Source organism: Streptomyces sp. NPDC002088 (genome assembly GCF_040296605.1).
Classification (GTDB): Bacteria; Actinomycetota; Actinomycetes; order Streptomycetales; family Streptomycetaceae; genus Streptomyces.
On sequence record NZ_JBEOXO010000031.1, the window covers coordinates 56,837 to 98,125 of the forward strand.

36 protein-coding genes and 7 pseudogenes (1 of these 43 running past the window's edge) are annotated in these 41,289 nt (G+C 69.9%); 22 read left to right on the top strand and 21 right to left on the bottom strand.

Going from position 1 to position 41,289, the window contains the following annotated elements; all coding sequences use genetic code 11:
- Both ABT114_RS42145 and ABT114_RS42150 read right to left on the bottom strand, forming a co-directional pair.
- A protein-coding gene (locus ABT114_RS42145) for a DUF2182 domain-containing protein (protein WP_351150116.1) crosses the window boundary here: on the bottom strand, window positions 1–654 show its 5' portion. 114 nt of this gene lie to the left of the window's left edge; 654 of the gene's 768 nt are visible here — the first part of the coding sequence; the start codon lies at window positions 652–654; the stop codon falls past the left edge of the window.
- A complete protein-coding gene (locus ABT114_RS42150) occupies window positions 642–1,256 on the bottom strand; it encodes a DUF1326 domain-containing protein (RefSeq protein ID WP_351150119.1) in 615 nt (204 codons plus the stop codon). The genes ABT114_RS42145 and ABT114_RS42150 overlap by 13 nt, the downstream gene beginning before the upstream one ends.
- A 432-nt stretch (window positions 1,257–1,688) precedes the next feature.
- Between ABT114_RS42150 and ABT114_RS42155 the strand changes: the two genes are divergently transcribed.
- Window positions 1,689–3,110, top strand: a complete 1,422-nt coding sequence (locus tag ABT114_RS42155) for a purple acid phosphatase family protein (protein ID WP_351150121.1) — start codon at window positions 1,689–1,691, stop codon at window positions 3,108–3,110.
- A 127-nt stretch (window positions 3,111–3,237) separates the two neighbouring features.
- Window positions 3,238–3,327: pseudogene (locus tag ABT114_RS42160) on the top strand (transposase); the annotation flags it as partial.
- A 48-nt stretch (window positions 3,328–3,375) separates the two neighbouring features.
- Here ABT114_RS42160 and ABT114_RS42165 read toward each other — a convergent pair.
- Genes ABT114_RS42165 through ABT114_RS42175 form a run of 3 tightly spaced genes read right to left on the bottom strand, consistent with a single transcriptional unit; the run spans window position 3,376 to window position 5,640 of the window.
- Complete coding sequence (locus ABT114_RS42165) at window positions 3,376–4,083, bottom strand: B3/B4 domain-containing protein (RefSeq protein ID WP_351150124.1); 708 nt, start codon at window positions 4,081–4,083, stop codon at window positions 3,376–3,378.
- 41 nt (window positions 4,084–4,124) lie between these two features.
- On the bottom strand, window positions 4,125–4,772 hold the full coding sequence (locus tag ABT114_RS42170) for an FMN-binding negative transcriptional regulator (protein ID WP_351150127.1): 648 nt from the start codon (window positions 4,770–4,772) through the stop codon (window positions 4,125–4,127).
- Window positions 4,773–4,803: 31 nt separating this feature from the next.
- Window positions 4,804–5,640 (bottom strand): EamA family transporter, encoded by an 837-nt coding sequence (locus ABT114_RS42175; RefSeq protein WP_351150129.1) that lies wholly within the window; start codon window positions 5,638–5,640, stop codon window positions 4,804–4,806.
- Between the two features lie 118 nt (window positions 5,641–5,758).
- On the opposite strand from ABT114_RS42175, the gene ABT114_RS42180 reads away from it, so the two are divergent.
- Window positions 5,759–6,343 (top strand): helix-turn-helix domain-containing protein, encoded by a 585-nt coding sequence (locus ABT114_RS42180; RefSeq protein WP_351150132.1) that lies wholly within the window; start codon window positions 5,759–5,761, stop codon window positions 6,341–6,343.
- Between the two features lie 1,024 nt (window positions 6,344–7,367).
- On the opposite strand, the gene ABT114_RS42185 is transcribed toward ABT114_RS42180, so the two are convergent.
- The 4 genes from ABT114_RS42185 to ABT114_RS42200 all read right to left on the bottom strand — a co-directional run bounded on the left by ABT114_RS42185 (window position 7,368) and on the right by ABT114_RS42200 (window position 11,632).
- On the bottom strand, window positions 7,368–8,795 hold the full coding sequence (locus ABT114_RS42185; RefSeq protein WP_351150135.1) for an Nramp family divalent metal transporter: 1,428 nt from the start codon (window positions 8,793–8,795) through the stop codon (window positions 7,368–7,370).
- A gap of 88 nt (window positions 8,796–8,883) precedes the next feature.
- Entirely contained in the window at window positions 8,884–9,837 is a 954-nt protein-coding gene (locus tag ABT114_RS42190; RefSeq protein ID WP_351150137.1) for a phosphoglycerate dehydrogenase, read from the bottom strand.
- The gene (locus ABT114_RS42195) at window positions 9,837–10,622 is read right to left on the bottom strand and encodes an HpcH/HpaI aldolase family protein (RefSeq protein ID WP_351150140.1); all 786 of its coding nucleotides are present in this window, start codon (window positions 10,620–10,622) and stop codon (window positions 9,837–9,839) included. The genes ABT114_RS42190 and ABT114_RS42195 overlap by 1 nt, the downstream gene beginning before the upstream one ends.
- Before the next feature lie 29 nt (window positions 10,623–10,651).
- A complete protein-coding gene (locus tag ABT114_RS42200; RefSeq protein ID WP_351150142.1) occupies window positions 10,652–11,632 on the bottom strand; it encodes an aldo/keto reductase in 981 nt (326 codons plus the stop codon).
- A 363-nt stretch (window positions 11,633–11,995) separates the two neighbouring features.
- Between ABT114_RS42200 and ABT114_RS42205 the strand changes: the two genes are divergently transcribed.
- Genes ABT114_RS42205 through ABT114_RS42215 form a run of 3 tightly spaced genes read left to right on the top strand, consistent with a single transcriptional unit; the run spans window position 11,996 to window position 15,140 of the window.
- Window positions 11,996–13,240, top strand: a complete 1,245-nt coding sequence (locus tag ABT114_RS42205) for a four-carbon acid sugar kinase family protein (RefSeq protein WP_351150145.1) — start codon at window positions 11,996–11,998, stop codon at window positions 13,238–13,240.
- Window positions 13,241–13,292: 52 nt separating this feature from the next.
- Window positions 13,293–14,306, top strand: coding sequence for a 4-hydroxythreonine-4-phosphate dehydrogenase PdxA (pdxA, locus tag ABT114_RS42210; protein ID WP_351150148.1), 1,014 nt, complete (start codon window positions 13,293–13,295; stop codon window positions 14,304–14,306).
- Between the two features lie 51 nt (window positions 14,307–14,357).
- A complete protein-coding gene (locus ABT114_RS42215; protein ID WP_351150151.1) occupies window positions 14,358–15,140 on the top strand; it encodes a DeoR/GlpR family DNA-binding transcription regulator in 783 nt (260 codons plus the stop codon).
- A gap of 17 nt (window positions 15,141–15,157) precedes the next feature.
- Here ABT114_RS42215 and ABT114_RS42220 read toward each other — a convergent pair.
- Window positions 15,158–15,349 (bottom strand): annotated as a pseudogene (locus tag ABT114_RS42220) (helix-turn-helix domain-containing protein); the annotation flags it as partial.
- A gap of 39 nt (window positions 15,350–15,388) precedes the next feature.
- Window positions 15,389–16,891, bottom strand: coding sequence for an FAD-dependent monooxygenase (locus ABT114_RS42225; RefSeq protein ID WP_502988493.1), 1,503 nt, complete (start codon window positions 16,889–16,891; stop codon window positions 15,389–15,391).
- A gap of 73 nt (window positions 16,892–16,964) precedes the next feature.
- On the opposite strand from ABT114_RS42225, the gene ABT114_RS42230 reads away from it, so the two are divergent.
- The 4 genes from ABT114_RS42230 to ABT114_RS42245 all read left to right on the top strand — a co-directional run bounded on the left by ABT114_RS42230 (window position 16,965) and on the right by ABT114_RS42245 (window position 19,932).
- A complete protein-coding gene (locus ABT114_RS42230; RefSeq protein ID WP_351150212.1) occupies window positions 16,965–17,609 on the top strand; it encodes a TetR/AcrR family transcriptional regulator in 645 nt (214 codons plus the stop codon).
- Window positions 17,610–18,230: 621 nt separating this feature from the next.
- Window positions 18,231–18,917 carry an ABC transporter ATP-binding protein gene (locus ABT114_RS42235; RefSeq protein ID WP_351150154.1) on the top strand — a complete coding sequence of 229 codons (687 nt, stop codon included), beginning with the start codon at window positions 18,231–18,233 and terminating at the stop codon, window positions 18,915–18,917.
- A gap of 5 nt (window positions 18,918–18,922) precedes the next feature.
- Complete coding sequence (locus ABT114_RS42240) at window positions 18,923–19,255, top strand: FtsX-like permease family protein (RefSeq protein WP_351150157.1); 333 nt, start codon at window positions 18,923–18,925, stop codon at window positions 19,253–19,255.
- 470 nt (window positions 19,256–19,725) lie between these two features.
- The gene (locus ABT114_RS42245; protein ID WP_351150160.1) at window positions 19,726–19,932 is read left to right on the top strand and encodes a DUF5988 family protein; all 207 of its coding nucleotides are present in this window, start codon (window positions 19,726–19,728) and stop codon (window positions 19,930–19,932) included.
- A 70-nt stretch (window positions 19,933–20,002) separates the two neighbouring features.
- Here the strand turns inward: ABT114_RS42245 and ABT114_RS42250 are convergent, their stop codons facing one another.
- Window positions 20,003–20,821: a redoxin domain-containing protein gene (locus tag ABT114_RS42250; RefSeq protein ID WP_351150163.1), complete on the bottom strand. Its 819-nt coding sequence runs from the start codon at window positions 20,819–20,821 to the stop codon at window positions 20,003–20,005.
- Between the two features lie 113 nt (window positions 20,822–20,934).
- On the opposite strand from ABT114_RS42250, the gene ABT114_RS42255 reads away from it, so the two are divergent.
- Complete coding sequence (locus tag ABT114_RS42255; RefSeq protein WP_351150166.1) at window positions 20,935–22,413, top strand: extracellular catalytic domain type 1 short-chain-length polyhydroxyalkanoate depolymerase; 1,479 nt, start codon at window positions 20,935–20,937, stop codon at window positions 22,411–22,413.
- 390 nt (window positions 22,414–22,803) lie between these two features.
- Window positions 22,804–24,240 carry a 3-hydroxybutyrate oligomer hydrolase family protein gene (locus ABT114_RS42260; RefSeq protein ID WP_351150169.1) on the top strand — a complete coding sequence of 479 codons (1,437 nt, stop codon included), beginning with the start codon at window positions 22,804–22,806 and terminating at the stop codon, window positions 24,238–24,240.
- 347 nt (window positions 24,241–24,587) lie between these two features.
- On the opposite strand, the gene ABT114_RS42270 is transcribed toward ABT114_RS42260, so the two are convergent.
- Window positions 24,588–24,830 (bottom strand): DUF5302 domain-containing protein, encoded by a 243-nt coding sequence (locus ABT114_RS42270; RefSeq protein ID WP_351150172.1) that lies wholly within the window; start codon window positions 24,828–24,830, stop codon window positions 24,588–24,590.
- Between the two features lie 408 nt (window positions 24,831–25,238).
- Here ABT114_RS42270 and ABT114_RS50770 point away from each other — a divergent pair, with 408 nt between their 5' ends.
- Window positions 25,239–25,634 carry a zinc ribbon domain-containing protein gene (locus ABT114_RS50770; RefSeq protein WP_502988498.1) on the top strand — a complete coding sequence of 132 codons (396 nt, stop codon included), beginning with the start codon at window positions 25,239–25,241 and terminating at the stop codon, window positions 25,632–25,634.
- Here ABT114_RS50770 and ABT114_RS42280 read toward each other — a convergent pair.
- Complete coding sequence (locus ABT114_RS42280) at window positions 25,538–25,990, bottom strand: Lrp/AsnC family transcriptional regulator (protein ID WP_351150175.1); 453 nt, start codon at window positions 25,988–25,990, stop codon at window positions 25,538–25,540. The two genes, ABT114_RS50770 and ABT114_RS42280, sit on opposite strands and share 97 nt — an antisense overlap.
- Window positions 25,991–26,100: 110 nt before the next feature.
- Between ABT114_RS42280 and ABT114_RS42285 the strand changes: the two genes are divergently transcribed.
- Genes ABT114_RS42285 through ABT114_RS42295 form a run of 3 tightly spaced genes read left to right on the top strand, consistent with a single transcriptional unit; the run spans window position 26,101 to window position 28,203 of the window.
- A complete protein-coding gene (locus ABT114_RS42285) occupies window positions 26,101–26,718 on the top strand; it encodes a LysE family translocator (RefSeq protein WP_351150178.1) in 618 nt (205 codons plus the stop codon).
- A 52-nt stretch (window positions 26,719–26,770) separates the two neighbouring features.
- Complete coding sequence (locus ABT114_RS42290; RefSeq protein ID WP_351150181.1) at window positions 26,771–27,232, top strand: PaaI family thioesterase; 462 nt, start codon at window positions 26,771–26,773, stop codon at window positions 27,230–27,232.
- The gene (locus ABT114_RS42295; RefSeq protein WP_351150184.1) at window positions 27,229–28,203 is read left to right on the top strand and encodes an MBL fold metallo-hydrolase; all 975 of its coding nucleotides are present in this window, start codon (window positions 27,229–27,231) and stop codon (window positions 28,201–28,203) included. The genes ABT114_RS42290 and ABT114_RS42295 overlap by 4 nt, the downstream gene beginning before the upstream one ends.
- 164 nt (window positions 28,204–28,367) lie before the next feature.
- Here ABT114_RS42295 and ABT114_RS42300 read toward each other — a convergent pair whose 3' ends face one another.
- Together ABT114_RS42300 and ABT114_RS42305 are read right to left on the bottom strand one after the other, a co-directional pair.
- Window positions 28,368–28,667: a 3-methyl-2-oxobutanoate hydroxymethyltransferase gene (locus ABT114_RS42300; RefSeq protein ID WP_502988494.1), complete on the bottom strand. Its 300-nt coding sequence runs from the start codon at window positions 28,665–28,667 to the stop codon at window positions 28,368–28,370.
- Window positions 28,668–29,059: 392 nt separating this feature from the next.
- Window positions 29,060–29,341, bottom strand: a pseudogene (locus ABT114_RS42305) (hypothetical protein); the annotation flags it as partial.
- A gap of 540 nt (window positions 29,342–29,881) precedes the next feature.
- On the opposite strand from ABT114_RS42305, the gene ABT114_RS42310 reads away from it, so the two are divergent.
- Both ABT114_RS42310 and ABT114_RS50775 read left to right on the top strand, forming a co-directional pair.
- On the top strand, window positions 29,882–31,018 hold the full coding sequence (locus ABT114_RS42310; protein WP_351150186.1) for an alpha/beta hydrolase: 1,137 nt from the start codon (window positions 29,882–29,884) through the stop codon (window positions 31,016–31,018).
- 114 nt (window positions 31,019–31,132) lie between these two features.
- Window positions 31,133–31,385: pseudogene (locus tag ABT114_RS50775) on the top strand (helix-turn-helix domain-containing protein); the annotation flags it as partial.
- Window positions 31,386–31,462: 77 nt separating this feature from the next.
- Here ABT114_RS50775 and ABT114_RS42320 read toward each other — a convergent pair.
- The 3 genes from ABT114_RS42320 to ABT114_RS42330 form a co-directional block, all read right to left on the bottom strand.
- Window positions 31,463–32,239, bottom strand: a complete 777-nt coding sequence (locus ABT114_RS42320; RefSeq protein WP_351150192.1) for an alpha/beta fold hydrolase — start codon at window positions 32,237–32,239, stop codon at window positions 31,463–31,465.
- A gap of 545 nt (window positions 32,240–32,784) precedes the next feature.
- On the bottom strand, window positions 32,785–33,543 hold the full coding sequence (locus ABT114_RS42325) for a pirin family protein (protein WP_351150215.1): 759 nt from the start codon (window positions 33,541–33,543) through the stop codon (window positions 32,785–32,787).
- Window positions 33,544–33,585: 42 nt separating this feature from the next.
- Window positions 33,586–33,780, bottom strand: a complete 195-nt coding sequence (locus tag ABT114_RS42330; protein WP_351150195.1) for a hypothetical protein — start codon at window positions 33,778–33,780, stop codon at window positions 33,586–33,588.
- A gap of 439 nt (window positions 33,781–34,219) precedes the next feature.
- Between ABT114_RS42330 and ABT114_RS42335 the strand changes: the two are divergent.
- Window positions 34,220–35,086 (top strand): annotated as a pseudogene (locus tag ABT114_RS42335) (GNAT family N-acetyltransferase); the annotation flags it as partial.
- A 50-nt stretch (window positions 35,087–35,136) separates the two neighbouring features.
- Window positions 35,137–35,517, top strand: a complete 381-nt coding sequence (locus ABT114_RS42340) for a phosphatidate cytidylyltransferase (RefSeq protein ID WP_502988495.1) — start codon at window positions 35,137–35,139, stop codon at window positions 35,515–35,517.
- Between the two features lie 208 nt (window positions 35,518–35,725).
- Here ABT114_RS42340 and ABT114_RS42345 read toward each other — a convergent pair.
- Window positions 35,726–36,220: pseudogene (locus tag ABT114_RS42345) on the bottom strand (hypothetical protein); the annotation flags it as partial.
- Window positions 36,138–36,521: an SDR family oxidoreductase gene (locus tag ABT114_RS42350; RefSeq protein WP_351150200.1), complete on the bottom strand. Its 384-nt coding sequence runs from the start codon at window positions 36,519–36,521 to the stop codon at window positions 36,138–36,140. The pseudogene ABT114_RS42345 and the gene ABT114_RS42350, both read right to left, overlap by 83 nt.
- On the opposite strand from ABT114_RS42350, the pseudogene ABT114_RS42355 reads away from it, so the two are divergent.
- Window positions 36,481–36,699, top strand: a pseudogene (locus ABT114_RS42355) (transposase family protein); the annotation flags it as partial. The gene ABT114_RS42350 and the pseudogene ABT114_RS42355 overlap by 41 nt on opposite strands.
- Window positions 36,700–37,167: 468 nt before the next feature.
- Complete coding sequence (locus tag ABT114_RS42360; protein ID WP_351150202.1) at window positions 37,168–41,151, top strand: metallophosphoesterase; 3,984 nt, start codon at window positions 37,168–37,170, stop codon at window positions 41,149–41,151.
- The last annotated feature ends 138 nt before the right edge of the window (window positions 41,152–41,289 follow it).

The window sequence follows — 41,289 nt, forward strand, 5'->3', positions numbered from 1 at the left end:
GGCCGGAGCGAGCTTCTCGGCGGTGATCACGGCGGCCAGGACCACCATGGCCCACAGGTTCATCACGCCGAACGCCGCCAGCAGCACCATCAGCGACCAACAGCAGCCCAGGCAGAAGGCCCCGTGGTGGGCTCCGGCACGCAGATCGCGCGAGTGCCTCGGGTACGAGGCGTAGCGCAGCATCAGTCCGAGCGGCGAGCGGCACCTCGCCAGGCAGCGGTCTTTGAGGGGCGTGAGCTGGTAGAGGCCGCTGACCGCGAACACGGCCGCGGCCACTGCGGTCCCCGCCGCGGCGGGGAGGCTCGCCGCCCGGCCCAGGCCGGCGGCCAGCCCGTACGCCGGCAACCCGGCCACGGCCCAGACGAGCAGGTAGGCAACTGTAAAGACGACCATGCGCGGCGCCCGGTGCACGGTGATGGTGCGTGCGTACAGCGCGGCGACGGGCGCCGTGGCGGGCAGCATCATCGCGGCCATCATCAGCGTCCACACGGCCAGGAAAGCGGGCAGTCCCAGGCCCATGGTGCCGGGCATCGCCTGCATGCCGCCCCAGCGCGTCACCACCCAGACCCAGGCGGCGGCCGCCGCGATCAGCAACAGCCCGGCGGGGCCCGCCCCGCGGCGGACGGTAACCGGCCCGCCGGTCACGCGGACCACGTGAAGGGCGCCGAGTGTCCGTTGCCACCGGTGAAGTCCCAGGACCGGCCGTACACGCCGTCACCCGTCGCCCGGGTGGACCGGGCGATCGTCAGTGTGCTGTTCGCCGGGTGAAACATGCCGGTCAGGCCCATCACCGGACCGTCCTCGCCGAACTGCGGGGCAACCTGGTCCTCGATCTCGATGTCGATGGCGTCACCCACCCGCGCGGCGTGGCGACGGCCGTCGTCGCGGTAGTCGATGGGGACGCGCTCCACGCCGAGGACCTCGCCGATGAGCGGAGAGAGCGCCGCCATCGGCCCACCGGCCTGGCCGGAGAAGACCTTGCCGAGCGCTTCCGCCTGGCCGTCGTCGGCCGAAGCATCGACGTACAACGCCACCTGCCAGCCGCCCTCGGCCATCACCTGGGGCCCGTCGATGAAGACGGCCACGCTGCGGTCGGAGACATCCACGCCGTCCACGTTCCCGCTGTCCACGTGGAACGCAAAGGTCACCTGACAACGCTCGTGGTCGGCCGGTGCGGTGAGGCCCGAGGTGGTGCAGGGGCACACCACGTCGCAGTTGCAGCTCTCCAGGTACGTGCCGTTCAGATTCCAGGGCATGGCTCTTCCTCCCTGTTTCGCGTCCCCCTCGCCGAAGGAAATGCATCGGGAGGTCCGTCCCGTCCCGGTGCCGCTCCTCTCCACGCTATTCCCGACGATCCCGTCGCGCAGATCCGCGCTGATCAGGCCGCTGCCCGTTCCCGGTGACGCTGAGCGTCGACTCCCAGCCGGTCAAGGCCGCCTCCGCTGTCGGCAAGGCCGCGGCTACGACGCGGGCAAGAAAGTCCATGGCCCCAGTTCGCGGATGGTCTCCAGCCGAACTCGCCGTCCGGCTCGCCCCACCACCGCGTACGCCGCCCCGGCGATCCCGTCGCCCTGCCCGTCCGCGACGCTCTGACGGCGCTCATCGTCCAGACGGAGGACCGCACCGGCTATACCCGGGACACGGCCGCCGCCGCGCCCGCCGTTGGCGGGCAGAAGGCCGTCACGCCGGTGAACACCCCGGCGGTCAACGGCCTGCACCTGCAGTTCGGTGCGGATGCCTCCGCCGAGGTGATCGTCTCCTGGCACACGCTCCAGCCGGTGCGCGAGGCACGGGTCCTGCTCGGCAACGCGGGCGGCCAGTACTCGCGTACCTACGCGGCCGAGACGGTGAGTTACACCGACGCCAAGTCGGGCCAGGTCTTCTACGCCCACCACGCGCGGCTGACCGGCCTGCGCCCCGCTTCGAACCACGTCTACTTCGCGGTGCACGCCGGAGCGCAGCCGGAGTTCGGCTCGTTCACCACCGCCCCCAACGGCCGTGCGGCGCTGCGCTTCACCAGCTTCGGCGACCAGGGCACCCCCACCCTGGGCAAGCTGTCCAACAACGTCTACGTCAACGACAACCTGGGCAGCCCCGCGGCGGGCAGCCTGCCGGCCGGTGTCGAGCGCGTCCAGCCGCTGTTCCACCTCTTCAACGGCGACCTGTGCTACGCCAACCTGGCGACGGACCGAGTGCGCACCTGGTCCGACTTCTGGGACAACAACACCCGCAGCGCCCGGCACCGCCCGTGGATGCCCGCGCCCGGCAACCACGAGAACGAGCTCGGCAACGGCCCGATCGGCTACGAAGCCTTCCAGACCTACTTCGCGACCCCGCGCCAGTCGGGCCAGACGGACGTGACCCGCGGCCTGTGGTACTCGATCACGGCCGGCTCTGTGAAGGTCATCTTCCTCGCCAACGACGACGTCTGCCTGCAGGACGCCGGCAACAGCTACGTGCGCGGCTACTCGGGCGGCGCGCAGAAGGCGTGGCTGGAGAAGGAGCTGCGCAGCGCCCGTGCCGACGACGGCATCGACTGGATCGTGGTGTGCATGCACCAGGTCGCGATCAGCACCGCCGACCAGTTCAACGGTGCGGACCTGGGCATCCGCCAGGAGTGGCTGCCGCTGTTCGACCGGTACGGCGTGGACCTGGTGGTCTGCGGTCACGAGCACCACTACGAGCGCTCCCACCCGATCCGCGGCCGGCAGCAGAACGCGACGCTGACCCCCATCCCGGTCGCCACCGCCACGGACGTCATCGACACCTCCAAGGGCACGGTGCACATGGTGCTCGGCGGCGGCGGCACCTCGGCCCCGTCGAACAAGCTGTTCTTCAACCCGCCGGCCTGCCGCGTCATCACCTCGGTCGGCGAGCCCGACGCGACGACGGGCAAGCGCCCGCCGGTCTACACCAAAGAGGACGCCCCCTGGTCGGCGGTGCGCGATGCCGCCAACTCCTACGGCTTCGCCAGCTTCGACGTGGCCCCGGGCAGCCGCCCCGGCGGCCTCACGACGATCACAGTGACGTACTACGACGTGGTCGGCCCCCAGGGCGAGCTGAAGCCCTTCGAGTCCTTCACCCTGCAGCGCCGCCGTACCGACGGCTGATCGGCTTGGCACAGCGCCGGGGCTCATCACGTGGGGAAACCGCCCCGGCGCCGGCCGTGTCGCGTGGCCACCCCGCGGTGTTTTCCCATCCTTGACAGACGTCCTTGGCCTGTAGGTCGGCTGCGGAAGCGAAGGCGCTACGACCTGGATGACGGTCCTGTCCGAACTGCGCAACCGCGGAGTGAAAGACGTCTGCATCGTCGCCTGTGACGGTCTGCAACACCAGGTGAACCCCAAGGACTTGAACAGAGCGACTGACACGTCCTCAGGTGGCGGCCTGGGGCTGTGCCGGGCTGAGATAGTGCACGGCAGTCTGTTCAGCGTGCGGGATGAGTAGGCCCTGCAGCTCCTCCGCTGCCATCTTGAGGAGGTGGCCGTCGCGGGTGGCGTGGAGGGTTTCGAGGACAAAGGCGACGTGGGTGGAGTCTTCGGTGACGCGGGTGCGGTGGGCGTCGCGGTGGTTCCAGTGGCGGGTCAGGACACCGGTGGTGTCGGCGTAGATGATCTCGCCGGGCTTGGGGTTCTCGATGGTGTCGGGTTCGCCGAGCGGGGTGAACTTCTCGCTGCCGTCCGCGTACCGGATGTCGACGTCGCCGGTGACGTGGGCGAGGTCGAAGGCGCCCGCGGGCAGGCCGTGGTGGACGGAGACGGAGTTGTAGGAGTCGACGGCCGGGTTGATGCGCGGCAGGGTCCCCTTCTTGGCCAAGCGGCGGCCGAGCGCATCGACGCTGGGGCGGATGCGGCGGGGGTTGGTGCCGAAAGAGCGGTAGGCGGTGTGCCATGCCTCGATACGGGGGTCACTCTCGTCGGCGGGCTGCCAGGAGTCGTCGGCGAGCTGCTGCTCGAGGCCTTCCAGGGCGGCGGTGGTGTCCGGCCAGGGTTCGTGGCCGCGCAGGCCGGTGGCGGTGACCAGGGCGATGAGGGTGTCGGGGAAGGCGTCGGCGACGGCGGGGCTGATGCGGAAGGCGGTCATGCGCGGAGTTCCGTTTCCTGAGTGTGCTGGGAGTGGTGGAGTCAGGACTTCCAGGGGCCTATGCGGTCCAGGCGACGGCGCTGCTGGCGAGCGGTGGGTGCGTCGAGGCCCTGGCCGCGTGCGGTGAGGTGGTCGGCGACAGTGGTGCGGTGCTCGACGGGCTTGTGGTCGTCGTACTTGAACTTGGCCCTCACCTCGGTGACCTCCAGCCTCAGACCTCGGATGCCGGGCAGCATCCGGCCGTACGGGGGCTGGTCGACGGCGACGGGTGCGTGGTCACCGTCGGGCTGGAAATGGGTGAGCTGGCGGCGCAGGAGGTCGGCTTTGGCTTCGGGGTCGTCGACGATGTGGGCGCGGCAGGTGAACTGGACGGCCGCGTAGTAGCTGGTGGGGACGCCGTCGGTGGGTGCGGTGTCAGGCTTGGCGCGCCAGGGGCCGGGAATGAAGGCGTAGTCGCCGATGACGGTGAAGGTGACGTGGGGGTCGTGCGCGATCGCCTCCCAGACCGGGTTGGGCCGGGCGAGGTGGATCAGGAGCTGGGTGCCGTCGCTGGTGAAATGGGTGGGGATGACGGTGGGCGGACGGCCGGGGAGGCCGTTGACGCTGAGCTGGCCGAAGTCGTGGCCGTCGGCGATCCAGGTCTGCCATTCGGTGTCGTCCAGGGCGGCGTCCCAGGGCTGGATGAACATGCTGTTCTCCTTGTGCGGGCGGTGGGGTGGCTCAGGTGAGGGCGAGGAGGCTGACGGCGACGGCGGCGGTGCCCAGGCCGACGAGCTGGCTGCGGTGGATGCGCTCGGCGAGCACGCTGCGGGCGAGCAGGACTGTGCCGGCCGGGTAGAGGGCGGTGATCACGGCGACGACGGTGAGGTCTCCGCTGCGGGCGGCGAGCAGGAACAGCAGGTTCGCCACGGAGTCCAGCACGCCGGCGGCGGCCGACATGGCGTAGGCGGGCTTCTCGGGGCCGAGCCGGCGGTGCAGGATCCCGGCTGCGGTCAGGGTGACTGCCGAGGAGACCGCCCTGCCGATGATCAGCGGGGCCACGCCGCTGTCGGAGGGCGCCTGGTGCAGGAAGATCAGCTGGAGGGCGATGGCGGCGCCCGCGCCGAAGGCCAGCAGCAGCGCCGTACGCGACGGACGAGACGAGCCCGCGCCGTGCCCGGCGCTGACCAGCACCACTGCTACGAGCGTGAGCGGCAGGCCGAGCAGTCCTGCCATGCCCAGGTGCTCGCCCTGCAGTAGGCCCACGCCGACGGGCAGCGCGGCGGACACCAGGGCGGTGGCCGGCGACAGCACGTTCATGGGGCCGATGGCCAGGGTCTTGTACAGCAGCGCGAACGCTACGGCCGAGGCCACACCGGAGGCGGCACCCCAGCCGAGGGCGGTCGGGCTGAACGAGGCGCCGAGGACCGGCCAGAGCAGCAGCTCGACCGCGAGGCTGGCCGGGGCGGCGACCATCACGGTGCGCAGCACGTGGGCCTTTCGGGCGCCGAGGCCGCCGAGGAAGTCGGCGCATCCGTAGGCGAGTGAGCTGCCCAGAGCCAGCAGCAGAGCGATCACGGTGCATCCCTTACTATTTCAGCAGAACGACTAAACCGTACAACGGATCGACCGTGCCGTGTCAACCAAACGACCGGACGGTGCATTCCAGTGACTGACTCACGAGGACGGTGATCGGATGGCCGAGACAGAGGCAGCCCTGCGCACGCTCGCGCACAACGTCAGGGCGGCCCGTACCCGTGCGGGCCTGTCCCTGGACGAGCTCGGCCGACGCGCCAAGGTCAGCAAGGGGGCCCTGGTCGGGCTGGAGAAAGCGCAGGGCAATCCGAACTTCGCCACGCTGGTCCGGCTGGCCGACACTCTCGGCGTCTCGGTATCCGCCCTGATGGAGGGACCGGCCGAAGGCCGCGTCCGTGTCGTGACCGCCGACGCCGTGATGCCGCTGTGGACCGGGGCGCAGGGCAGCGAGGCCCGGCTCATGCTGACGACCTCGGGCCCGGCCCCGGTCGAGGTCTGGCGCTGGCGGCTGGAACCGGGCGAGGAATATCCCAGTCACCCCCACCAGGCCGGAGTCGTCGAAACCGTCAGCGTCACAGCCGGCCGGATGACCCTGATCGTCGACGGCACCGAGCACACCGTCGAAGCCGGACAGACCGCCACCTTCGACGGCGACACCGCCCACACCTACCGGGGCGCCGGCACCGGGACCTGCCACCTGATCATGACGGTCCACCTGCCCCCCGGCCCCGCCTCCGCAACCTGACCTGCCCGGTTGGGCAGCCAGAGGTGACGACCCCCGTCATGCCCGGGCCACGCGGTAGTGGGTCCAGCTGTCGTTGGCGTAGAGGCCCATGTCTCCGCGGTGGAAGGGTGAAGGCCGAACAGGTCAGCGACGACGAGGGGCGGGAGTGCGGTGACGGCCTCGGTCATCGCAGTGTTCGGGGCGCTGAGGACCTGCAGGCCGTGCCGTCTCAGCAGGCTTCCCACCCCGTGGGGGATGCGAGGGCGGCCGGGGAACTCCGGGCAGCAGGTAGGGGCAGGCTTCGTCCAGGGCCCGGCGCTGCCGGGTAGCGGTGCGAGGCCAGGCGATCTGGTCCTTGATGAGCCGGCCCGGTTTGGCCGGGAGCAGCACAGGGTGACGGCGGCCGGCCAGGCTCTGCCCGGACCAGCCGTGGCAGAGCAGGAACCGCCACACGCCCACAACGGAGCAACTGATCCGACATCACCTGTATGAGATGGCCGTGCCGGCGGCCGAACTCGACGATGCTCGAGGCGAGGAGCGCGGAGGAACGACCGGCCGGCACCACCGCGGCCGACATCACGTGGTGACTCGGGCGAGGTATGTCGGCAAGCCAGAGGTCAGTCGGCCAGCCGGCGGTCACGGGTCGGCCGGCTTGAGGACGCGAGGAAAATCGAGAAGTGGTCACTTGAGGACACGACATCCTTGCGCAGACGGACGTTCACATCCTCGGCACCGTCCTGCCGAAACGGCCGGCGAGGACGTAGCGCACTGCCACGTCCTCGCCGATGGTGGTGAGCGGCTGCTCGGCCACGCGCTGCACCATGAGGCGGCGTCGTAGTGGTGCAGCTGGTTCACAAGCTGCCCAGGGCCGATCGGCACCGCGCGAGACATGTGCGGGCCCTGCGCGCCGGTGCGGACGCGCAGGTGATCGACGAAGTGAGGGCGAGACCCGCCCCACCGCGCGCCCCGGCGGAGAGGGCCGGTCGGTCGAGGCCGGGTCGGGCGGTGTGCCGTGTCGGGGCACGAGCGCCTCTCGCCGCCGGATTCAGCTGCCGGGCGTGAGCCCGAGCGTGTCCAGCACCCCGTACACCCCGAGGAACAGGATCGCCGCGCTGCTCAGGACCAGGGCGGCGGTCAGCCAGGGGTTGGCGCGGAAACGGGGCGGGACGCCGGTGTAGCGCAGGCGCCAGACCGCGACCACGACCGCAAGCAGGAAGATGCCACCGCCGATGCCGCCGATCTGCACCATCAGGACCGGGGACTGGACCCAGAGGAAGATGCACATCCACACCGGGGGCAAGCAGCAGGTGAGGATGCGGATGGTGCGAGTGCGTGAACGCATGTCGTGCCAGTTGACCACTCCGAGCAGACCCAGGGTGTTGGTCCACAAGCGAGGGACGCTGGCCGACGAGGCGACGGTGACCGAGAAGAGGACGGCGATCGCGCCGGCCAGGAACAGGTACTTGGCCCATGGGCCGAGCGTGTCGGTGTAGATGTGCGACAGCGTGGTGATCATGCCGTTGCCCTCGGGCACCAGGCCCTGCGGGTGGAGCACCGAGGCGCCGATCACGTAGAAGGACAGGGTGCAAACGGTGCACACGATCCAGGAGACGCCCACGTCGAGCCGCATGACCTTGAGCCAGCCCTCGGCCCGCCGGGCACGCTGCTCGGTGCCGTCGTCGGGGCCGGTCCAGCGGGCGTAGCCCTTCTCCAGGCACCAGTACGTGTACGTCGTCATCTCGTCGGCGCCGACGCCGGTGATGCCGAACATGGCGAGCGCGATACCCACCGTGCCCGCGGGGATCTGGAAGCTCAGTCCGTCGGCGAGCTGTTCAGTGCCGTACCCGAAGGCGGTGAACGGCAGGGCGAGTGCCAGGCCGAAGGTGATGATCGTCTTGAGCGTGATGCCGACGACCTCGACCCTCTCGATGACGTGGTACTTGCCCGTCTGCAGGATGAGGATGGCGGCGGCGGTGACGATGAGGGCCCAGATGGTCAGGGACGTCGTGCTCAGCGCCGCCCCGTGGATCGGCAGGAGGATCGAGCAGGCCGCGGCGGTGCCACCGATGATGCCGCCGCGCTGGAACATCTTGGCGAAGTCCATGCCGATCCAGAGCCAGTTGATCCAGCTCAGCCGGCCGATCCGGGGGCCGACGTCGCGGAAGCCGTCGAGCGCGGGGCGGCCGTTGAGGATGGTCCAGCGGGCCAGCTCCATCTGCACCCACACTTTGACCGCGGTCGAGATGATCACCAGCCACAGCAGCGCGAACCCGGCCTTCGCGCCGAGCGAGGTGGTGGTGATCAGTTCACCGGAGCCGACGACGGCAGCGGACAGCACGAGCCCGGGGCCGAGCTGGCGCAGTCGTCCGCGGAAGTTCTCGGGGGCCGGGCGGGCGTCTTCCGCGCGCAGCGCGTACGGGTCGGTCTGCGCGGAGGGTGGCGCCGCCGTGGCGCCATCGGTGGTGGTGGCCATGTCAGGTCCTTGGGGGATCTTCCGGCGCCGTCGCCGGTATCCGGAATGGGGACAGGGGTCGTACCGTGATGCCTTGTGCCGTGGTGTCTCAACGCGCTTGGTGGTGCGGCTCCTTGCCCGCCAGTACGCGGACGACGTCCTCGGCCACCATCGCGCCCATGGCCTGGTTGGCCTCGGGCGTACAGGCGGCCATGTGTGAGGTGAGGAGGGCGCGGGGGGCCTTGCGCAACGGGTGGTCGGCGGGCAGCGGCTCGGTGCTGAACGCGTCCAGGGCCGCGGCCCCGAGGTGTCCGGAGCCGAGCAGGTCGGCGAGCGCGAGTTCGTCGACGAGGCCGCCACGCGCGGCGTTGACCAGGACCGCGCCCTGCTTCATCGCCGCCAGGCGGGCGCGGCCGAGCAGCGGGGTGCCGGACGGGTCGGGCGGGGTGTGCAGGCTGACGGCATCGGCGCGCGCCAACAGGGCGTCGAGCGCGGCCGGTTCGGCGCCGTGTGCGCGGACGTCAGCCTCGGAGACGTACGGGTCGTGGGCGAGCAGCTCCATCCCGAAGGCGCGGGCGTAACCGGCCAGCAGGCGACCGATGCGGCCGAAGCCGACGATGCCCAGCGTCTTGCCGTGCAGTTCGGGGCCGAACAGCTTCGGCCAGCCGCCCGCCGCCACCGCGGTGTGCGAGGCGGTCAGGGAGCGGGTCGCCGACAGGAGCAGGCCGAAGGTGTACTCGGCCACCGCGCGCGAGTTGCTGCCCGGCGCGTACACGACCGGGATCTGGCGAGCGCGGGCGGCGGCCACGTCGATGGTGTCGACGCCGACGCCGTGCTTGGCGATCACCTTGAGGCGGGGTGCGGCGTCCATCACCTCGGCGGTGATCGGGTCCATGCCGACGATCAACGCGTCCGCTTCGGCCGCGTACTCGAGGAGTTCGGCGGTGGGCAGCGCCACGTCCTCGCAGGGGCGCAGTGGACCCGCTCCGGCCTTCTCCAGGATCTGCCAGGGGCGCACCGAATGCCGGGCGAAGGTGGGCGTCGTGATGAGTGTGGTCGGCATCAGCGCGCCCCGCCGCGTGCCGCCTGAAGGTGGGACGTCGCGATCTGCTGCAGGTGCACGACGTCGGCCGCGACCGTCGCGAACGTGTAGCCCTCGGCGAGGCGGCGGGCGGCGCTCGCGCCGTCGGCGTTGTGGATGCCGGCCGCGATGCCCGCAGCCTCGGCCGCCTTGCGGACGCGGGTGAGGGCCTGCTCGAACTCGTCCTGCACGGAAGGGTCGGTGGAGGTCGCGCCGCCGATGGCCAGGCGCAGGTCGGACGGGCCGACGTACACGCCGTCCAGGCCGGGGGTCGCGCAGATCTCCTCGACGTTGGCCAGGCCGTCGGCCGTCTCGATCATCGCGAGGACGGCGGTCTGCTCGTGCGTGTCGGCCGGGTTCGGGCCGATGCGCAGCTGGGCGCGCATCGGGCCGTACGAGCGGCGGCCCAGCGGCGGGTAGCGTACAGCGGCGACGGCGTCGGCGGCGTCCTGGGCGGTGTCGATCAGCGGGACGATCACGGCGGTGGCGCCCGCGTCGAGCGCCTTGCCGATGTAGGTGAGGTCGTTGGCCTCCACGCGCACCATCCCGACGGCGGTGCTGCCCTTGGTGTCGGTGGCGAGGAGGTTGTTCAGCATGCCCTGGTAGCCGAAGAGGCCGTGCTGGGCGTCGAAGGCCAGGTAGTCGTAGCCGACGCGGGCGAGGCGCTCGGCGGCGATCGGTGAGTCGAGCAACGACCAGTATCCGATGAGCTGTTCGCGATTGCGCAGGGCAGCGGTGAACTCGGCAGAAGTGCGGCCGGTGGCCATGTTGTCTCCGTTACGAGGTGGGGGCGAGGTCAGCGGCTGTAGGCGGGCATCGGGCCCCGCAGGCGGGCGCCGACCTCGTCGCAGGCGGCCAGGACGTCCGCGGGCAGCGGGCCCGCGGCCGCGGCGGCGATGTTGGCCTTCAGGTGGTCGACCTTGGAGCCGCCGAGCAGCAGCGCGTCGGTGGAGGGCCGCGACAGCAGCCAGCGCAGGGCCAGGTCGGTCAGCGGCAGGCCTGCGTCGGAGGCGATGCGGGTGAGGTCGGTGACGGCGCGGAACAGATCCTCGTTCCAGTACCGCTCGCGGTACATCGCGGCCAACTTCGAGTCGCCGAAGCGCCCGCCGTCCGGGGCCTGCTCGAAACTGTGGCGGCCGGTGAGCAGACCGCCGCCGAGCGGGTTGTAGACCATCGTGCGCAGGCCGGTGGTGGCGGCGTACTCCACATACTCCTCTTCGATGCGGCGTGCGAGGAGGTTGTGGAGCTGCTGTGCCACGACCGGGCGGGGGGCGCCGACCTCGTCGGCGACGCGGTTCAGCTCGGCGATCTGCCAGGCGGCGAAGTTGGAGACGCCGAGGGCGAGGATCTTGCCCGCCTTCACGAAATCGGCGACGGTGGCCAGGGTTTCGGCGAGCGGCGTCCCGCGATCCGGCTGGTGAAGGTAGAAGAGGTCCACGTGGTCGGTGCCCAGGCGCTTGAGGCTTCCCTCGAGCGCGGCGCGCAGGCCCTCGGGGGACAGTGGCGCGTGCTCGCCCTGGTCGGGGTGCGGGATGCCGGCCTTGGTGGCGAGCACCACCCGGTCGCGGCGGCCCGGCAAGAGCTCGGCGAGGATGCGCTCGCTCTCGCCGCCCGCGTAGCCGTTGGCGGTGTCCACGCCGGTGATACCCGCATCGAGCGCGGCGTCCACCATCGCGGCGGCCGTCGCGCGGTCGGCGGTGTCGCCGAAGGTCATCGTGCCGAGGACGAGACGGGACAACGGGACGGGGACATGCGGGAGTTCAAGGCCGACGGTCACGGCGGGTTCCTTCCGAGATGGGTGGTGCGGGTGGTGCGGTCTCGTGCTCGTGCGCGATCTCATGCGTGATGTGCGCATAGCGGGTGGTGCCGTGCAGCTACCCGGCCTCGACCGGTCGCCGCGATGGTTCCCGGCGATGCGCTGCGCTGCCGCTGCGGCCGAGTGCGGCGCGATGTGCTCTGTAAGCCGGCACGCGTCGCGTCCACGAGGACGACGCGGTCCGCGGGTGACGGCCGTCGACGCCACGGAAACGCTCGCACGACTGCGTGAATCACGCAAGAGGTCTCGCGCATTTCACGCAACTTGTGTCATGATCTGGACCGGGCCGCCCACCGCCGGGCACGCCCAAGGAGGTTCGATCCCGTGGCTTCCCCGCCATCACTCCCACTCCCGTCCGCCTCACCACCCGCACCGCCGTACGTCCTCGCGCTCGCGGACGACCTGTCCGGTGCGGCCGAGACCGCCTGCGCGCTCGGCGGTTTTGTCCGTCTGTCACTCACCGCCGCCGACCCGGCCGAGGTCGCTGCCACGCACGACCTCGTCGTGGACCTCGACACCCGTCATCTGCCACCCGCCGAGGCGGCATACGCGGTGCGGGCGGCGCTGCGCGCGGCGCAGGCCGGCCCGCCTCGTCTGCTGTACAAGAAGGTCGACTCACAGCTGCGTGGCCACCTCGCCGCGGAGGCCGCCGCCTACGCCGAGGGGGCCGAGGCCGTCGTCATCGCCCCCGCGCTGCCCGCGGCCCGGCGCACCGTGACCGGCGGCGTGGTGCACGTGAACGGCGTTCCGCTGCACCGCACGGACGGCTGGCGCGCGGAACGCGCGGCCGCGCCCCGCTCGCTGCCCGAGGCGCTGTCGGGTCTGCCGGTCCATACGGTCCCCCTCGACGTCGTACGGTCCGCACCCGCCGCCCTGGACGCGGAGCTCCGGCGGATCGCCGCGTCCGGCGCGCACCCTGCTCCGGACGCCGAGACCGACGCCGACCTGGACGCGGTGGCCTCGGCGGCGCTGCGGCTCGGCCCCGGATTCCGGCTCCTGGGCAGCGGCGGTCTGGCGGTCGCGCTCGGGCGCGCGCTGGGGCGTCCCGTTGCCGCCACTCCCCCGCCCTCGCCCGCCCCGCACCGCACCCCGTTGCTCTTCGTCGTGGGGACCGCCGAGCCCGGCGCGGTTGCGCAGATCCCGCACCTCACCGCGCTCGGCGCGCACCATGTGCCGCTGGATCCGACCGACTTGACGGCGGGCACGGTGCGCCTGCCGCGTACCGCCGCCGCTCCGGCCCTGACCGTGTTGTCCATCGACGGTTCGGCAGGCCTGCGCCCCGGCGCGGGGCGGACCCTCAGCGCTGCCCTGGGCGCACTAGCCGCCGCGCATCCGGGCCACCCCGACCTCGTCCTGACCGGCGGCGAGACCGCCCGCACCACCCTGGACTCCCTGGGCATAGGGAAGCTGGAGCCGCTCGGCCAGATCCACCACGGCGCCGTCCATTCACTCGCCCCCGACGGTCGCCACGTCGTCACCCGCCCCGGCAGCTACGGCGCCGAGGACTCACTGCTGCGCATCGCTGTCGCGCTACGCCCCCACCTGGCCGCCTCTACGGCAGCCACCTGAACCTGTCACCGTCCGCCTCCCGCCTCCCGCTTCCCGCCTAGGAGTTGTTCACATGCGCACCCCCCTCCCCCTCATCGCCGTCACCATGGGCGACGGCGCCGGCGTCGGCCCCGAGGTCGTCGTCGCGGCCCTGCTCGACGACGCCGTCCTGACCCGCTGCCGTCCCGTCGTCATCGGCGACGCGCAGCGGCTGCGCGAGGCCGCCCGCATCCTCGGCCTGGACTGCGAGATCGCCGCCGTCGGCCACCCGCGCGACGCCGAGTTCACACCCGGCCGCGTCAACGTCGTCGACCTCGGTCTGCTCCCCGCCGACCTGCCCTGGGGCAAGCTGTCCCCGGTAGCGGGCGACGCCGCGTACGCGTACATCGAGCGTGCCGCCGAACTCGCCGTGGCAGGCGAGGTGCACGCCATCTGCACCGCGCCTCTCAACAAGGAGGCCCTGCACGCCGCGGGCCACATCTACCCCGGCCACACCGAACTCCTCGCCCACCTGACCGGGACCGAGGAGGTCTCGATGATGCTCTCCACCGAGAAGGTGAAGGTCATCCACGTCACCACACACATCGGCCTGATCGACGCCGTCAACCGCATCGAGCCGGGCCTCGTCGAGCGCACCGTGCGCCGCGGCCACGAGGCGATGGTCCGCGCCGGCACCCCCAACCCCGTCATCGGTGTCTGCGGCATCAACCCGCACGCGGGCGAGAACGGCCTGTTCGGCTACGGCGAGGAGGACGAGAAGATCGTCCCGGCCCTGGAGAAGCTGCGCGCCGAGGGCGTCGACGCCCGGGGTCCACTGCCCGCCGACACCGCCTTCTTCCTCGCCTCACGCGGCGACTACGACCTGATCGTGGCGATGTACCACGACCAGGGCCACGGCCCGGTCAAGATCCTGGGCATCGAGGCGGGTGTCAACCTCACCGTAGGACTGCCCGTCATCCGCACCTCCGTCGACCACGGCACCGCGTTCGACATCGCCGGAAAGGGCACGGCAGAGGCCGGTAGCATGGTCGAGGCACTGCGCCAGGCGGCCGAGATGGCTACGTCGCCGGTCGCCCCGGTGGCCTGAACCGCCCTCCCCTGCACCGCCGTTACCGCCGCACCGTAGAGGACTCCACAGATGCCGCCGATCACCTCCCAGGCACGACGCGACCGCATCGTCCACCTCGCCACCACCACCGGCCTCGCCAGCGTCGAGGAACTCTCGCAGCTCTTCGACGTCACCCCCTCGACCATCCGCCGCGACCTCGCCCGTCTCACCACGGAGGGCCGCCTCGCACGCACCTACGGCGGCGCGATGGCACTGTCCGCGCACCCCGAGGCGTCGCTGCGGCAGCGAACGGGCGAGGCGTACGAGGAGAAGCGGGCCATCGCGCAGTGGGCGGCGCGGCAGGTCGAGCCTGGTGAGACGCTGCTCCTCGACGCCGGGACGACGGTGGGTGCGCTGGCCCACGAGCTGCGCGGCGCAAAGGAGTTGACGATCGCGACGACGGGCCTGACCGCCCTGCACGCCCTGGCGGACGCGGAGGGCTTGCACGTCGAGTGCCTCGGTGGCACGCTCCGCCCGCTCAGTCAGGGCTTCGTCGGTCCACTCACGGAGGCCGCGCTCGAGCTCATGTCCTTCGACCGGGTCTTCCTCGGCGCCGACGGCGTCACCGTCGAGCGCGGCATCTGCGAGGCGGACCTGCGTCAGACCCGTCTCAAGGAGCTGATGTCACGCCGCGCCGACCGGGTCTACGTACTGGCTCACGGCGCCAAGTTGGGGCGCGCGCCGTTCCACGCGTGGGCGAAGCTCAGGGAAGGATGGACCCTGGTCACGGACACGTCGGCGCCCGACGCCCAGATCCGCGCCTTCGAGGCTCGCGGAGTGCGTGTGGAGATCGCCACGTCCGCGGGGACGTGACGGAACCGGCTCGGCAGCCTCAAACCCTCAACGCCGCCCTCCCGCCAGCGGGCGTGCCGGGCACAGGCGGACTTCCGGGAGACACGTAACCGCCGCGCGACCAGCGGCGGCGCCACTCCCTGTGCGAATTGCCCGGCAGCCTCGAACCGCACTTGCTCCCGCTGAGCCCACTGCTTCGCGGTCAGACCGCCCCCATCGGGATACCGCATGACACCGGGATACACCCACCGGCGAGAACTCTCACCGGCTCAGTGCACCCTCGCAAGGCCCTCGGCGATTGCGCCGAGCAGGATATCGCCGCAGACGGCGGAGCTGTCCGCAGCCCAGCAGACGTAGCCGTCGGGACGGATGAGCAGGGCAGCCGCGCCCACATCGTCGGTGCAGGTGGCGCGGACGAGGTCGACTCGTGGCGGGAGCCGGAGGTCGGCCGGGACGGTTCCGGCCAGATCCAGCAGGACGGCGTGCCCCGAACCGAACAGCGTCGACAGCCGGGTGGGGCCGGCTTCGGTGACCAGGTCGGCGTCCGGCATGCGCTGCCCGGTGAGTGGATGCTCGCCGGACAGCTCGTAGCGCAGCGAGAGGCCGGACATCAGTCCCGCGAGGTGGCGGTTGGTGTCGGGCAGGCGCAGCAGGTCGATGAAGATGTCACGCAGAGCGGCCACGTCCTCGCTCGGGTTCGGATCTGCCAGGACGCGCTGCGCCGACGTGTGATGCAGGACCTGGGCTCCGACCGGATGCCGTTCGGCGTGGTAGCTGTCCAGGAGGCCGCTCGGTGCCCGGCCTTGGACGGCCGCGGCCAGCTTCCAACCGAGGTTGAACGCGTCCTGTATGCCGAGGTTGAGACCCTGGCCGCCCAGTGGCGGGTGAATGTGTGCGGCGTCGCCCGCGAACAGGACGCGGCCCGCGCGGTAGTGCTCCAGTTGCCGAGTGGCATCGGAGAACCGTGAGGAGTTGTCCACTGCGCCGAGGGTGGTCTCCTGGCCGTACACGGCCTGCAGCGCGGCGGCGATCTCCTCGTGGGTGACGGGGGTGTCGCGGTCGGTGTCCGCCTGGTCCGCGCGCCCGAAGGTGAACCGGTACCGGTCGCCGCCGAGAGGGACCAGCATGGCCCAGTAGCCGCCCGCTTGGCGCATCAGGGTGCTCATATGTCCTGTCTGCTGCGGCACCAGCGACGATACGGCGGACAGGTGGATGTCGGCCAACACCGCCTGATGGGTCCCGGACCTACCGGGAAACGGCAGCCCGAGCAGTTTCCGCACCGTACTGTGGCCGCCGTCGCACGCCACCAGGTAGCGAGCCCGCACCTGCAGACCGTCCGCCGTCACGACCACATCGTCGTCGTCCGACTTGACCCCTGAGACGGCAGTGCCGCGCAGAACCCGCGCGCCGGCGGCGATCGCCCGCTCTTCGAGCACTTCCTCGATCTCCCACTGAGGGATCCCGATCGGGAAAGGGTGCCTGGTTTGCCATGGGGTGCAGTCCAAGGGCACAGGCAGGGCCGCGAAATGCCCGCCCACCGGCTCACGCGACGCGCCCCGCTGAAGCAACGGCTCCAGCAGCCCGCGCGATTCCAGCAGCTCAGCGGTACGGGGCTGGATCCCGCCGCCCTTCACCTGCTCGATGCGCTGGGGCAACTTCTCCAGCACCAGGGTCTCGACTCCGGCCAGAGCCAGTTCGTACGCCAGCATCAGTCCGGTCGGGCCGGCGCCCGCGACGACGACCTCGGTCTCGATCTCGGTCAACACCTTCACTCCCTCTCATTTCTCACCCCGGGGTAAATGTATACCAGATGCAGAAATACCCTCAGGGGAGCTATCCGCTATGATGGGCGCCGTGGACGGCAAGCCAGGGCTGCGGGAGCGGAAGAAGCAGCGGACCCACGCGGCGATCTCCGATGCGGCGATCACACTGTTCCTCGAGCACGGCTTCAACCAGGTCTCGGTGGCTCAGGTGGCCGAGGCGGCCGAGGTGTCCAAACGCACGCTCTTCGCCTACTTCCCGACGAAGGAAGACCTCGTGGTGCATCGCCTCGCCGACCACGAGACCGAAATCGCACGCGTCGTGCGGGCCCGCCCGCCCCACACCGCCCCGCTGGCCGCGGTACGCGAGCACTTCCTCAGGGGGCTGCGCGAGCGGGACCCGATCACCGGGCTCAACGACCATCCCCAAGTGCGGAGGGTCCACCAGATGATCCTCGACGCGCCTTCGCTGGTGGCCCGGATGGATCGGTTCAAGACCGGCGCCGAACGCGCACTTGCTCAGGCATTGCAGGAAACGGCAGACATTCCGGAACTCACGGCGCGGTTGGCCGCCGTCCAGATCGTCGCGGTCCAGTGGGCGCTGGCGCAGGACAACGCCGAACGCCTGGCATACGGGGAGCCGGCCGACGCGCGCTATGCGGGTGCGGTGGCTGACGCGGAGCATGCGTTCGCGCTGCTGGAGAACGGATTGCGGCAACTGACCGCGTAACACTGACTCCAGGCACCCGAGCAACGAACGTCGGCGTCGCCCAGTGCCCCGCAGTCGGCGGGCCAGCCGCCGGTGTCTCGACTGTCACCTCCGCACAATCCCGGGCCCTCATCTCGCCCTGTGCACGGCCGATCGCCTCGGCATCGCCCTGCCCGTGTATTAGGAGACGTGGCTGAGCCGTTCGACGCAGTGGTGCGTGGCCGGGTTGGCGACGATCGAGTTCTGGTCCGCCAGGCGTGCCCGTGGCGGCAGTCGGTAAGTCGCCGCGGCCACGATCGCTGCGTCGGCACGGGAGATCGAGGGGATGGAAGCGACGCAGCCTCGAAGAAACCGCTGCCCTGGCGCCGTACGCGTCCAAGGTCGCCGCGACCGACTTGCCGCGCCGCGGGCCGGGGTCGCTCAGAGCGGAGTTCCTCGATCGGGATTGGGGTCGGCAGGAGCCGGATGCGGCCGGTCCCAGCCCCCATACAGCTCCCGCCGGGTATGAGCCGACGGACCACCGATCACCCTCGCCACGGCAGTCTGGCGCAGTCTCACATGGTCCGGTTCAACGAGAGCGGCTCTCCCGCACCGATGGTTGAGTCATCCGGATGGGGGCAATAACCAGCGCTGGGGGGCGTCATGGAGGATTCCGAGTTCCACCGCGTCTGCCGGAATGCCATGCGGGAGACCGCTGCCCAGGCGGAGGCACTCAGGCAGCAGGTGCGGCACGTGATCGGCGAGCTCGCGGCGCTCACGACGGCCGACGGCTCCATGTTCACCCTCACGCCGCTGGCCGCGGAGGTCCGGAAGGAGCTGGAGCTGATCGCGGCGGAGCAGCTCGCCGAACTCGACACGTTCAACGTCGTGCTGTTCGGGCGGACCGGCGTGGGCATGGACCGCCCGACCCGCGGGGAGATCTGGCTGGCCGGCCACCGCCTGGACATGCTCGGCGAACGGGCCCTGGCCCGGCTGCGTCGCGCGCACGTGGGCTTCGGCTGTCAGTCCTTCCATCTCATGGACGAGCTGTCCGCGGTGGAGAACGTGGAGTTCCCGGCGCTGTCGGCCGGATGCGGGCGGCGCCGGGCCCGCCGCCGGGCCGTCAAGCTACTGGAGCAGGTCGGGTTGGGCGACAGGGTGGGCCACCTGCCGTCGGCCCTGTCCGGCGGACAGCGGCAGCGGGTCGCGATCGCACGGGTGCTCGCCAACACGCCCTCGCTCATCCTGGCCGACGAGCCGACCGGCAACCTGGACAGCGCGGCGACGCGGGATGTGCTGCGCCTTTTTGCTGACCGCTCGCATCGTCCAGTGCGTCATTCGTCGCGGTGACCGTGATGGCAGTGGTCAACGCCGTCGCCACCGCGTGGAACGCCGCCTTGGACGCGCGGCGCCCCCTGGCCGTCGCCCGCACCATCGGAGCGACGCTCGGCCGGGCCACCCTCGGGCTCGTCCTGGCGCAACTGCTGCCCGCCTTTCCCACGACGGTCATCGGCATCCCCGCCGGCATCGGCCTGTACGCACTGCTGCAGGTCGGCCCCGCCACCGTGGTCGAACCGTCCACCGCACAGACCGCGACCCTGCTCGTGCTCGCAGCCCTCACCGCCGCCCCGGCCCGTATCGGCGCCCGCCAACCCGTCCACGAAGCCCTGCACAGCGAGCAGAACTGACGCCTCGCACACCGTCCACCCGCCGACCGGCTCACCGCGGGGGCGCACCGAAGCGAACCGGCGGACAACTGGACGTGCGGATCCCCCTCAGGCTCGCCGGCACAGCGGCAGCAGCAGAACGTCGCCGGGCCGGAGAAACTGCCCGGCCGCGATAGCGGTGAGGCACGTGCCGGTCTCGGCAGGACCGCGGCGCGGCGGTCCGGCCTGTAGGCGATGAACTCCTCGGCCGCAGCGTCGAAGGCCCGCGCCTGGCTGTGCGGACCGGTGCAGATCAGGGCGCGTGCGATCCCGGCAATGTGAGGCTGAGGACATCGCATTCCTGTGCCTGAGCGGGCTGCGCAGGTCGGCTGTGACGCGTTACCAGTCACCGATCGCCAAGGCTGTCTCATACAGTCGCGATTCGCGAGCGGGTTGGGGGCACCTCGGCGCGTCGTGGAGGAGCTGGTCCGGCCTGCGGAGAAGATCTGGTCATGACCGACGCGACGAAAGCAGTTCTCGAGGGCGGCCCCAGTGATCTTCCTGAGCGGATCGTTTCGGTTTCCGCGCTCGGGCCCGACATCAAGATCCCGTTCCGTGGAGGGTACGAACACTTCAGGGTTACGGCACGTCAGCAGGAGACCTCGGCGGGCCGGTTGCCCGTCTACGAGTGGTGGGAGCGCACGGAACTCCCGGGGTAGGTGCCGTTCGGAGCCTGCGGCCGGACGTGTCCGACCGAGCGCAGGCGCCGTCCTTCGTCGTCCAGATCTGTCAGTCGGCTTGCATGATCCAGTCATCGGGAAATGTCGCGGTGGTCCGCGTCGGCGAGGGCCAGGGCATGCGAGATGGTGGCGGGGATGTCGCTGATGGGGAACAGTGTGTGCTGTACCGTCCGGTCCGGTCCGGTCCGACGACGAGGATGAGCCGCTTGAGCCGCAGATTCTGTCCGGCCCGCAAGGTCGGCAGGCGCGGTGCCGCGGCAAGCTGGAACTGGACGTCGGACAGCGAGGGGAACGGCAGGTTCTCGGCGGGCGCGAAGGCGGCCTGTTCCTGCGGCGATTGCGTGCTCACGCCGCGGACGGCGATGCCGGCGGCCTGGAATCGCGGCCAGGCGGCGCGGAACCGGCGACTTTCGAGTGTGCATCCCGCGCTGCCGGGGATCTGCGCTCCCGTGAGGTCGGTGGGAACACCGGGAGTGCTGGTCGCGGGGTAGGCGAAGAGGACAGTCGAGCGGGCGTCGGTGGCGACGGGGTCGTGATCGCGGCGATCGGTTCCCCGTAGGCGCAGGTCCGGGGGGTGGGCTCGCCCACCAGTGACTCGATCCGGCGGGCCTCCGCTCCGTCGTCGAGGGCGTGGCCGGTGAGCGCGCCGTCGCCCAGCAGCCATCGGTCGGCCCGGGGAGGCAACTGACTGATCGACAGCCACCCCTCGCCCGGCAACCATCACCTGGACCGGCACCTGCCCCACCTGCCACCGCGACATACCCAACGCAATACGAACCTGGCCAAGTCCTCCTAGCAGATGGGACGGCGGCCCCACAATCCGTGTGATGCCGACTGGTGCGAATCCGACTGTGGTTCCCGGCGCCATGTCGCCTGCGCACACCAGACCCTACGGTTCCGCCACACCCGGTGCCGCCGGCGCCCAGCGATGCGCTGCCGCCCTCAGGAGTACCGGGCACGCATCCAGTGAAGGAGCCGCCCATGCCACCCCGCTCATCTCAGAAACGGCCATGGGGCCGGTGGGGCCGCCTCGTGCCTCGTCTGCTCGCTGTCGTCGCGCTCGTACTCGGTGCCGCTCTCGCCGGTCCTGCGCCCACCGCGGACGCCGCGGTCACGCTTACCAGCGTGACCGGCTTCGGGTCGAATCCGGGCGCGTTGAACATGTACGTGTACCGGCCGGCGTCGCTGCCGGTGAACCCGCCCGTGGTCGTCGCGCTGCACGGGTGCACACAGAGCGCCCAGGTCTACGCGGACAACTCCGGACTGCCCGAGCTCGCCGAGCGTGACAAGTTCCTGCTGGTGCTCGCGGAGACCACTTCCTCGAACAACCTGAACAAGTGCTTCAACTGGTTCCAGACCACCGACATCCAGCGCGGCCAGGGCGAGACGCTCTCGATCCGGCAGATGGCCGGCTACGCCGTCTCCACCTACGGCGCGGATCCTCAGCGGACCTACGTCACCGGCCTGTCCGCAGGCGGTGCCATGACCGCGGTCATGCTCGCCACCTATCCCGACGTCTTCTCCGCCGGCGCGGTCGTCGCGGGCCTGCCCTACAACTGCACGAAGGACAACAGCCCCTACACGTGCATGAGCCCCGGGGTGGACCTCAGCCCGACCGAGTGGGCCCAGCGGGTGCGCGACGCCTACCCGTCGTACACCGGGCCGTGGCCGCGCACCGCCATCTGGTACGGCGACCAGGACACGACGGTCGTACCGGGCAACGCCGCCGAACTGCGCGACCAGTGGACGGCACTGCACGGGCTGTCCCAGACCCCCACCCGCACCTCCAGCATCGGGCCCGACACGACCCGGCACGACGAATACGTGAGCTCCGACGGCACGGTCGCCGTCGAGGTCAACCGGGTCCCCGGCATCAACCACGGCACCCCGGTCGATCCCGGCACCGGGACCGAACAGTGCGGCAGCACCGGAGCCCCGTACTTCCTGGACTCGATCTGCTCCAGCCACTGGATCGCCAAGTTCTTCGGTCTTGACGGCTCCGGGCCGGGGACAGGTTCGCTGCCCGCGCCCACCGGACTGAAGGCGACCGCAGTCACGGACACCAGCATCAGCTTGAGCTGGAACGGAGTGAGCGGTGCGGCGGACTACGTCGTCTACCGCGACGGCAACCCCGTCGGGACGCAGAGCGGCACGTCGTACGCGGACACCGGCCTGCAGACGGGAACCTCACACACCTACGCGGTCGCCGCCCGGGACGCCAATGGCACCGCAGGATCCCGCTCGGGGACGATCACGGCCACCACCAGCGGCAGCGCGGCCGCCTGCTACACGGGCAGCAACTACGCCCACGTACAGGCGGGACGGGCCACCACCAGCGGCGGCTACACCTACGCCAAGGGCTCGAACCAGAGTATGGGCCTGTACAACACCTTCGTCACCCACACCCTGAAAGAGTCGCCCACCGGCTACTACACCATCGCCGACAGCGGCTGCCCCTGATCCACACACGCAGCCGTCGCATTCGGTGAGGTGAAACGGCCCGCCATGGTGTCCGGCGCTCCTGTCCGGGCCGCCGCCATGGTGGGCCCACACATGTTCCCTGCGGTGATCGTGCCTCTAGCGTCTCTGATTGGCTTAGCGATCCCCAGTGTTGCTCAGGGAGGTGAACCGATCGCCTTCATGCCCTGGTGCTGAACGGCCGGAGCCGCCATCCCTCGTGGCACGTCCCTGCGGACGCTGGTCGGTGAAACCTCACGATCTCACCGAGGAGGGTGCCCCACGCCGCCTGGACACCGGACGCGTGCATGACAGTCTGCAACGGGATCACTACGGATCGCTAATCCGACTGGTAAGCCCCGGCCTGTCCACCACTCGACCTGGAGGAATCGGATGCTCCCACCGCGCACCGCCACCGCCCCACCACGCAGACGGCCCAGGCGGCGTGCCGCTCTGGGAGCACTGTCGCTCGCGGCCGCCTGTTCGCTCGTCCCCGCGGCGCCGCCGGCCGCCGGCGCGGAGGAGACACCAGGCGGTCACTGCGCCGGACGCGCCCTGGTGCGCGTACCGGGCGCGGCCCACCAGCAGGCCGACTGCCTGGATGAACTGACCACAGCCGGAACGGTGGCTTCCGGCCACACTGATCCAGCCGACTTCGCGGGTCTCACCCCCCAGGGTCTGCCCACGCCGAGCGGCGTTCCAGGAATCCAGATCGACGGCTACTTCCCCGACTCCTCGACCACGAACACCAACCACGGCTGGAACCACGACGCGCAGTTCGTCATCCGGCTGCCCGACCACTGGAACGGCGGCCTGGTGGTCGCCGGGACACCGGGCAACCGCGAACAGTACGCCAACGACCGTGCGATCTCCGACTGGGTGCTCTCGCGTGGCTACGCCTTCGCCGCCACCGACAAGGGCAACACCGGCCTCGCCTTCTACCGCGACGGCCGCAGGCCCGGTGATGCCATCGCCGAGTGGAACACACGCCTCACCCAACTCACGCGGGCCGCCCGCGCCGTCGTCACGCAGCGCTATCACCGGCCCCCTGCCCGCACCATCGCCACGGGCATGTCCAACGGCGGCTACCTGGTGCGGTGGCAGCTGGAGAACCACCCCGAGCTGTACGACGGCGGAGTGGACTGGGAAGGCACCCTGTGGCGCTCCAACGGCCCCAACCTGCTCACCTTCCTGCCGCCCGCCCTGCGCGACTACCCCGTGTACGCCGCCGGTGGCCCCGGCGACGAAGACGCCCTGGAGGCCATGCACAAGGCCGGCTACCCGGCGGGCTCCGAGTTCCTGTGGCCGTACCACCACCAGGTCTACTGGGACCTGACGCAGCGCATCTACCGCGAGGAACTCGACCCCGGCTTCGACGGGGCGACCGAGGCAGGCACGCCGTTCTGCGCCTCGGGCGCCCCAGGCTGCGACGCCGACTACGACTACGCCACCCGGCCGCCCGCGGTCCACCGTGCCGTCGACCGCATCGCCCTCACCGGACGCATCGGCAAGCCACTGATCACCATCCAGGGCACACTCGACGTGCTGCTGCCCATCAGCCAGGACTCCGATGTCTACGCCCGCATGGTGCGCGAAGCCGGGCGGGGCGCGCTGCTGCGCTATTACCGCATCGAGGACGGTACGCACACCGACTCGCTCGTCGACGCCTTCCCGGGCAAGCTCCGCCCGCTGGTCCCCTGCCACCGCTCAGCCTTCACAGCGCTGGAACGGTGGCTGACCGGAAACGGTCTCCCTCCCGCGAACCACACCATCCAGCGCCCGGCCGGAGCGGGTCCCGCGACACTGCTCACCAACTGCCCTCTGGGCTAGGCGATTTCACTCGGACCACCAGGCGGACCTGAGGAAGATGCCCACGATATCGCCCTTGCTCAGGTGTCCGCGGATGGCGCGTGATGAGGACGCCTTGTCGGCCTGGACATCGTGCGGCCTGATGCGGGGCCGTCCGCGTCGGCGAGGAACACGCAGATGTGCCATCACCTCGGTGAAAGCAACCTCGGGAGCCGTGGCAGCGGTACTACGACCAGCAGCAGGCCGTGCCGGCCTACCTGGCGCGCAGCAGCCGCAACGAATACCGGCGTGCGTACCTGACGGCAGACCCGCAGGTCCATCCCCGCGCCGGGCCCTGCGCATCACCCGGCAGGGCCCGGCGCAAACGCTCAGCCCCCGCTCTTGCGCCGGAAGGACCGCTGGCTCGCAGCCGGGCCGTGCGCGCCGCGGATCTTCGACGCATCGGAGTTCGCAGCAAGATCGGCGGCGCCCGCCTGCAGGGCGCGCTTGCGCGCCAGGGCCTCGCGGAACTTGCGCTTCAGGTCGTACTGGCCGTCATCGTCGGGCGCCAGGGCGGGAGTCCCGGGGTCAGCCGGCTCCGAACCTTCTTGAGATGGAGACTCTGCAGCCACGGGGACCTCCTGGGTGCGGGCAATGGAAAGCACAGCTTGTCATGCCGGACCCCGCGAGAGACGCCCGCGTCCGGCACCGGTGACGGCCTGGCCGTCGCGCACGCCCATCTGCCGTAGGAGCCAGCACAAGATCAACCTGCGGACCACGCACCCGACCGGAGTCCGCAACCGTCTGCCGGCGTTCGTCGTGACTGAATCCGGCGGACCTCACCGGTGCCGGTGAAGGCCGTCGTTGATGCAGTCCGTGGCTCACGAAGCCCGCGCTTGGAGGGCACCACGGTGACGCCGCAGGTCGCGCCGCGAGCCGAGGTGGACGGCGGACGGTGGACGGCGGACCGCCGGTGCAGATCCCTGAGCGCGCCGGGTCAACCACACCTCGCTGTGGGCCGCCCCACGCCCACCAGCCAGGTGTGCTCCACCTGCGGGATCAAGGACGGTCCCAAACCCCTTCACGTGCGGGAATGGACCTGCCCTGCCTGCGGCACCCTCCACGACCGGGACCACAACGCCGCGAAGAACATCAAGGCCGCCGGACTGGCGGTGACAGCCTGGCGCAGCGCCGGTAAGACCAGAACCCGTTCTGGCACAGCGCGAAGAAACAGGAAGCCATGGAAGCCCGCCCGATGCCCGTGCCGCGTAGCGGCACCGCACCGAGCGAACAGGCCAGAATCTCCCTCCTTCAGGAGTCCTTCAGAAGGGAGAGCAAGTCAATCGGGTAGTGGTCGGTCCTGGACGACGTTCTTCATGACCAGGGTGGACGTCAGACGCTGGACGCCTGGGAGCTTGGCCAGTTGCTCGTCGTAGAGCTGCTGGTAGGCCGCGAGGTCGGCGGTGGCGACGCGCAGGAGGTAGTCGGGTTCGCCGAACAGGCGCTGGGCTTGGATCACGTGCGGGACCGCGGCCACGGCCTCCTCGAAGGCGTCGACGGTGTCCCGGTCCTCCCAGCGCAGGGTGGCGAAGACCAGGGCCTCGAAGTCCAGACCGACGGCGGCAGGGTCGACGACCGCGCGATAGCCGCGGATCGCGCCCTCTCGCTCGAGGTCACGCAGCCGGCGGTGGCAGGGCGAGACGCTCAGCTGCACGCGGGCGGCCAGCTCGGTCACCGTCAGGCGGCCGTCCAGCTGCAGCTCGGTAAGAATCTTCCGATCCAGGGCATCCATGAGAAAGATTCTCCCTCAATGAGCGCGATCATGAGGTAAAGGCGGAAACATTTTCGGGCATATCTGGCCTAATCTTCCTCTCAGGTAAGGGACGTGAGAGGGATCGATCAATGGACACGACGACGGTGGCGGCATTCCTGGCAGTGGATCTGCTGCTGGTGTTCACTCCGGGCGCGGACTGGGCTTATGCGATCTCGGCGGGGCTGCGGAACCGGTCGGTCGTCCCGGCGGTCGCCGGGCTGATAGCCGGATACGCGGGATACACGCTGCTCGCCGTCGCGGGCCTGGTGGTGATCGTGGCGAGCTCGGCGACCGTCCTCACCGCGCTGACCGTCACTGGGGCCGCGTACCTGTTGTGGCTCGGCTGGGGTGTGCTCACTCGGCCGGCGGTCCTGGGCGCGTCCACGGAGACCATGGCATCCTCGCGTCGGCAGATCATGCTCAAGGGAGCCGGAATCAGCGGCCTGAACCCAAAGGCGCTGCTGCTGTACTTCTCGCTGTTCCCGCAGTTCATCAACCCCGCGGACGGCTGGCCCCTCGCCGCGCAGACCGGGCTGCTCGGCCTGCTTCACATGACGGCCTGCGCCGTCGTCTATCTCTCCGTCGGCGTCCTGGCCCGCACCGTGCTGAAGACCCGGCCCTCGGCAGCCCGGGCGGTGACCCGGGTCTCCGGTGCCATGATGATCGTCATCGGCGGATTCCTGCTGGTGGAGCGTCTGGCCGGCTGACGAATCCGCCCCGCCCGTTTCGCGCACCGTGATGTCCGTCGAAGGAGAGCACGTGGAAGACCAGACGCAGCAGGAGCAGGAGCAGGCGAGCCCCGAGGTTCAGAAGCGCATCCAGGCGAGCTTCGACCGTCAGGGGCTGATGAGCCACCTCGGTGCACGCATATCTCATATCGCGCCCGGCCGCGTGCACATCGTGCTCCCCAGCAGGCCCGAGGTCACCCAGCAACACGGCTACTTCCACGCCGGCGCGACCAGCGCCGTCGCGGACAGCGCCGGCGGCTACGCGGCCTACACGCTGTTCCCCGAGAACACCGAGGTCCTCACCGTCGAGTACAAGATCAACCTCCTCGCGCCCGCCGTCGGCGACCACATCGAAGCAGTCGGAACCGTCCTTAAGGCCGGACGCACCCTGACCGTGTGCCAGTTGGAGGTGTTCGGCGTCCAGGACGGACGACGAAAACTCGTCGCCAACGGGCAACAGACGCTGATCCGTGTGAACAGGCCCGAGCAGTGAGTGAACAGCCGCTGCCGTCCTGGGTGACCTGGCAGCAAAGGCCGTTCCCCGACGCCAACCTGCTCCTGCTGCACGGGCAACGACCGGCCCTGGTCGACAGCGGATTCGTCGGCCATGCCGAACAGACCGCCGCCTGGGCACGCGCACACGCCGGACACATCGACCTGGTCGTGAACACCCACTGGCACTCCGACCACGTCGGCGGCAACGCGCTTTTGCAGGCGAGCGGTGCAGGCATCGCGGCCGGGGCCCTGGAAGCAGAGGCGATCGCCCGCAGGGACCCGGGCTGCTGTGTGGCCGAGTACCTCGACCAGCCGGTCGCCCCGTACACGGTCGACGTGCCGCTCGACGACGGCCAGGTCCTCCGCCTCGGGGACGCCGACTGGGAGGTCGTCAGCGCCCCCGGGCACACGCCGGGGCACTTGGCGCTGTGGCAGCCGGACGAGCGCCTGCTCGTGGCCGGTGACGCGCTGTCGGACTACGACGTCGGCTGGGTGAACCGCGCCCTCGACGGCCCCGAAGCGGCCACCACGGCGCTCGACTCCCTGAAACGGATGGCCGACCTCACGCCGCGCGTGATCCTTCCCGCCCATGGCCCGAGCCCCGCCGACACCGCCGCGGCGTTCGCCACCGCATCGCGCCGGGCCCAGCGCCTCGTCGACGACCCGGACGGCGCCGTCTGGTACGGCGCGCGGCGGATCTTCGCCTTCGCCCTGATGATTCGTGACGGGATCCCGGCCGGCCAGGTCGAGCCGTACCTGCACGCGCGGGCCTGGCTGGCGGACGCGGCACGGCTTCTGGGCCGCACGCGCGAGGTGCTCGCCGCCGAACTGATCGACACGATGCTCCGCAGCGGCGCCATCGTCCTGCGCGAAGGACGCCTCCACGCAGCCGCCGAACACACCCCGGTCGCACCGGAATCCCTGCGCGTGCCCTACCCCCGCGCTTGGCAGACGACGGAGACGCGCTGACGCGCAGGGGACCCGTACGGTGAGCAGCCCCGCTGCGCCGCCCCGCACCCACTCCGCTGGAGCCTCCGGTCAGAAGGTGTGCTCCGGCCCCGGGAATGTCCCTGCCGCAACGTCGGCGGCGAAGTCCCTGGCGGGTTGAGCAGTACGCCGTGCAGGTCGGCGTACTACTTCACGAACCGCGGCAGACGCCCGGTGTGCAGTCCCGCCATGTCCTGCCAGACCAGCACCTGCGCGTCACAGCCGTTCCCGGCGCCGATGCTGACCGTCGGGACGGTCAGCGCCTGTGTGATCTCCGCAGCGAGCTCGCCGGGCACCATCTCGATCAGCACGGCGAACGCTCCGGCGGCCTCAAGCGCCTTCGCGGCGGAGAGAAGCCGCTGCACTTCTTCGCCACGCCCCTGCACGCGGTAGCCACCGAACGCACCTGCCTCTTCGATCTCGCCAGAGCGGCCCGCCCCGCCCACCGCACACCACACCACCGCAAGGACGTCGAGGTCCCGCCCTGCGTCCAGTGGCTGCTCGACTCCACCACGATGTCCTCCGCGTTCGTGCGCAACGGCCGCACGGACGTCGCCGCCCGCAACACGCCGGCAGTTCGCGGGCGGTGTCCCGGTTCTGCATGCCGGCGGGTGTCACCCCTGGGCGGGGATGCAGCGCAGTGCGCGGACGGGAGCCTCGGTGAGCTGTGGTGTCCCGGTCCTGCGGGTGCGCGGTCGTCACGGCGCGGTCATGGCGCGGGCGAAGTCCAGTGCGACGGTGAAGCAGCGCTCGACCTCTTGTTCGGACGCGCCGAGCCACAGGTGATCGGCCCCGGGAACCGGGCGGAAGTCCACCGGGGCGCCCCCTCGCGCAGGGCCGCGGCGAGCCGCTCGCCCTGGGAGAACGGAACGACACTGTCATCGGTGCCGTGCAGGACCAGGAAGGGCGGCGCGTCGGGGGTGACGTAGGTGACGGGGCTGGCCGCGCGGGCCGGACCCGCCGGTGGCACCGGCCTGACCGGCCGACGGACGCCCGGTACGGCCGACCACCCCCGCCGGCAGCCACGGCTGTTGCAGCTCGCCTCATTCGGCCGCAGTCGGCTCGCGCGCGTTGCCGGACCGCAGTGTGGTGGTGCACACGGATGCCTACCGATGTGCACGGTATTGGCCGCATCGGATCCTCAACGGCGAAGGAGGAAGACGGAGTATGTCCATACGCGGATCCATCGAGGGCCGCAGGCTTTATGCGGCGGCCCTCGCCGCGACGGTGGTCTGCTCAACGATATTCACCGGACCGGAACTTGCTCAGGCCGATGGTGCGCCGTCACCGTCGGTGACCGTCCCGCGGCTGGACTGGAGTGCCTGCATACCCGGCAGCCAGTTCGATTGCGCCACCGCCAAGGTACCGCTGGACTACAGCGACCCCCATGGCCGCACCATCGACCTGGCAGTCATCCGGCGGAAGGCAACCGACCCCGGGCGGCGCATCGGCACCCTGTTCTTCAACCCCGGCGGCCCCGGCGGGCCTGGAACGGTGCAGATGCCACAGAATTACGAGTCCTTCCCGCAGGAGGCGCGGGAGCGATTCGACATCGTCAGCTGGGACCCCCGCGGGATCGGCAACAGCACCGCGGTGAACTGCTTCCGCAGTCCAAAGGAAGCCGCCGCCTGGACTGCGAGCAAACCGGCCGGCTTCCCCAGTGGGCGAACAACAGCGGGCGAGCTGGATCGCCGCGTACAAAGATCTGGGTCAGCGCTGCCAGCAGCACGACCCCGAGCTCCTGCGCCACGTGTCGACCCCCGACACCGCTCACGATCTCGACCTGCTCCGCCAGGCGGTAGGCGACCCGCAGCTCAGCTACCTCGGGATCTCGTACGGCACGTTCCTGGGCGCCACCTACGCCAACCTCTACCCCGGCAAAGTCCGCGCCATGGTCCTCGACAGCAACATCGACCCGCAGGCCTGGACGAACCACGCCTCGCAGAGCGAACCTCGGCTCACGACATTCCTGCGCATGGGCTCGGACCGCAGCGCAGCGGCAACCCTGGACCAGTTCCTCACCCTGTGCGGATCCACCACCACCGCCCGCTGCGCCTTCTCCGCCGGCAGCCAGAAAGCGACCCGCGACAAGTTCGATCAGCTGATGCAGCGCCTGCGGGAGCATCCGGTGGGCACGTGGACCTACGCCAGGACGGTCGGTGACGTAGTGAGCAGTCTCTACGTCGTCCACCCCGGATGGACGGATCTCGCCGGCCGACTTCAGGAACTGTCGCAGGGCCGCGTCCCGGAGCCGTCAGCGCCCCCGTCCCCGCCCCCGGTCCCGAATCAGAATCCGTACACGGGCGACGAACAGGCAGGTGCCGTGCTCTGCGGCGACAGCCCCAATCCACGTGACCCGGCTGTCTATCACACGCTGGAAAAGGCCGGCGCCACCCGTGCGGGTGACGCCGGACGCTTCTGGACCTGGGCCACGGAGCCGTGTGCCAGCTGGCCGGCCCAAGCCGCCCACCGGTACCACGGCCCGTGGAACAACCCCACGGCGCACACCGTCCTGGTGGTCGGCACCACCTACGACCCCGCCACTCCCTACACGGGCGCGCAGGCCATGGCCAAAGAACTGGCCAACGCCCGCCTGCTCACCAACAACGGGTACGGGCACACCGCACTGATCAACTCCAGCAGTTGCATCAACGCATACGAGAGCCGGTACTTCATCGACGGCACCCTCCCGCCGCCCGGAACAACGTGCCGACAGGACACGCCGCCCTTCTCCTCACCCAAGCCACACGGCGGCGTCGCCACCGGCGGGGGCGCGATGGCGAGCGTCGTCTCCTGAGCCGACGCCAGGCCCAAGGCCGTACGGCATTGAGGTTGCTGGTTTCGGCGTCTCAGGGTCTGGATCTGTGTCGCAACCGGTGACGCGGTCGGTCCGGACTGGTACGCCGCAAGCATGCGGTATCCGGACGGGGGCGGGCTGACCGCCGAGCAGCGCAGGCGCCGGGAAGGGGGACGGATGCGGCCCATTGACTTCTTCGAGGAGAGCACGAAAGTCCAGTGCAGCCCGGGAGTTACGGGTGAGTGAGAAGTCGGTCTACCAGTGGTACCGCGCCTTCAAGACGGGCGGACCCGAGGCGCTGCGTTCCAAGGACCCGTGCGGCTACGGCTGCCGCCTGGGCCCCCACCTGCAGACCAAACTCGCTGTGTCACGTGATTCCCCGGACAGGAGCTGCCGGCGACGCGCCTTTCGTCTCCGTCGAGCCCTTCTGCAGCGCGCGGTGGATCACTGGCCGGGCCCGCGTTCGTCGGCTCCTGTTGCCCTGATGAACCCGGTGAGGACGGTCGTGTACTCCTGTGGGTGCGTGACGTGCGGGATGTGACCCGCACCCTCGAAGGTCTGGCGCTGTGCTTGCGGCAGGACCGCGGCCAGCCGTTCCAAGACCATCGAGAACCAGGTGGGACTTACGCTGCCGCGGCTCAGCATGACCGGCACGGTGCAGGCGGAGAGTCCGTCGAGGTCCAGTGCGGCCCAGGACGGGTCAGTCTGTTCGTCCATCCATGTCTGGGCGTAGGTCACAAACATCTCGCGTAGGGGAGCAGACAGCTGGTCCCACATGCCGGGGCCCAGGGCTACCTCCTCCACGAACAGGCGTGCGCCCTGCTCGTTCTCCCCCTCGCCGAGGTGGTCCAGCACGGCATCGATGGAGGCCATCGTCGGCTGCAGCTGTGCCATGGCCTCCGGATCGTCGGCCACGACCCCCACCAACGGTGGCTCGTGGACCGCGATGCTGCGGAACAGCTCAGGCCGGCGTGCGGCCAGGCCGAGGATGATCGACGCGCCGAAGGAAACGCCCGCGACATGCGCGGGGGCGTTTCCTAGCCCTTCGATGAGCGCCGCAAGGTCGTCCTCGTCCTGCCTCCAAGTGCCCTGACCCGGCACCTTTTCGCTCTGGCCATGGCCGCGGCGGTCATACGAGACCACAGTGAAGGACGCAGAGAGGTCAGCCTCGATCGCGGGCTGCCAGCTCTTGTGGTCGCGGCGGTTCCCGAGCGCCGCCACGGAGGTCTCTATCAGCACCGTCCAGCGTCACGCTCGCCACCGCGCCGGGGCTCGTCCGCAAGGGTGCGTGCCGGGTACAGGGGGCAACGACCAGCGCGGAGGTGAACCGGACCGGTGAGCATTTCGGCGAAGAATTACCCGTGAGGCATGCTCACCGGCATGAGGGCACCGAAGTCGGACCCGCTCTCACGGCTCTGGGACGAGTTCACGTTCATGCCGTTTCGTCGGAGCTTCTACAGCCGAGAACCCAACGGCGCATGCATGGATGGTACGGGCGGATGCGTTACTCGCCGGCTGCATTTCCATGGCAGTGCAAGGTTCCTTGGACGAAGCCCCTCGTCCTCTTGCTCGCCGTCCGTGGCGGCACCGCCCCGCTGTGCCATGTGCGGATGCTGACGGGCCCGCTGGGGCGGCGAACAGAGCAGAGAGGGCGACGGCTCCTGCGTCGCGAGCGTCGACCGGCCCGCAAGCGGGAGCTGTGGCCGACTTGGAGCAGCCTTTCTTGAACGGGACGGGTCGGCCTCGGAATACTCGCTGTCCCTCGGCTACCAGTCTCGGACACTGGCGTGCATCTCCCACACGAGAATCTCCGAAGGCTCTTCGGCGGAGATTCTCTGCCCACCGGTCGCGGTGAAGCGCACGGCATCACCTTCGGCAAGAACTCCTTCGCCTTCCAGTGTGACGCTCCCCCTTGCCACAAACAGATGGAGGAAGGGGGCTTCAGGCAGCGTGACGTGGCCAGCCGAGGGAATCCGTGCAGCGTGCAGTGCGGCGTACTTGTTCCGGATGCGGATGGCAGAGGAATTGGCATGTTTGTCCATGCCGGAAGCGACAGTGGTCAGGCCACCGCTCAACAGTTCGCCGTCAATCTCCACCTGCTCGTACCCGGGTGTGATTCCACCCTCGTCGGGCACCACCCACATCTGCACGAAGTGCACAGGGTCGGCATGGGTACTGCCGCCCTCCAAACGCCACGAGTCGTTCTTCTCCGAATGCAGGATGCCCGTCCCCGCACTCATCCGCTGAGCCAGACCCGGATAGATCAACCCGGAGTGCCCAGTGGAGTCCTGATGCACCAAAGACCCCTGCAACACCCAGGTGACGATCTCCATGTCCTGGTGCGGATGAGTCTCGAACCCGCTCCCCGCGGTGACGATGTCATCGTTGCTCACCAGCAGTACACCGTGATGAGTATTCCGGGGATCGAAGTGGCGTGAAAAAGAGAAAGAGTGTTTCGAGTCGAGCCACGACAGCCTTGTGTTGAACCGTTCCTCACTGCGTCGTACATCGACAGTCGGTTGTATCGCCGAGGTCACTGCCGCTCCTCATCTGTCCCGTATTGGTGATCACAACTTGACACTCGACGGAATCGGCACCGGGATCTCCGGCACGACGTCACCAGAGGTCCGGCCGTCGACATGAAGCTGAGCGCAGTGCTGTTCGGCGATCTCGGCGCAGATCCCGGCCACCTGCTCACAGAGAGGCTCACCGAGGTCCGCAGCGCTCAATGCCATGACCATCTTGTACTGGAGATCATCCACTGATCCTCCCCTGGCGTCGCTTGGCAGCTCCACGCTAAATGGATCCCTGACACTTCGCCAGCCGCCCGATAGTGGGCACGCGAATGTTCGGCTGGAAGAGTACATGCGGCACCGCGGCTGTAGCCGTGCCGTTGGAGTAATCCCGAAATCGCTACACGGTCCCCATGCTGCCGCCGGTCTCCTGGACGAGAGCGAGCGAACCTCCACGCCCCGGACCGTGCGACCCACCACCGGCCCCATGACGGCCGCCGTCTGAGGTTACGTGGGAGCATCCGCGCGTTTTCGCCCTGATCGCTGCCACAAACCTCCGTGGACGGTGCATGCGCGAGACGGCTGCGCTTGAGTACGCGTACTCAGGCTGGTTGGGTCGCTCGGCCCTGACGCGGCCGGTCTGTGTTCCCGACGATGGAGCGCCCACCCCGCGTCGAGAGAGGTGCTTATGGGGCGTGACCTGCAGCTGCGCGTTGCCACTCCAGAGGATTTGGAGTGGATCTACGAACTACGTCACCGGGTGTACGCACAGGAGTTGGGCCAGCATACGCCGGATCCGGCCGGACGGCTTCGCGACGGGCTGGACGGCGATAACGTCTACCTGGTCGCGGCGCGAGGTACGGCCCGAATCGGCTTTGTCAGCCTGACTCCGTCCTGGTTGGGGCGGTACGCGCTGGACAAGTACCTGACCCGCGACGAGCTGCCGCTGCTGACCGAGAGCGATCTGTTCGAGGTACGCATACTCACTGTCGAGCCACGCTGGCGGGCCACCGCAGCGGCACCGCTGCTGATGTACGCGGCGCTGCGCTGGATCGCCGCCCGGGGTGGTCGCCGGGTGGTGGCGATGGGGCGTACCGAGCTGCTCGACATGTACCTGGCCGTCGGCCTGCGCCCGGTCGGCCGTACCGTCCACAGCGGTGCGTTGACGTTCGAGGTGCTGACCGGCAGCGTGACCGAGCTGACGAAGCTCGCGATGGAACGGTACGGGAGCACGTTGGAGCGTCTGGGGTCCGCAGTGGACTGGCGGCTGGACATGGCGTTCGCAGCCGGGCCGGACGGCTGCGAACACGGTGGCGCCTCGTTCACCGCCATCGGCCCGGACTTCCGCACCCTGCACCGGCGCCATCACATCGTCGCGGCGGACGTGCTGGACGCCTGGTTCCCGCCGGCCCCCGGGGTGCGGGCGGCGCTCGCGGAAGATCCGGCCTGGGCTGCCCGGACCTCGCCGCCGGCCGGCGCCGAGGGTCTGCTGGCGGAAATCGCCACGGCTCGGGCGCTGTCGGCGGAGACGCTCGCGGTCGGCACCGGTTCAACCATGGCCAGCGCCGGCTCGGCGCCGGCCTGCTCGGACTGGCCTGGCTGAGTGTGCTGGCCGCGCTGGTGCCGCTCGGGGCGAGCGCGCTGGCGCTGTTCGTGGCGGTCTCGATCGCCGACATCGTGGCGTACTTCGCCGGTCAAGGGCTCGGCGGGCCGCGGCTGTCGCCACTGTCACCGGCCAAGCGGTGGAGCGGGACTCTGGCCGGGGCCGCGGCCGGCCTCGGCGTGCTCGCCGTGCTGTCCGCGCTGAGCTGGCCGATGGCGGTTGCGGTGGCGGTCGGCGGCCCGGCCGGCGACCTTCTCGAGTCCATGATCAAAAGAGGTGCACAGGCAAAGGACGCCGGCCGCTGGCTGCCCGGCTCCGGCGGCTTGCTGGACAGGATCGACTCGCTTCTCATCGCACTGGCCGTCCTGCTTGTCCTGCGCTGACCCTCAAAGTCCCTCGCCGACCAGCGGACTCGGTGACAAACGGCTGATCGAGCGGGATTCGAAGTTCCAGCCGCCGCCCGGAGCGACGCCCTGGGATTCGTCGTAAAGGTGCGCCCAGCCGATCGTGCGGCCGCTCCTTGCCCCCAACCGCCACCCGCAAAAGCATCTGTCCGATGCCTCCATCTGCCGCCCGTCCCACGCTTGGCGGTCAGATGGCCTCGGTCCCCGCAGCGCCTCTCCAGCAAGCAGTTTGGAATCGAACGCTCGCCCAGACGGCGAGGAGTCCGATTACCGGCCTGCAGAAAGGGCACCGTGAGAGTCCCACGGGCCAGGTCGGGGTCGGTCGGATCGAGTCGGGCGACTTCTGCGGCGCGCACGGCATGGATGACCACCATGCCGACGATGAGCCGGGCGGCTGGGCCGTCGAGCCGGTCGAGAGCACCTGCTCGAGCCGGTCCGGGCGATCATGGGCGGAGCCAGTGATATCGGGTGGCTCGCCCTGACGGACGGGCTCCGCCCGGCGCCCCTGAGCTCCGCCGGAGATTTCGACACGCTGCGCCGTGACCCACCGGTTCGCGTCCGAGAGCAGCGCGGCGAGCGCCGCGCCGATGTCGTCGGGCTCATCCCCGCGGCCCAGCGCGACCTGCGAGGTGAGGTACGCCCGCACCTGCTCGTCGTGCATCATGCCGCCGCCGAAGTCGGTCGCGGTCGCTCCGGGGGGCGATGGTGTTGATACGGGTACCGCGTCCGCCGAGCTCCTTGGCCTGGTAGCGGGTGAGGACCTCGACCGTGCCCTTGACCGCGCCGTAGGCGGCGTGGCCCGGGACGGTGATGCGCGTCGGCCCGCTCGAGACGCCGAAATCAGTAAACGGCTCTGTCCCATAATCGGCTCTGGCCCGTAGTCGGTGGCGACCTGAGTGTGATGGCGCGCAAGGATGCGGCGTCGTTGATGTCAATGCCCTTGTGGGCGTGGTGTTTTCGGGGTTGTCGGCGCTGGTCGTCAAGGATGTGGCGGACCAGGGCGAGGTGATCCGGGTGACGGCGCGGGCCCGAGGCGAGCCGGTGCCGTGCCCGACGTGCGGGACGTTGACCAGGCGCCTGCACGGCTCCCACGGGCGCACGGTGGCGGACCTGCCAGTGGACGGCCGCCGGGTGGTGGTGTCGGTGCGGGTGCGGCGCCTGGCGATACATCACCCAGGGCCGGCCCGAGGGCGACCGGCCCGTCAGCACACCGCAACGTCTGGCCCGCCTCCTCCTCACCCGACCCGGCAACCTGCGGGACAAGGACGCCGAACTCCTGAGAGAGCTCACCGCCGTCTGCCCCGAGATGACCGAACTTGCCTGGCTCGTAAGGGAGTTTGCCGAACTCCTCACCCCGGCTCCGGGCAACGACGCGGCACCCGCGACTGCCGGGTTCGCCCCCTGGGCAAGCGTCAGGGTCTCATGCCTTCCAACCAGGGCACCGTCGAGCGCGGTGGCCGCCATACCGTGCGGTGCGACCCGGCAGCCTCTGTCGGAAGATCCTTCCGCTGATCGTTCACAGCTGAATCATTGGTGTTCATCTGCGTCACCGAGGATTCATCATGTGCATGCCCGATCCGGTTCGCGGTGTGCCCTCCGTTCTCGAGCGATCAGGAAGGACAGCTGCTGATGCAGTCAACACGGCGGCGAAGACAGTTGGTTGGTGGATCCGGTGGACAGCGGCTCGCAAGTGCCGCCCTGACCGCACTCGTCCTGCTGGCCGGAAACGTAACGGTGGCGTACGCCGACACCGGTACGGACCAGCGCGCCACGGACAAGACGGACTCGTCCAGCGAAAACGCGACGACCCTGCCCACCCTCACCCCCGGCGACGGGACGTATCTCGAGGGCACCCAGAAGGTCGTGGCCACGCCGACCCAGGCCGGCGACTCCGTGACCACGGTCGCCGTCGACGGGCAGACGATCGACGCCGAGAAGACGGTCGGGGTGTCGCGGCTCAGCTTCGACGTCGGCTCGAACTCGACGGAGGCTCGTTACCAGAACTATGTGCTCGTCAACGGCGAGTACCGGGCGAACATCGGTGACCTCGTCAACGAGCGGGGCACCATCGAGATCCCGAACGAACACCTCGTCAAGGGCGAGAACAAGATCCAGTTCTTCGCGGGCACCGTCGAGACCTCGTGCGGAACCAACCACGACGACTTCGTGCTGTCCGACATCGAGCTGACTCTGCTCGGCGAGGTCGCGGACGGCGAGGAGAACGAGTACACGTACTCCTTCGGCGACGGCAACTGCGGGTCCAACAGTACGCTGCTGACGGAGGCGTCGCTGAGCTTCTTCGTCCTCGGCGACCCGCAGGGCACCACCGGCCTGCACAGCGACCTGGACACCACGAAGCTCTCCAACGGCGAGCACGCCATCACCGCGACCACCATCTCGCGCAAGACGGTCACCAACAAGGTGACCGTCAACAACGCCCCCGCGGGAGCCCCCCGGCTGCTGCCCAAGGACGGCACGCTGGTGATGGGCGGACAGTCGGTGTTCGCCGACTTCCCGGCGGGCGCCGAGGGCGAGGTAGCCTCGCTGACCGTGGACGGCGACAAGCCGGTCTCCGCACCCCAGTTGGGCAATGGCGCGGCCACGTTCTCCTTCGATGTCGGCGCCAACTCGCTCGATGACAAGTACGACAACCACCTGCTGGTCAACGGCAAGCGGATCGACCTGGGCGGCACCTGGGTCAGCCAGCGGACAGAGATCGCGATACCCGCGCGGTACCTGGTGCCCGGTGACAACACGATCAAGGTCGTCACCGGCCCGTACAAGGAAAGCTGCGGCGACAACCGCGACGACTTCGACATCGCCGACCTCGGCCTCGCCCTGGACGGTGCCACCGTCACCGGCAAAAACATCGCTGCCTCGTACGCGATGGGCGACGGCAGTTGCGGCACCGCCACCGGCCGCCTGACCGAGGCCGAGCTGCACTACACGATCGACGCCCCGGCCGTCGCGGTCACCGACACGCTCGGCTCCGGCACCGCCGCCCTCGGCTTCACCGTGGGCAGCAACTCGATCGAAGCCCGTTACCAGAACTACGTCCTGGTGAACGGCCAGAAGACCGTGCTGGACGCCGACTACGTCAGCCGGCACGTCGACCTGGCGATCCCCAACGAGTGGCTGGTGCCCGGCTGGAACACCATCGACGTCGTCACCGGCACCTACGCCACCTCCTGCGGCGACAACCGGGACGACTTCGCGCTCTCCGGGATCACGCTGACGCCGGCCGGCGGCACCGCCGAGGGCCGGATGGTCAAGGGCTCCTACAGCTTCGGCGACGGCAACTGTGGTGACAACGTCAACCCACTGACCGAGGTCGACCTGGAGTTCTTCGTGGACGGCCCGGCCAAGGGTGTCCGCGCCGACCTCGACACCACGAAGATCAAGGACGGGCAGCACACGCTGGCCGCCACCTCGAAGGCCGGCAAGACCGCCACCCGCGTACTGGCCACCGACAACTCGGCACCCGAGGTCGCGAGCAGCACCCCCAAGTCCGGTCAGAAGATCACCGCGTCGGTCGTTCTCGGCGTCCAGATGAAGGACCTCTCCGGCGTGGTGAGCGGCCCGGACATCAAGCTCGACGGGAAGGCGGTCGAGGCCGGCGCCGAGATCGGGCCCGGCCTGTCCGCCGGTGCGCACACGCTCTCCGTGACCGCCACCGACGGCCTGGGCAACACCGGTACCCGCGAGGTGAAGTTCACCTCCGCCGGCATTCCGGACACCCCCGCACAGCTGACCCCCGCGTCCGGCACCACCGACGCCGACCCGAACGTCAAGCTGACCGCGAAGGTGGCCGAGCCCGACGGCGGTGACGTGACCGCCACGTTCTCCGAGGCCGAGATCCTCACCCCGGGCCAGGTGTACCAGGGCACGGCCACCGCCGTCCCGACCACGCTGAAGGTCCAGGGCGAGAAGAAGGTCAAGGCCGCGGGTCTCGCGCCCGCCGACGGCACGACACTCGCCGCGCCTTCCTCCTCCGACGTCACCTTCCAGCGGTTCGACGTCCAGGTGAAGGGCCACGTCGACCAGCCGGTGCTGCGCTGGGAGGGCGTCATCGACCCCGAGCGCCTCGCCGCGCTGCGGGTGTGGAACAGCGACACCGAGCAGTGGGACGTCGTCAACAGCGCCCGCGGCGCCGCCGAGGGCAAGACAGTGCTGACCTCCGTACTGGACGGCACCTACGTCGACCATCAGCAGGTCCACGTCATGGTGACGGGTGAGGACCCCTTCGCCGACGACATCGACGCCGGTGACGCGAACTCGTTCGCCGACCCCGACTCGTACGACTTCTCGATCGTCCACTACACCGACACGCAGTACCTCTCCGAGGGCGCGGTCGAGCAGGAGACGGCTGAGGAGCGTGCGGTCTGGGAGAAGGCATACGGGGATGTCTCCCGCTGGATCGCGGCCAACAAGGACAAGCGGAAGATCGCCTACGTCGCCCACACCGGCGACATCATCGAGAACAACATCCGCAAGCCCGCCGACGAGGCCACGCAGAAGGAGGTCGTCGGCGAGCTGGAGGTGTCCTCCGAGCAGCAGAAGATCCTGGACGACGCCGGCATCCCGAACGGCGTGATCGCGGGCAACCACGACAACCAGTCGGGAACCGAGAACGGTCCGGACGCCATCTACAACCAGTACTACGGTCCCGACCGTTACCAGGCGCTGTCACAGGGCTGGGAGCACGCCAGCTACGGCGGCCCCTGGCGTGCGGGCGACAACCAGAACCACTACGACCTGTTCTCCGCAGGCGGCCAGGACTTCGTCGTCGTCGGTCTGTCCTACGGCGTGACGCGCGAGGAGGCCGAATGGGCCGACTCGATCTTCAAGCGCTTCCCCGACCGCAACGGCATCCTGCTCTCGCACGACTACCTCGCGCCGAGCAGCAACCCCGACGGCCGTGGGGCCGCGTTCTCCGTGCCCGACGGCTCGATGCTGTACAAGACGGTGGTCCAGGACAACCCCAACGTGTTCCTGATCCTCGCCGGCCACGAACACGGCGTGGGCACCAACGTGAAGCCGAAGGTCGGCGAGATCAGCCACGACGTGGTCGAGCTGCTCGCGGACTACCAGTTCTACACGGTGTCCGCGGACCGGCTCGGGCTCACCGAGATCGGCGGCTACAAGCCCGACGACCAGCTCCAGTTCGGCGCGAGCTTCTTCCGGATGCTCCAGTTCGACGTGGACCGGTCCGAGCTGACCGTCGACACGTACTCGCCGCTGCTCGACGAGTTCGGTGCCACCGAGTACGACACCAACCACCGGTACAACGGCACCGAGGACAACATGGTGCTGCCGATCGACCTCAACACCCGCAAGACGACCTTCGAGACCGACTCGGTCGCGCTGTACAACCCGGTCAGCATCATCGGGCGAACCAAGGTCAAGTCCGGTGAAGTCGCCTCGGTGACATGGAAGAACCTCAAGCCCGGCTCCACCCACGCGTGGTTCGTCACGGCCCGCTCCGGCGGCGGAGGTGTCACCGCTTCCGAGCCGAGCGTCTTCGTGACGAAGGACGCCCAGGGACGGCCCGGCAAGTGGGGCCCGGACACGCCCTACTACGAGTGGTTCAACCAGTCGCAGGGCCGGCACTGACCCGCTGACCGCCGGCACCGCCCAGCCGCCGTCGTCCGGCGGCGGACGCCCGCGCGCCCCCGGGAGTGGGGGCGCCCCCCGGCGCCCCCCCCCCCCCCCCCCCCCCGCCCCGCCCGGGCCGGGGGGGGGGGCCCGGCC

What these genes read in the sequence shown, in the direction of transcription:
- ABT114_RS42250 (WP_351150163.1), bottom strand. Translation starts at nt 20,821, where the DNA reads ATGGCGCCGGGAACCACAGTCGGATTCGCACCAGTCGGCATCACACGG.
- ABT114_RS42195 (WP_351150140.1), bottom strand. Translation starts at nt 10,622, where the DNA reads ATGGCCACCGGCCGCACTTCTGCCGAGTTCACCGCTGCCCTGCGCAAT.
- ABT114_RS42170 (WP_351150127.1), bottom strand. Translation starts at nt 4,772, where the DNA reads ATGTTCATCCAGCCCTGGGACGCCGCCCTGGACGACACCGAATGGCAG.
- ABT114_RS42230 (WP_351150212.1), top strand. Translation starts at nt 16,965, where the DNA reads ATGGGCGCCGTGGACGGCAAGCCAGGGCTGCGGGAGCGGAAGAAGCAG.
- ABT114_RS42150 (WP_351150119.1), bottom strand. Translation starts at nt 1,256, where the DNA reads ATGCCCTGGAATCTGAACGGCACGTACCTGGAGAGCTGCAACTGCGAC.
- ABT114_RS42280 (WP_351150175.1), bottom strand. Translation starts at nt 25,990, where the DNA reads ATGGATGCCCTGGATCGGAAGATTCTTACCGAGCTGCAGCTGGACGGC.
- ABT114_RS42165 (WP_351150124.1), bottom strand. Translation starts at nt 4,083, where the DNA reads ATGACCGCCTTCCGCATCAGCCCCGCCGTCGCCGACGCCTTCCCCGAC.
- ABT114_RS42185 (WP_351150135.1), bottom strand. Translation starts at nt 8,795, where the DNA reads ATGGCCACCACCACCGATGGCGCCACGGCGGCGCCACCCTCCGCGCAG.
- ABT114_RS42360 (WP_351150202.1), top strand. Translation starts at nt 37,168, where the DNA reads ATGCAGTCAACACGGCGGCGAAGACAGTTGGTTGGTGGATCCGGTGGA.
- ABT114_RS42285 (WP_351150178.1), top strand. Translation starts at nt 26,101, where the DNA reads ATGGACACGACGACGGTGGCGGCATTCCTGGCAGTGGATCTGCTGCTG.
- ABT114_RS42255 (WP_351150166.1), top strand. Translation starts at nt 20,935, where the DNA reads ATGCCACCCCGCTCATCTCAGAAACGGCCATGGGGCCGGTGGGGCCGC.
- ABT114_RS42235 (WP_351150154.1), top strand. Translation starts at nt 18,231, where the DNA reads ATGGAGGATTCCGAGTTCCACCGCGTCTGCCGGAATGCCATGCGGGAG.
- ABT114_RS42180 (WP_351150132.1), top strand. Translation starts at nt 5,759, where the DNA reads ATGGCCGAGACAGAGGCAGCCCTGCGCACGCTCGCGCACAACGTCAGG.
- ABT114_RS42215 (WP_351150151.1), top strand. Translation starts at nt 14,358, where the DNA reads ATGCCGCCGATCACCTCCCAGGCACGACGCGACCGCATCGTCCACCTC.
- ABT114_RS42245 (WP_351150160.1), top strand. Translation starts at nt 19,726, where the DNA reads ATGACCGACGCGACGAAAGCAGTTCTCGAGGGCGGCCCCAGTGATCTT.
- pdxA (WP_351150148.1), top strand. Translation starts at nt 13,293, where the DNA reads ATGCGCACCCCCCTCCCCCTCATCGCCGTCACCATGGGCGACGGCGCC.
- ABT114_RS42190 (WP_351150137.1), bottom strand. Translation starts at nt 9,837, where the DNA reads ATGCCGACCACACTCATCACGACGCCCACCTTCGCCCGGCATTCGGTG.
- ABT114_RS42240 (WP_351150157.1), top strand. Translation starts at nt 18,923, where the DNA reads ATGGCAGTGGTCAACGCCGTCGCCACCGCGTGGAACGCCGCCTTGGAC.
- ABT114_RS42260 (WP_351150169.1), top strand. Translation starts at nt 22,804, where the DNA reads ATGCTCCCACCGCGCACCGCCACCGCCCCACCACGCAGACGGCCCAGG.